This window comes from Curtobacterium sp. MCLR17_040, assembly GCF_003234735.1.
GTDB classification, from domain to species: Bacteria; Actinomycetota; Actinomycetes; order Actinomycetales; family Microbacteriaceae; genus Curtobacterium; species Curtobacterium flaccumfaciens.
This window is the reverse complement of the sequence record NZ_QKTE01000012.1, coordinates 1-57671: the sequence shown is the minus strand read 5'-3', so window position 1 is coordinate 57671 and position 57671 is coordinate 1. Positions and strand designations below refer to the sequence as shown.

Genomic DNA, 57671 nt, shown 5'->3' with positions numbered 1-57671 from the left:
TGACCAACAAGCAGCACGTCTGGCGAGCGGTGCGCGAGCGTGCGATCAAGACCCGGAACTCCCTGCAGAAGACCGCACTCCGGAACGCCCTGGCACCGACGCTGGCCCGCACGCGACGCGCACGCGAACGGTTCCAGGGCGCGTGGGTGTTCATCGATCGGGACACGGACGCGAACGACAACGCGGAACACGCCTACCGGTACGTTCGACGGCACCGTCCGGACATCAACGCCTACTTCGTGCTCAACCGGGATTCCAAGGACTGGGACCGCCTGCAGCGCGAGGGGTTCCGGATGATCGCATTCCGGTCGCTCGAGTGGGTGCAACTGATGCTCCACGCCGAGCACGTCGCGTCGTCGCACATCGCGGACTTCGTCACCAAGCCCCTGCCCGCGTCGAAGTTCGGGCAGCCGCGGTTCCACTTCACCTTCCTGCAGCACGGCGTGATCAACTACGACCTGTCGCGGTGGCTCAACTCGAAGCGACCCGACCTGTTCGTGGTCTCGACCCCGCAGGAGCGGGACGCGATCGCGGGCCACGGGCAGTGGATCTTCTCCCAGCACGAGGTCGTCCTGACCGGGCTGCCCCGCTTCGACGCGCTCCTCGAGAAGAGCCGGGCGAAGCAGGAAACTGAGCGCGACCTCATCCTCGTCATGCCCACCTGGCGTCACTACCTCGTCGGGGCGCAGGTCGCAGGATCCGGAGCGTGGGAGCGTGACGACCGGTTCATGGAGAGCCGTTTCGCCAAGGAGTACACGGCGCTCATGTCGTCGCCGGAGCTCCGCGCACTCGCGAAGCGGACCGGGAAGCGCCTCGCGCTCATGCCGCACCCGCTCCTCCGTCCGTACCTGACCGACTTCCACCTGCCCGACGACGTGGAAATCCTCGACTTCGCCGTCGACGGTGTGCAGGACGTCCTCGCGCGGAGTGCCGCGTTCGTGACCGACTTCTCGTCGCTGGCCTTCGACGCCGCCTTCATCGACGTCCCGGTGGTGTACTTCCACTTCGACCTCCGCGAGTTCTTCGGCGGCTCGCACAGTGGTCGTCGCGGGTACTTCGACTACGACGAAGCCGGGTTCGGCGAGGTCACCGGGTCCGTCCGGGAGGTGGAAGGCGCTGTCGAACGGATCGCAGAGGCCGGGTTCCGCCCGTCGGACACGTTCCGGGAACGGGCGCGACGGACCTTCGTCACGCGGGACGGGCGCAATTCGGAACGCGTCATCCAGATGATGGAGTGGTTGACGGGCGCGCCACGACCAGCCGAGCCCGAGGCCGCGCTGCCCGCCGAGGATCAGTCGTCGGCTTCGGTGAGCTCCCAGAACGGCGAACGCTCGACCGTCGACGCGTCCGGCTTGTAGAAGGGCTCCTTCAGCGAAAGGTGCGGCCGCTCCCAGGCGACGTCGCGCCGCACGACCCGTGCCGGCGTCCCGACGGCGATGCAGTTATTGGGGACCCGGCCCGTCACGATCGACCCGGTCCCGATCACGGAGCCGCGCCCGACGGTGGTACCGCCGAGGACCGTGACGCCGAGTGCGAGCCAGACGTGGTCACCGATGTCGATCGACCTCGACACGTTGACCCGCGCTCCGGTGCGGACGTCGAAGATCGGGTGCGCGTCGTCCGCCCGGATCTGGACGTGCGAAGCGATCATGACGTCGTCGCCGATCCGCACGGTCGTCCCCTCCGTCGCCGAGATCACGCAGTTGGCGGTGGTGGATGCGTTGGCGCCGACGAGCACGGACGAGTCCTGCCCGATCCTGATGTTCGCGACGAACGCTGGCGCACCGTGGTTCTCCGCGATGTCGAGCAGACCGTTGTCGCAGTCCATGCTCACCACGATCCGCCCGAGACGCGCACGTCGGTGGACCCGCACGACGTTGTTCGACCCGCGGAACGTGATCTTGACGTTCCCCCGTTTCGGGCCGACGTACTCGATACGGTTCCCGCGGTCGTCCGAGTAGGCCGACAGCTCCTCAACATCCGTTTGCACGGTTCCAGCCTAGGCGCAGCGCAGGAGCACGCTCAGACGGTCGCCTCGTACGCCGACACGACCTTCTTGGTCGGGCCGATCATCTTCAGCTCGCCCTCGTTGAGCCAGGCGACCTGGTCGCACATGTCCTTGACGGTCCCCATGGAGTGCGAGACGAGGATGACCGTGCGGCCCTCGTCCTTCATCTCCTTGAACTTCGTCTGGCAGCGCTTGCGGAACGTCGCGTCGCCGACGGCCAGCACTTCGTCCACGACCAGGATGTCCGGCGTGACCGCAACGGCGACGGAGAACCCGAGTCGCACGTACATGCCGGACGAGTAGTTCTTCACCGGCTGATCGATGAAGTTGCCCACACCGGAGAACGACACGATGTCGTCGAACTTCCGCGCCACTTCCTTGCGGCTCATCCCGAGGATCGAGCCGTTCAGGAACACGTTCTCGCGACCGGAGAGCTCCGGGTGGAACCCAGAGCCGACCTCGAGCAGCGACGCCTGCTTGCCACGCGCGGTGATCGAGCCCTCTTCCGGCCAGAGGATCTTGGCGAGGCACTTCAGCAGCGTCGACTTGCCGGACCCGTTCTTGCCGATGAGGCCGAAGGTCGATCCATGCGGGACCTCGAACGACACGTCCTTCAGCGCCCAGAAGTCCTCGTGCACGGACTTCTTCCCGCGCATGACCATGCTCTTCAGCGAGTCGTTGCGCTCGTGGTACATGCGGAAGCGCTTGGAGACGTGTTCGACGGAGACGGCGGAGTCGTTCACAGGAGTTCAGCCAGCTTCTTCTCGTTGCGGGAGAACACGACGTAGCCGATCGCGAGCGAGGCGCACCCGGCGATGGCACACGCGACCAGGTCGGTCCAGTTCGGGAGGCGGTTGTCGTACATGAGGTTCCGGAAGACCTCGGAGAACCGCTCGATCGGGTTGAGCTTGTAGACGTGGATGATCCACGGATGTCCGGCCTTGTTGGCGGCGTCCTCGACGAGCGAGAGCGGGTAGATGATCGGCGACAGGTACATCCACATCTGCAGTGCGATGCCGACCAGGTGCTGCATGTCGCGGAAGTGCACGTTGATGATCGACAGGATCAGCCCGAGGCCGGCGGAGAACATGGCGAGGAACACCATCGTCAGGGCGATCAGCGGCAGGTAGAGCCAGAAGTTCGACCCGGCGATCGCGAGCGCGATGAGCAGCACCCCCATCTCCACCAGCCACGTGAACCCGAAGGACCCGACGGCCGCGAGCGGCAGCGTCATCCGCGGGAAGTACACCTTCTTGATCAGCGAGCCGTTGGCGACGATCGACGTCATGCCGGAGTTGATGACGTTGCGCGCGAAGATCCACGGCAGCAGCCCGCACATGAGCCAGAGCGGGTAGATGTTGAGCCCGCTGGGGTCGCCGACCTCGAGTCGCGCCCGGAAGATGAACGAGTACACGATCGTGTAGATCAGCATCGTCGCGAGCGGGTTGATCAGGGACCACAGTTGCCCGAAGACCGTGCGGCGGTACTTGCCCTTGACCTCGCGGGCGGTGAGGTTCGCCAGGAGTTCCCGCGACGACATGAGCTCGTTCAGGTACGTCATGCTTCGGGTGCAGGCTCCTCCGGGGCGCAACGCAGCGCTCCTCACAGGGATTCGGGGACGAGACATTCTCGCACAAAGGTTGCACTTGCCACGTTCGACTCGGTGACGCATGTCCGCTGCGGGTGCCGCGGAGACGAACACCTGGTGAAACCTGAGTAGGGTTGGTGGGTGATCGTCAGCTTCGCCAACCACTCCACCGCGCCGGTGAACCTCGGCGGGGCGGAACGGTCACTCATCCGCTTCGTGGAGGACTGGCAGGCGCAGGACCCGGCCATGACGCCGACCTTCATCACCAAGGCCCCGCGCGGCAAGTTCATCGATGCCCTCGACGAGCGTGGCTGGTCGTACGACGCGCTGCGGTTCCGCGGCTGGGCCCTGCCGAGTCCACAGCCCGCACCGGCTGCCGAACGCGCCGCCTTCGCGACCGTCGACTACGCCGCCGTGAACGCGATCATCCGGAAGTACGAGCGCGAGCGCCCGGACCTCGTCGTCACCAACACACTCGTCGCCCCGTGGGCGTCGTTCGCCGCCGCGGTCCTCGGGATCCCGCAGGCGTGGTTCGTCCGTGAGTACGGCGACCTCGACCACGGCCTGCAGTTCCAGACGGGCCGTGCGGGCGTCCTCGGCGACATCGGCCTGCTGTCCGGCGCCGTCGTGACCAACTCCGAGGCGATGCGCGAGCACTTGGCGCAGTACATCCCCGCCGACAAGCTCTCCGTCGCGTACCCGACGGTCGACACGAGCCGACTCCTGGCGACGAAGGACGACATGCCTGCCGTCACCCCCTTCCCGCAGGCAGAACCCGGCCTCCGGATCACGGTCCTCGGCCGCGTCGAGGAGTCCAAGGGTCAGCACCGCGTCGTCGACGCGCTCGGCGCGCTGCGCCGACGAGGCGTGACCGCGAGCGTCTGTTTCGTCGGGAGCTGGAAGCAACCGGGTGAGGACCAGCGGCTCACCGACCGCGCCCGCGCGCTCGGTGTCGCCGAGCACGTCGTCTTCGCTGGCGAGCAGCACACGCCCGCGCCCTTCATCCAGGCGGCCGACGTCTGCGTCACGCCCTCCACCATCGAGGCCTTCGGTCGCACCACCGCCGAGTACATGGCGCTCGGCAGGGCCGTCGTCGCCACGCACCAAGGCGGCAGCGCGGAACTCGTGGAGCCCGGCGTGACCGGCGCGTTGGTCGAGGCCGACGACACGAACGCCCTCGCCGACGCCCTCGCGGCGTACGCGGCCGACCCGGACACGGCCAGGAGGCACGGTGCGGCTGCACCGGAACGCCTCGTCACCGTCACGGGTTCGGGCCACGACAACGCGGCGGCCATCGCACGCTTGGTCGCGCTGGTCGGCACCGAGGGCTACCGGCTCCCCCAGGCGGCGCGCTACTGGTTCGAGCTGCCCGGCGCGTACGCCTCGCTCGGTGCGACGAGCGCCAGAGCCGCCGTCGGACTCCTCGCGAGCCGCGTGCGATCCCGCTCCGGGGCCGTCGGTCGACTCCTCGCCCGGCCGGGCGTCGTCGTCCGGAAGCTGGCTCGGCGATGACGCGCGACCGTCGTCCGGTCACGATCGTGGTCCCGATCTACGACGATCTCCCCGGTCTCGAGCGCTGCATCGAGGCACTGCTCGAGACGGTGGACTTCGCCGTCGACCGCGTGCTCCTGGCGAACGACATGGGCCCCCGCGTCGACGCGATCGAGGCCCGGGTGCTCGAGCTCGTCGGTGACCACAAGGGGTTCGAGTACACCCGCAACAGCCGCAACCTCGGCTTCGTCGGCAACTGCAACCGGGCGGTCCTCGAGCTCGACCGCACGGGCAACGACGTCCTGCTCCTCAACAGCGACACCGTCCCGATGCCGGGGTTCCTGGACGAGATGACCGCGGTCCTGGCCTCGGACGACTCGATCGGCGTCGTGTGCGCGAGGAGCGACAACGCCACCATCGCGTCCTTCCCCTACGCGCGGCGGAACCCGCGCGCGAGCCTCGCACCGCGCCGCACCCGCGAGCTGCACGGCCGGACGAAGTACCTGCTCCCGCGGCACACGGTCTCCCCGGTGGCGATGGGCTTCTGCTTCCTCATCCGGCGCGAGATGGTCGACCGCTTCGGGTTGTTCGACGACGTCTTCTCCCCCGGCTACGGCGAGGAGAACGACTTCTGCCTGCGGATCAACGAGCACGGCTTCACCTCGGTGTTGGCGAACCGCGCGTTGGTCCTGCACACGGGCTCGACGAGCTTCAGCGGGGATCGCGGTCCCTCGCTCCGGCTCGAGCACGAGCGGATCCTGCTCGAGCGCTACCCCTTCTACGGCGGCGCGATCGCGCTCTTCCTCGCCCGGTACCGTGACGCCGTCGACGTGTTCGCCGATGCGTTCCTGCCCGACGACGACGTCGTCCGCGTGGCGCTGCACCTCCCGGCCGACCTGACCCACGAGGTCATCGCCCGGACCCGCAGCACCCTCGCTGCAGCGCCGGATGACGTCGTCGTCACGGTCATCGTCGCGAAGTCGCAGATCCGAGACGCCCGTGAGGCGTTCCCGGGCGCTGCGATCGCCGTCGGGGGCAGGCCACGGCAGATCTTCGACGTCGCGGTCGCCCTCGGCGCCCTGACCACGTTCGCGCAGCTCTCCGCGCTCAACGCCAACGCTCCCCGCTGGATCCTCGTCGACCCCGTGTCGCAGGACGTCCGGTGGTCACACGCGGTCGCGAACCACCGTGCGTCGGCGATCGACCGCATCCTGCGCCGCTTCGAGAACCAGAGTACGAGCTGGCGCGACGGGGACGCCCTCGTCCGGCTCGTCCGCACAGCCGCCGCGAACGAGATCGACCCGGCGTCCCTGCGTGCTCGCTGGCACGCGGTTTCGGACATCGCCGAAGCGACCGGGCTCCTGGTGCACCGCGCGACGGTGTCGGCCCGACGCCTCGCCGCGCTCACGTTCGGTGCGCGCAACCCGCGCATCGTCGCCCGCCTCCGCGCGATCGCCGGCCGCGGCGCCTGAGCGACGACCGACGAGCGGACGGGAGGCCCGTGGCGGCGCCGCCATGGGCCTCCCGTCCGTCACGCGAGTGCGTCGACGACCGCGCGGTGTCGCGCGACGCTGGCCCCGTCGAACGCACCGAGCAGGTGCAGCGTGGCGATCCGGAACACGAGGGCACGCAGGAGCAACTGCCGCCACTGGTGTTCGCCCTCGCCGAGATCGTCGAGGCGGTCGACGGACACGCCGTGCCAACAGACCGCGTCGACTGCGGCGATCGCGGCTCCCGTGCCGGCCGGACGCCAGTACGGTGGCCAGTCGATGATCGCGGGGGCGAGTCCCTCCGCGAACAGGACGTTGCCGAGCAGGTCCCCGTGGACCAACTGCGCCGGCGCGTGGACGGGACGGAACGCCGCGGCCAGGCGATCGAGGGTCGGGTCGGTCGGCAGTGGTGCCTCGCCCCAGGCCATGCGGTCGGCGCGACGCCACGGGTCGTCGGTCTCGGGGTCGGCCGTCCGGAGGAACGCGGGGCACCCGACGCCGGCGACTGCGCGGTGGAAGGCCCGACCCGCTCGGATGACGTCGTCGACACGGGTCTCGTCAGCTGCCCCGGCGACGAACTCCCACGCCTCCCACTCCCCGCACCGCCAGGCACCGGCGCGAGTGGGCACCGGTCTCGGAGTCCGGAACGCCGACGTGTGGCCCAGGTCCGCGAGCACCGCAGCGCGCCAGTCCGTCACGAGCGCACCGTCGTGGGGCCGGAGGACGATGTCGCCCGCCCGCCAGGAGCGGCCGCGGCCGCCCACGAGTGGCACCGGTGTGGCTGTTCCCGCACCGAACGCGGCGAGCACTCCGGGATCCGGTGGTGCCGGCTGGCCGTCGGTCACGCGGTCCGGAGGATCTTCGCCATCGGCCGGCCCTTGGCGACCTCGTCGACGAGCTTGTCGAGGTACCGGATCTGCCGCATGAGCGGGTCGTCGAGCTCCTCGATCCGCACCCCGCAGATCACCCCGGTGATGAGCGGGGCGTTCGGGTTGAGGTGCGCGCCGGCGAAGAAGTCCTCGAACGTGGTCCGGTCGGCCAGGTGCTGCGCGAGCGCCCGGTCGTCGAAACCGGTCAACCACTCGATGACGGTGTCGAGCTCCGCCTTCGTGTGGCCCTTCCGCTCCACCTTCGCCAGGTAGTGCCCGTAGACGTCCGCGACGGGCGTCCCGAAGATCCGGTGACCGGCCATGGTCGACGCTCCTACACCAGGCAGCGAGGTCCGAGCAGGCTCTTCAGCTCGCCGAACAGGTCGGGGGTCAGGTTCACCGGGAACGGCAGCTCGAACGTGCGCGCGACGTCGTCCTTGAGCAGCTTCAGCCGGACCTCGGTGTCACCCTGGTGGCGCCCGAGCACGGCGGCGAGTTCCGTCACCGTGGTCGTCGTGGCCTGGCGTTCCGGCAGCGACAGGGTGAGCGGGCCGGAGCCCATCGCGTCGCCGACGTTCGGCTGGAACATGCTCACCGCGTGCAGGGCCTTGCCGTCGTCGCGGACGTTGACGCGGCCGCGCAGGACGACGATCGAGTCGGGCACCAGGGACGGGCCGAACTCCTGGTACGTCTTGCCCAGGAACATCACGCCGATCTGGCCGCCGAAGTCCTCGATGTCGACGATGCCGTACGGGTTGCCGCTCGTCTTCGCCACCCGGTGCTGCACGCTCGTCAGCAGGCCGGCGACGGTCACCGTCTCGCCCTCGATCGAGTCGTCGGCGGTGAGCAGGTCGGCGATGGTGATCGACTGGTGCTTCGCGAGCTCGATCTCGAGCCCGGCGAGCGGGTGGTCGGACACGTAGAGCCCGAGCATGTCCCGCTCGAACGCCAGCTTGTCGCGCTTGGACCACTCCGGACGGTCCGGCACCTGGGACACCGCGGCGCTCGGGGCGTCCTCGGCTGCCTCGGCGAAGAGCGAGTCGAAGTCGAACCCGACGTTGCCGTGGGCCTCGTCGCGCTTGACCTTCACCGCGCCCTCGACCGCGCCCTCGTGGATCTCCACCAGGGCTCGGCGGGTGTCGCCGAACTCGTCGAAGGCACCGGCCTTGATGAGCGACTCGACCGTGCGCTTGTTCGCCGACGAGATCGGGATCTTGCGCAGGAAGTCGTGGAACGACTCGAAGGCGCCCTTCTCGGTCCGCGCCTTGACGATGTCGTCGACGACGTTGAACCCGACGTTGCGGATGGCACCCATGCCGAAGCGGATGTCGTCGCCGACTGCGGCGAAGAAGCCGATCGACTCGTTGACGTCCGGCGGCATCACCTTGATGCCCATGCGGCGGCACTCGTTCAGGTAGAGCGCGAGCTTGTCCCGGGCGTCGCCGACGCTCGTCAGCAGCGCCGCCATGTACTCGGCCGGGTAGTGCGCCTTGAGGTACGCGGTCCAGAAGGACACCACACCGTAGGCCGCCGAGTGCGCCTTGTTGAACGCGTAGTCGGAGAAGGGCAGCAGGATGTCCCACAGCGTCTTGATCGCCGCGTCGGAGTACCCGTTGTCCTTCATGCCCTGCTGGAAGCCCGCGTACTGCTTGTCGAGCTCGGACTTCTTCTTCTTGCCCATCGCGCGGCGGAGGATGTCCGCCTGGCCGAGGGAGAACCCGGCGACCTTCTGCGCGATGGCCATGACCTGCTCCTGGTAGATGATCAGGCCGTAGGTCGTGCCGATGATGTCCTTGAGGGGCTCCTCGAGCTCCGGGTGGATCGGCGTGATCGGCTGCTCGCCGTTCTTGCGGAGCGCGTAGTTCGTGTGCGAGTTCGCACCCATGGGCCCCGGGCGGTACAGGGCGATGAGCGCGGAGATGTCCTCGAAGTTGTCGGGCTTCATCAGCCGCAGCAGGCCACGCATCGGCCCGCCGTCGAGCTGGAACACGCCGAGGGTGTCACCGCGCTGCAGGAGCGCGTACGCCTCGGGGTCCTCGAGCCCCATGTTCTCGAGGTCGAGCTCGGTCCCACGGTTCGTCTTGATGTTGTCGAGGGCGTCACTGATGATCGTGAGGTTGCGGAGCCCCAGGAAGTCCATCTTGATCAGGCCGAGCGACTCTGCTGCCGGGTAGTCGAACTGCGTGACGATCTGGCCGTCCTGCTCCCGCTTCATGATCGGGATGATGTCGATGAGCGGATCGCTCGACATGATGACGCCGGCCGCGTGCACGCCCCACTGGCGCTTCAGCCCCTCGAGCCCGAGTGCGGTGTCGAAGACGGTCTTCGCCTCGGGGTCGGTCTCGACCACGGTGCGGACGTCGACGGCTTCCTTGTAGCGCGGGTGGTCCTTGTCGAAGATCCCGGTGAGCGGGATGTCCTTGCCCATCACGGGCGGCGGCATGGCCTTGGTGAGCTTCTCGCCCATGCCGAACGGGAACCCGAGGACGCGCGAGGAGTCCTTCAGCGCCTGCTTCGCCTTGATCGTGCCGTACGTGACGATCTGCGCGACGCGCTCCGACCCGTACTTCTCGGTGACGTACTTGATCGCCTCACCGCGGCGCCGGTCGTCGAAGTCGACGTCGAAGTCGGGCATCGAGACGCGGTCCGGGTTGAGGAACCGCTCGAAGATCAGGCCGTGCCGGATGGGGTCGAGGTCGGTGATGCGCATCGCGTACGCGACCATCGAGCCGGCACCGGAGCCACGACCCGGACCGACGCGGATGCCGTTGTTCTTGGACCAGTTGATGAAGTCCGCGACCACCAGGAAGTAGCCCGGGAACCCCATCTGGTTGATGATGCCGACCTCGTAGTCGGCGCGGTCCTGCACCTCTTTCGAGATGCCGTCCGGGTACCGGTAGTCCAGCCCCTTCGCGACCTCTTTCTCGAACCAGGAGTGCTCGGTCTCGCCCTCGGGCACCGGGAACTTCGGCATGTAGTTGGCCGAGGTGTCGAACTCGACGTTGCAGCGTTCCGCGATGAGCAGCGTGTTGTCGCAGGCCTCGAGGTTGTCCCGGAAGACGTGCCGCATCTGCGCCGGGGTCTTCAGGTAGAACTCGTCGGCGTCGAACTTGAAGCGGTTGGGGTCGTTCAGGGTCGAGCCGGACTGCACGCAGAGCAGTGCCGCGTGCGACTTGGCGTCGTGGGCGTGCGTGTAGTGCAGGTCGTTGGTGCCGACCAGCGGGATGTCGAGGTCCTTCGCCAGGCGGATCAGGTCGCTCATGATCCGGCGTTCGATCTCGAGGCCGTGGTCCATGACCTCGGCGAAGTAGTTCTCCTTGCCGAAGATGTCGCGGTAGTCGGCGGCGGCCTGCACCGCTTCGTCGTACTGGCCGAGCCGCAGGCGCGTCTGGATCTCCCCCGAGGGGCAGCCCGTGGTGGCGATGATGCCCTCGTGGTACTCCTGCAGGAGCTCGATGTCCATGCGGGGCTTGAAGTAGTAGCCCTCGAGCGACGCCTTGGACGACAGCCGGAACAGGTTGTGCATGCCCGTGGTGTTCTCGGCGAACATCGTCATGTGCGTGTACGAGCCGGCGCCGGACACATCGTCGCCCCCGCCGTCACCCCAGCGCACACGGGTCTTGTCCGAGCGGTGCGTGCGGGGCGTGATGTACGCCTCGGTCCCGATGATCGGTTTGACGCCACCGGCCTTGGCGGCCTTCCAGAACTCGAAGGCGCCGAACATGTTGCCGTGGTCGGTCACCGCCACGGCGGGCATCCCCTGCGCGGCGGTCTCCGCCACGAGGTCGGAGAGCCTGGCGGCACCGTCGAGCATCGAGTACTCGCTGTGCACGTGCAGGTGGACGAAGGAGTCGGAATCCGACACGGAACCTCCGGTTCGTACGGTGTGCTGCGGGGTGGGAACAGCCTAACCGCGGCCGCCCACATTCCCGCGCGCGTCGGGGTGGACAGGAGGCGCGGGGCGGGGCCGCACCGTGCCTCCAGGCCGGCATCGGGTCGCGACGCGCGCGGGGCGCCCGCTGAAGGGGCAGGACACGCCGCACCCACTCCCTCGCGGGGGCAGAAAGCGTCGCCCGGCGGCGCCCCAGCCGACAGTTCATGACCCCTCGGCGCAGGCGCCCGGGCGCGTCGGACGGGAGGCTCGGGGCGGGCGCGCAGCGCGCCTCCAGACCGGCACCGGGTCGCGACCCCCGCGGGGCGCCCCGCCGAGGGCGCAGAAAGCGTCGCCTGGCGGCGCCGCAGCCGACAGTTCATGTCCCCTCGGCGCAGGCACCCGGGCGCGTCGGTCTGGACACGCGCGGGGCGCCCCGCCGAGAGAGCAGGACACGCCGCACGCGCTCCCCCGCGGGCACACAAAGCGTCGCCTGGCGGCGCCGCAGCCGACAGTTCGTGACCCCTCGGCGCAACGGCCCGGGCACGGCGGACGGGAGGCTCGTGGCGGACCCGCACCGCGCCTCCAGGCCGGCTCCGGGTCGCCACACGCGCGGGGCGCGCCGCCGAGAGAGCAGGACACGCCGCACGCGCTCCGCCGAGGGCACACAAAGCGTCGCCTGGCGGCGCCGCAGCCGACAGTTCGTGACCTCTCGGCGCAACGGCCCGGGCGTGCCGGACGGGAGGCTCGGCGCGGGGCCGCAGCGCGCCTCCAGACTGGAACCGCGTCACGACACGCGCGAGGCGCCCCGCCGAGACGGCAGGACACGCCGCACGCGCTCCGCCGCGGGCGCAGAAAGCGTCGTCTGACGGCCTCCCAGCCGACAGTTCGCGACCACTCGGCGCAAGCTCCCGGGCGCGTCAGAGCGACGCACTCCGGATCTGCTCCAGCGCTGCCTGCAGGTCGTCCGGGTACTGCGCCTCGAAGGACACCCACTCGCCCGTGCGGGGGTGGTCGAAGCCGAGCCGGACGGCGTCGAGCCACTGGCGCGTCAGCCCGAGCTCGGTCGCCAGCACCGGGTCGGCGCCGTACATCGTGTCCCCGACGAGCGGGTGGCGTGTGGCAGCCATGTGCACCCGGATCTGGTGGGTGCGCCCGGTCTCCAGGTGCACCTCGAGCAGGGTGGCGGCGCGGAAGGCCTCGAGCGTCTCGTAGTGGGTGACGCTCGGCTTGCCCTCCGACGTGACCGCGAACTTCCAGTCGCTCGACGGGTGCCGCCCGATGGGGGCGTCGATCGTGCCCGAGGTCGGGTCGGGGTGGCCCTGCGCGAGTGCGTGGTAGACCTTCTCGACCGTGCGCTCCTTGAACGCCCGCTTCAGGTGCGTGTACGCCAGCTCGGTCTTCGCGACGACCATCAGGCCCGAGGTCCCGACGTCGAGGCGGTGCACGATCCCGGCACGTTCGGCGGCACCCGACGTCGCGATCGTGAACCCGGCGGCGGCGAGGCCCCCGGGCACGGTCGGACCGTCCCACCCCGGCGAGGGGTGCGCAGCGACACCGACGGGCTTGTCAACGACGACGATGTCCTCGTCGTCGTGCACGATCGTCATGCCCGGCACGGCCGCCGGCACGATGCGCGGCGGCTCCTTCGGGGTCCACTCGACCTCGAGCCAGGAGTCGGCGTGCAGCCGGTCCGACTTGTCGACGGGGACGCCGTCGACGCGGACGCCACCGGCCGCGACGACGTCGGCCGCGAACGACCGGCTGAAGCCGAGGAGCTTCGCGATGGCGGCGTCGACGCGCTCACCGGCGAGCCCGTCGGGCACGGGAAGAGAACGCGATTCGCTCACGTGGCGTCGTGGCCCAGCGTGTCGCGACGGTCGCGGTCCTCCGGCCTGGAGGCGCGGGTCGGCTCGTCGAGAGCCGCATCAGCCGACGAGAACGCGGCCCCACCGTCGAGGGGCTGCGCCGCGTCGACCGGCTGCGCCGCGTCGAGCTGCGCCTGGCGCTTGGCCGAGAGCGTGCGGGTGCCGTCGAGGTTCACCCCGAGGATCACCAGCAGCACGAAGACCACCATGCTGATGCAGATGAAGGAGTCGGCGACGTTGTAGATCGCCGGCATCATCCACGGCGTCGAGATGAAGTCGACGACGTGGCCACGACCGAAGCCCGGCTCACGGAAGAGCCGGTCGAGCAGGTTGCCCAGCGCGCCGCCGAGCAGCATGCCGAGCACGATGGCCCACCACATCGACCGGATGCGACGCGAGTACACGATGATCGCGACGACGACCGCGGCCGAGATGACCGAGAACACCCAGGTCATGTTCACCGCGAACGAGAACGCGGCCCCCGGGTTCCGGACGTACAGGAACTGCAACGCCCCGCCGAGGACCGGGACGGGAGTGCCGTAGGGCAGGTTCGCGACGACCAGCGTCTTGGCGACCTGGTCGAACGCCACCACCACGACAGCGGCGAAGGCCAGTGCCGCGATCGCGCGGACACTGACCTTCGCTCGTGATGCTGGTCGCGACAACGTCAGTTGCCGAAGCCCTGCGCCGAAGCCGGCGCCGGGGTGAGACCGGACTGCTCGCCCGAGGTGTCGAGCTCGGAGAGCTGCCCCTGGATGTAGCTCTTGAGCTGCGCACGGTAGTCGCGCTCGAAGGTCCGGAGCTCGTCGATCTTGCCCTCGAGCTGGCGCTGCTCCTGCTCGAGCACCGCGACACGCTGACGGTTCGTGTTCTCGGTGTCGGCGATGATCTGGCGCTGCTTCGCCTCGGCCTCGGAGACCAGGCGAGCCGCCTGGGCCGTGCCCTCGGCGATGAGCGCGTCGCGCTTCTCGATGCCCTCGCGGACGTGCTCCTCGTGGAGACGACGCGCCAGGGTCAGGAGGTTCGTGGTGCCCTCGGTGTCCTCGTCGGCGGGGACCGTCGTGGCCGGTGCCGCCGCGGCGACCGGAGCGGGCTCCGGTGCTGCCTCGACCGGGGCCGGGGTGGGCTCCGGCTCGGCCGCGGGAGCGGGCTGCTCGGCCTGCGCCGGCTGCGGGGCCGACTCAGCCGCCTGCAGGCGCTGGCGGAGCTCGTCGTTCTCCGCGGTCAGGCGACGGAGCTCGACCACGACCTCGTCGAGGAAGTCGTCGACCTCGTCCTGGTCGTAGCCCTCGCGGAACTTCGTCGGCTGGAACCGCTTGTTGACTACGTCTTCCGGCGTCAAAGCCATTGCCGTCACCTCAATAGAACTGCTGAACGTGTGGAACCGCGTGCGGTGCGACCGAATCTACCAGTCGTACCGTGCGGTGCGGATGCGCCACCGGAGCGGGCATCGATCCCGACCACCGTACACCGACGATGGGGCGGAACCGTGACCTGCGCCGGGCGTGGCGCGTGTCGCGGACGGGAGTCCGCTCAGATACCGCGTGCCAGAGCGGCGACGACGAACCGGGCGATGATGACGACGAGCATCACGATCGTCCAGCCGAAGTCGAGCGCCACCGGCCCGAGTCGGAGCGGCGGGAGGACCCGTCGCACCGCTCGGATGGGCGGATCCGTGACCGTGTAGACGAACTCGGACACCACGAGCATGCCCCCGCGCGGCCGCCAGGAACGGTTGAAGCTCTGCACGAGGTCGAGCGCGAAGCGCCCCCACATCACGAAGAAGTACAGGAGCAACGCGAGGGAGATGATCCCTAGGATCACGGACACGATGGGGCTCGCTCGTCTCGGGCGAGCGTCGTCAGACGACGCTCAGGGGCGGGTGTGCCGGGTACGGCTCAGGACTGGGCGAAGAAGTTCGCCTCGATGTCGGACTCTACCTCAGCGGGCTCACCGCTCACTGCGACGTGGGCCGGCGACAGGAGGAAGACCTTGTTCGTGACGCGCTCGATCTTGCCGAACAGGCCGAGCGACAGCCCGGAGGCGAAGTCGATCATGCGTCGGGCGTCACCCTCGGTCATCTGCGAGAGGTTGATGATGACGGGGATGCCGTCGCGGAAGCTCTCGGCGATGGACTGGGCGTCCTTGTACTCGCGCGGGTGGACGGTGAGGATCTCGTTCATTTCCTGGACCGGGGTCGCCTTCTGTGCGGTCGTGTGCGAGCGGCGGAGCGGAGTGACCTGGGCGCCGCGCTGGTGGGTGTGCGTCTTGGTGGGAGCCGGCGCCGCTGCGGGAGCGGCCGCCGGGGCTGCTGCCGCGGCAGGGGCTTCCTGCGGTTCGGCGGGCGCTGGAGCAGCCGCTGCGGCCTGGCGAGCAGGGGCTGCCTGCTGGCGCGCGGGCTCGGCCTGCTGCTCGTCCTCGTAGTCGAGTTCCTCATCGGCGAGGCCGAGGTAGACCATCGTCTTCTTCAGCGGGTTGGCCATGGTTCCTCCGGGGTTCGTGCTCGTGGTGCCCTGCAACGAGGCTAGGGTGCGGGCGGCCGGTTTCCCGTGATTGCGGTGCCGATCCGCAGGTGTGTCGCGCCCTCGAGGATCGCCTCGGCGTAGTCCCCGCTCATGCCGGCCGAGATGTCGGTGGCGCCGGGCTCGAGCGACACGACCCGTTCGGAGATCGAGCGGAGTCGGGCGAAGGCGGCTCGGGGCTCCTCGTTCAGGGGCGCGACCGCCATCACACCCCGCAGTCGGATGGTCCCGGTGGCCAGCACACGGGTCACCATCGCCTCGACGTCGTCCGGCTGCACCCCGCCACGGCCGGGGTCGTCGGTGAGGTTGACCTGCACGAAGCCGTCGATGACCGACGGCTCCGGCTCGGCCTCGGTCGGGGCGAACGCGTCGACGACGGAGCCACGGTCGAGCGACTGCACGACGTGGGCGTACCGCCGGGCCTGCCGGGCCTTCTTCGACTGCAGCTGCCCGACGAAGTGCCAGGTCAGGCCGAGGTCCGCCAGTTCGGCGGCCTTCGCCTGCGCTTCCTGGTGGCGGTTCTCCCCCACGTCCGTCACGCCGAGTGCGGCGAGCTCGCGCACGAGCGACGCCGGGTGGTACTTCGTGACGACGACGAGCGTGAGCTCGTCGGGCGAACGCCCTGCGGGGCGCGCCGCGTCGGCGATGCCGCTCCGGACGGACGCAACGCGCGCCTCCAGTCCGTCGTCGTGAGACGAGGCCTGGAGGCGCGTGTCGGCTACCAAGGGTGGGTTACTTCAGGAAGTCGGGGACGTCGAGCTCGTCGTCGTCGTCGAACGCCGGGTCGGCGGCGCGCTGCACCGGCGGCTGGTGTTCCTGCGAGGCCCAGGACGGGCTCGACGTGGTGGAGTCCTCGATCGCGCCGGTCGAGGCGGCGACGGGCGCCGCTGCGCTCGACTCCGGGTCGACGTAGCTCGAGCGACGTTCCTTCTGCTGCTGCGCCGGCTCGCCGCCGTCGAAGCCCGCGGCGATGACGGTCACGCGGACCTCGTCGCCCAGGGTGTCGTCGATGACCGCACCGAAGATGATGTTCGCCTCGGGGTGCACGGCTTCCTGCACCAGTCGCGCGGCGTCGTTGATCTCGAAGATGCCGAGGTTCGAGCCACCCTGGATCGACAGCAGCACGCCGTGCGCACCGTCGATCGAGGCCTCGAGCAGCGGCGACGCGACGGCGAGCTCGGCCGCCTTGATCGCACGGTCGGCGCCGCGCGACGAGCCGATGCCCATGAGCGCCGAACCCGCACCCTGCATGACGCTCTTGACGTCGGCGAAGTCGAGGTTGATCAGGCCCGGGGTCGTGATGAGGTCGGTGATGCCCTGCACACCGGCCAGGAGGACCTGGTCGGCCGTGGCGAACGCCTCGACCATGGAGATGCCGCGGTCGCTGATCTCGAGCAGGCGGTCGTTCGGGACGACGATGAGCGTGTCCACCTCGTCCTTGAGGCCCGCGACGCCGTTCTCGGCCTGCGACTGACGGCGCTTGCCCTCGAAGCTGAAGGGCTTCGTGACGACACCGATGGTCAGTGCGCCGATGGACTTCGCGATGCGCGCGACGACCGGTGCGCCACCGGTGCCGGTGCCGCCACCCTCGCCCGCGGTGACGAACACCATGTCGGCGCCGGCCAGGGCCTCTTCGATCTCCTCGGCGTGGTCCTCGGCGGCACGACGGCCGACCTCGGGGTCCGCGCCGGCACCGAGGCCGCGGGTGATCTCGCGGCCGACGTCGAGCTTGACGTCGGCGTCGCTGAGCAGCAGCGCCTGGGCGTCGGTGTTGATCGCGATGAACTCGACCCCACGGAGACCGAGCTCGATCATGCGGTTGACGGCGTTGACGCCGCCGCCGCCGACACCGACGACCTTGATGACGGCGAGGTAGTTGTGGTTCGTGGTCACGTCAGTCAGGCCTCCGGTAGAACCCTCAACCTCTACTTGAAGTTCAGGGGCAATGCTGGTAGATGTGGTGCTGGCTCCGACGCTACGGGTGCGTTCGGCGCAGTGTCGCCCCGCCACGCCGCGTGTCGCCGATCAGGTCCGGCAATTCAGTCCTTGGCGCGGATCACGCCGTTGTCCGGTGCCGAGACGTCGTACTCGACGACGACGCCGGGGTTCCGTGCCGCGTGGTCCTTGACCAGCGCGGCGAGCAGTTCGGCCTTCGCGACCGAGTCGTCCGGGCTCCCCCACACGACGGTCGAGCCGTCCTTGAGCGTCAGGGTGACGTCGTCGGCCGTCGACCCGGCGACGCGCGTCACCTGGGACCGGACCGTCGAGGGCAGCGCCAGCACGACCTCGGTCATCGTGCGGAAGCTCGAGGACCCCAGGCGCGCACGGGCGATGTCGGCGAGCGGCATCGTCGCCGGACGCTTCGGCGACGACTGCACGACGATGCCCGCGGGGTCGACGAGGTCGAAGGTGCTGCCGGAGCGCACCGCGACCACCGGCGTGCGCTCGGTCACCGTGACGACGAGCGTGTGCGGCGGGGCCTCTTCGGTCACGTAGCTCTCGATGAGCGGGAACCCGGCGACGTCCCGCTTGATCGCGTCGAAGTCGAGCCGGGCCAGGGGCGTGCCGATCTGGTCGGACAGCGCCTGGCGCAGCGCGGACTCGTCGACGCGGTTCGTGCCCTTGACCTCGATCGTGCGGAGCGCCATCAGCGGGGAGAACACCGCGACGAGGATCGAGACCCCGAGCACCAGGACGACGCTCGCCGCCGTGATCCACGCGGCGCGGCGGTGCCGGCTGCGCCGGGTGAACCGGCGGACCTCGGCACGCTCGAGCAGCCGGCGGCGTCGCTTCGCGATGCGCGCCTCGCGGGCGGTCTCGGCAGCGCGCACCCGCGCCCCGATGGGCGCCTCGGTGTGCTGGTCGGTCCGGGAGGCACTGCCCGCGTCGAGCACGTCGGTCACGGTCGCGTCGCGGTCGGCTCCACCGCTCGAGGCCGCTCGGCGTTCCGCGTCGCGACGGTCGGCCTCCGGGTCCCGGTGGTCCTCGTTCGGGGTGTACTCGCGCAGGCGGTCGGCGACGGTGGAGAGCCCGGCGCCGAACCGGCGTCCGGCCGCGCCGGCGAACGCGCCGACGCGGTCCCGGTGCGGACCCGACGTGTCGGCGGCGGGCCGGTCCGCGGGGGTGGGCTCGGCGGTGTCGGCGACCGTCTGGTCGACCGGGGCGTCCGGGGCGGACGCGGGACGGGCCTCCTGGTCGTCGGCGACGCGTCCGCGGAACGGCAGCCGCGGCTTCGAGGGACCACGACGCTGCCGGGGCGCTTCCGCGGCCTCGGCCGGGGCGTCCCTGCGGGCGTCCCCCTCGTCGAACCCCTCGGGGCGCTTCACCGGGACGACGCTCCGTCGGTGCCCAGGGCGCCGAGCACCTGCGGGATGATCCGGTACACGTCGCCGCAGCTGAGCGTCATGATGATGTCGCCGTCACGGGCGACCGCGGCCGCGCGGGCCGCCGCTTCGTCCCAGTCGGGCAGGAACTCGACGCGCGACTGGTCGGCGAAGCGCTCCTGCACCAGGGCACCGGTCACGCCGGGCTCCGGGTCCTCGCGGGCGCCGTAGACGTCGAGCACGACCGTGTGGTCGGCGAGCTCCTCGTACACCTTGGCGAAGTCGCCGGCCATCAGGCGGGTGCGCGAGTACAGGTGCGGCTGGTGGATCGCGATGATGCGACCGTCACCGACGACGTTGCGAGCGGCCTTGAGCGCCGCGGCGACCTCGGTCGGGTGGTGCGCGTAGTCGTCGTAGACCGAGACGCCGCGCTCGACGCCGTGCAGCTCGAAGCGGCGCTGGGTGCCGCCGAACGCCTCGAGCCCGCGGACCGCGTCGGCCGGGGCGACGCCGAGGCCGGTCAGGACCGCGAAGGCGCCGACGGCGTTGATCGCGTTGTGGCGGCCGGGCACGCGGAGGGTCAGGTGGTACGCCTCGCCACCGGCGCGGAAGTCGACCTCGACGCCCGCCGACTCGGTGATGCCCTCGATGCGGACGACCGCGTCGACGGCCTCGCCGAACGTGACGATCTCGGGGGCGTCGGCGCACTGGCGGATGCCGGCGGTGACCGTCTTCGCACCGGCGTCGTCGCTCGAGATGACGACGCGCTCGCTCGCCTTCGCGGCGAACTCGACGAAGGCCTCGGTGAAGGCCTCCTCGCTGCCGTAGTGGTCCAGGTGGTCGGCGTCGACGTTGGTGATCAGTGCCACGGCGACGTCGTAGAGCAGGAACGAGCCGTCGGACTCGTCGGCCTCGACCACGAACAGGTCGCTGGACCCCGGGGCCGAACTCGTGCCGAGGGACTGGATGACGCCGCCGTTGACGAAGCTCGGGTCGAGACCGAGCTCGACCATCGCGGTGACGATCATGCCGGTCGAGGTGGTCTTGCCGTGCGCACCAGCGACCGCGACCAGGCGGTGCTCGGCGATCAGGGCGGCGAGGGCCTGCGAGCGGTGCAGCACCGGCAGACCGCGGCGCTGCGCCTCGAGGAGTTCGGGGTTGTCGGGCCAGAGGGCGCTCGTGACGACGATGGTGTCGGCCTCGCCGACGTTCGCGGCGTCGTGACCGATGTGCACGGTCGCGCCGAGGTCGCGCATCGTGCCGGTCGTCTCCGTCTCGCGGGAGTCGCTGCCCGTGACGCGGTGCCCGGCGGCGAGGAACATCCGTGCGATCCCGCTCATCCCCGCGCCGCCGATACCGACGAAGTGCACCGTGCCCAGGTCGTCCGGGATCGGCTGGGTCAGGTCCGGCTTGATGGTCATCGTTCCTCCGTGGTGCTGGGGGCCTGCTTCGCGGCGTCGAGGACCAGGTCGGTCATCCGGTCGGCGCCGTCGCGGTGGCCGACACTGCCCGCCCGCACGGTCATGTCCGCGATGCGGGAGCGGTCCTGCAGGATGCTCAGCAGCTGGAACGTCACCCAGTCCTGGTCGAATTCCCCGTCGGCCACCAGGACGGCTCCCCCGGCGTCGACGACGTCCTTCGCGTTGTGGCGCTGCTCACCGTTGCCCACCGGGTACGGCACGAGCACGCTCGGCAGCCCGACGGCGGTCAGCTCGCACACCATCCCGGCACCGGAGCGCGACACGACGAAGTCGCTCGCCGCGTACGCCAGGTCCATCCGGTCGCAGTAGGGCAGCACGTGGTAGCCGTCGAGGTCGCTCGGGCCGATGTCCGACGCGGCGCCCACGACGTGCAGGACCTGCCAGCCGGCTCCGACGATCGCGGCGGCGGACTTGTTGATCGTCCGGTTGATGCTCCGTGCGCCCGAGGAGCCACCGGTCACGAGCAGCACGGGCCGGTCCGGGTCGAGCCCGAACTCGGCGAGCCCCTCGGCCCGGACGGCACGGCGGTCGAGCGACTCGATCTCGCGACGGAGCGGCATGCCGACGACGCGGCCGTGACGCAGGCGGGTGTTCGAGAAGGTGAGGCCGACGTGCTCGGTGAGGAACGCGGCGAGGCGGTTCGCCAGCCCGGGCTTCGCGTTCTGCTCGTGCACGACGATCGGGGTGCCGGTGCGGCGGGCGGCGATGTACGCCGGAGCGGCGGCGTAGCCACCGACGCCGAGGACCACCTCGATCTCGTGGTCGCGGATGATCTGCTCGGTCCGCTTGACCGCCGCCGCGAAGCGCTGCGGGAAGCGCAGGGCCGCGCCGTTCAGCTTCCGCGGGAACGGCAGGCGCGGGATCGTCAGCAGCTCGTAGCCGCGCATCGGGACGAGACGGGACTCCAGGCCCTCGGCGGTGCCCAGCACGAGCACCTCGGCGCCCGGCTCCCGCTCGGTCAGTCGGTCGGCGACCGCGAGCAGGGGGTTGACGTGGCCGGCAGTGCCGCCGCCGGCGAAGAGGTACTTGCTCACCGCAGTGATCCGTTCGTGGAGGTCCGGCCGAGTGGGGCGTTCGTCAGGCCGGGGTCGTTCTTGCCGGGCAGGTCACGGGCGAAGGAGAGCACGACGCCGATCGCCACCAGGGTCATGATGAGGGCCGAACCACCGGCCGAGATGAGTGGCAGGGGCACACCGAGGACGGGCAGCAGGCCGAGCACGACGGCGATGTTGATGAGCGCCTGGCCGATGATCCACGCGAGGATGCCACCGGTGACCGTCTTCACGAAGGGGTCGCGGGACTGCCGGATGATCTTGATCATGCCGACGGCGAGCACCACGAACAGGCTGAGCACCACGACGGCGCCGATCAGGCCGAGCTCCTCGCCGATGATCGCGAAGATGTAGTCGTTGTCCGCCTCGGGCAGCCACGACCACTTCGCCTTGGAGTTGCCGAGGCCGACGCCGAACACGCCGCCGGACGCGAGCGCCCACATGCCGTGCACGGGCTGCCAGCAGATGTCCTGGTACTGGCTGGTGTCAGTGCATCCGGACAGCCAGGCGCTGATGCGGGTCGAGCGCGAGGCCGAGGCCATCGTCACGAACGGCAGCATCACGGCGAACGCACCGAGGCCGACGAGCAGGTGCCGGGCGCGGACGCCGCCGATGTACAGCGCGCCGAACACCAGGATGAGCATGACCATCGCGGTGCCCTGGTCACCGCCGAGGACGACGAGCCCGAGCGAGAGCATCGAGGCGATCCCGATCGGGATGAACACCTCTTTCCAGTCGTCGAGCTTGTCCCGCTTGACGTAGATGATGGCGCCGATGCCGAGCACCAGCCCGAGCTTCACCACCTCGGACGGCTGCGCGGTGAACGACCCGAGTTCGATCCAGTTCCGGTTGCCCTGGATGTCGATGCCGAGCGGGGTGAACACGAGCAGCTGCAGGACGAGCGCCGCACCGAGCAGCCGCATCGCCCACTTCCGCCAGATCCGGGTCGGGACCCGGCTGGCGATGAGCATGAGCGGCACGCCGAGCACGGCGTACAGGCCCTGGCGTGACGCCGCCCCGAAGAAGTCGTGGGTCGCCGCGTACTCCTCGACGCTCGACGAGGACAGCACCATCACGACGCCGAAGACGACGAGGAACAGCGTGACGCCGAGGATCGTGTAGAAGGTGCTGGACTCCGCGACGAAGACGTTCTTGACGGCGACGATCGCGCCGTTCGTCCGTCGTGGGGTCGTCGCGGTCCGGCCGTTACGGCTGTTCGGAAGATCCGTCGGTGTCGTCGCCATCGACTTCTCCTCCCAGGTGCTCGTTGACCGCGGCCGCGAAACGCTGCCCCCGGTCGGCGTAGGAGCCGAACTGGTCGAACGACGCAGCCGCCGGGGCGAGGAGGACGGTGTCGCCCGGCCTCGCGACCGATGCGGCATGCCGGACCGCCTCGCGCATGACCTGATCAGTGTCCGTCGTCTCCACCTGGAGCACCGGGACCGTGGACGCGTGTCGCGCGAATGCCTCGAGGACCGGGGTCCGGTCGGTGCCGATGACCACGACGGCGCGGACGCCGGGGCCGAAGCGCTCGACCAGCCCGTCGACGTCGACGCCCTTGAACAGACCGCCGACGATCCACACGACGGTGTCGAACGACGCGAGCGACGCGGTGGCGGCGTGCGGGTTCGTGGCCTTGGAGTCGTCGACCCAGGTGATGCCGTCCGCCTGGGCGACGAGCTCGGTGCGGTGGTGGTCGGCGCGGAACGCCCGGACGGCCGACTGGATGGCGCTCGGCTGGACGGTGCCGGCACGGGCCAGGGCAGCGGCGGCCAGGACGTTCATGGTCATGTGCGGGCTGGCGAGCCCGGCGGCCTCGAGGTCGGCGATGGTCGACAGCTCGAGCGCGCTGTTGCGGCGGTCCTCGTTGAAGGCCCTGTCGCACAGGACGTCCTCGACGATGCCGACGTCACCGGGAGCGGGGACGCCGGGGGTGAAGCCGACCGCACGGCAGCCCTCCACCACGTCGGCCTCCTGCACCATCTGCCGGGTGGCCTCGTCCGAGGTGTTGTAGACGCACGCCATCACGGTGCGCTCGTAGACCTTGGCCTTCGCCGCGCGGTACGCCTCGGCGGAGCCGTGCCACTCCAGGTGGTCGTCGGCGATGTTCAGGCAGGCGCTCGCGAGCGGCACCACGGCGCCGTCACCGGAGGTCGCCGCGTAGTGCAGCTGGTGGCTCGAGAGCTCGACGACGAGCACGTCGTAGCCGACCGGGTCGCGGACGACGTCGAGCACCGGCACGCCGATGTTCCCGCACGCGACGGCGCGCAGGCCGCCGGCCTCGTACATCGCGGTCGTGAGCTGTGTCGTCGTCGTCTTGCCGTTCGTGCCCGTGATCGTGATCCAGGGGGCCGCGACCGGGCCGCGGACGACCTTGTCGCGCACGCGCCAGGCGAGCTCGATGTCGCCCCAGACGGTGCTGTTCGTCACCGACCACTGCACGGTGGCGTTGTGCGGGGGCAGCCCCGGCGACACGATGACCACGTCGGGTGCCTGCTGCACGAGGGCGTCCGGCACGGTGTCGAGCGGCGTCTGCAGGAACCGGGCACCGATCACGTCGAGCAGCTCGACGCTGTCGGCGGGGGCGTCGGACGAGTAGACCGTCACCTCGCTGCCGAGCTCCACGAGCGTGTCGGCGACCGAGAACCCGGTGGCACCGAGGCCGAGGACGGCGACGTTGAGCCCCTTCCACCCCTCGGAGTACCAGCTGTCGAGGGACTGGAGGCGGGACGGCGAGGACACCGGGTCAACCAACGCGTGCGATCCATTCGAGGTAGAAGAGTCCGACCCCCGCCGCGACGAAGAGCCCGGCGATGATCCAGAAGCGGACGACGACGGTCACCTCGGCCCACCCCTTCAGTTCGAAGTGGTGGTGCAGCGGACTCATCAGGAAGATGCGCTTGCCGTGGGTGATCTTGAAGTAGGCCCGCTGCAGGATGACGGAGCCGGTGACGATGAAGAACAGGCCACCGATGAGGATGAGCAGCAGCTCGGTGCGGCTGAGGATCGCGAGGCCGGCCAGGGCGCCACCGAGGCCGAGCGACCCGGTGTCACCGAGGAAGATCTGCGCCGGCGAGGTGTTGTACCAGAGGAACCCGATGAGCCCGCCGCAGACCGCGGCCGCGACCACGGCGAGGTCGAGCGGGTTCGAGACGGTGTAGCAGGCGTGGGCGGTGTTCGAGTCGAGCCGTGCCCCGCCGCAGATCTGGTTCGACTGCCAGAAGCCGATGATGACGTACGAGCCGATCGCCAGGATGCTCGACCCGGTGGCCAGGCCGTCGAGCCCGTCGGCCACGTTCACGCCGTTCGACGTGGACACCGTCAGCAGGACGATCCAGGCGAGGAACAGCACGGTGCCGATGACGGTGCCGAGCGCCATGAAGTCGAGCCACGGCACGTCGCGGATCGCCGAGATCATCGTGGACGCCGGCGGCTTGCCGTTCGACGTCGGCACGACCAGGGCGATCGTCGCGAAGATGACGCCGACGATGACCTGGCCGAGGATCTTGGCCCAGCCGCCGAGCCCGAGGCTCCGCTGACGGCGCACCTTGAGGAAGTCGTCGATGAAGCCGACGAACCCGAGCCCGACCATCAGGAACAGCACGAGCAGGCCGGACAGCGTGATCGAGTCGCCTCCGATCAGGTGGCCGACGAAGTACCCGATCACCGCACCGATGATCAGGACGATGCCGCCCATGGTGGCGGTCCCGCGCTTGGTGTGGTGGGACTGCGGACCGTCGTCACGGATGAACTGCCCCCACCCGAGACGGTGGAAGAGCTTGATGAAGGACGGGGTGAGCAGCAACGTGAACACCAGCGACGTGGCGCCGGCGATGAGGAGCGCGATCATTCGGTGACACCTCCGAGGCGGTCGCCGAGGAATCGCAGTTCGGCAGACTTCGAGGACTTGACGAGGACGACGTCGCCGGGGCGGAGCATCTCCTGCATGGCACGGACGGCGTCGTCGACGTCCTCGATGTACACGGACTCGCCGTCCCACGATCCCTCGAGGGTGGCGGCCTGGTGGATGGGCATCGCGCCGCGGCCGACGACCACGAGCTGTCCGATGCCGAGGCGGACGACGAGCCGACCGATGCGGTCGTGCTCCTCGACGGAGTACTCACCGAGCTCGGCCATCTCACCGAGCACGGCGACGGTCCGCTCCCCCGGGCGCACGATCTGCGCCAGGGTCCGCAGCGCCGCCGCGGTGGAGTCGGGCGACGCGTTGTACGCGTCGTTGATGACGGTGACGCCCTCGGGGCCGCCCTGGAGCAGCTCCATGCGCCAGCGCTCGGCGCGCGTCATCGACGCGAGCGCCGCGGCGCCGTCGGCGAGCGGGACGCCCCACAGGTGGGCGACGGTGAGCGCGGCGGACGCGTTCATGGCGTGGTGCTCACCCAGGATCGCGAGGCGCACGTCGACGTGATCCGGGCCTCCAGACAGGGCCGCGTCCGTCGGACGGTCGCCTTCGGGGCGGACGGGAGGCGCGGTGAGGGTGAAGCGGGTGCCGCTGCGGTCCGTCTCGATGCCGGTGATGCGGTAGTCGGCCTCGGCCGACGTGCCGAAGCCGACCACGCGCGCGGCCGTCAGGTCGCGCATCGACGCGACGCGGTCGTCGTCGACGTTGAGCAGGGCCGTGGCGGTCTCGGGCAGGTCGGTGACCATCTCGGACTTCGCGCGCTGCGTCGCCTCGATGCCGCCGAACTCGCCGGCGTGCGCGAGGCCCACCTTGAGGACGACGCCGAGGTCGGGCTCAGCGATCGAGACGAGCTTGGCGATGTGGCCGACGCCGCTCGCGCCCATCTCGACCACGAGGTACCGGGTGTCGTACGTGACGCGGAGCATCGAGATCGGTGCGCCGACGTGGTTGTTGAACGAGCCCTCGGGCGCGACGGTCGCGCCGTGCTGCTCGAGGATCGTGCGGAGCATGTTCTTCGTGCTCGTCTTGCCGTTCGAGCCGGTGATGCCGACGACCCGCAGGGGTGCCGGGCGACCGTCGGCGTCGACGCGGTCCGCGGTGCTCATCCGGACGCGCGTGACGACCTCGTGCGCGAGCGCGGCGAGGGCTTCGTACCCGTCGGCGACGACGACCTGCGGCGCGGTGGTGTCCACGCGCTCGGGTGTGATCACCAGGGCGGCACCGGCGTCGACCGCTGCGGGCACGAAGCGTCGACCGTCGGTGACCTCACCGGGCAGGGCGAAGAAGACGCTGCCGGGGCGGACCAGGCGCGAGTCGGTCTCGACCGAGCCCTCGACGACCAGGTCGCCGGGCTCGGCGACGTCGGTCGCCTGCACGCCACCGATCAGCTCGCCGCCGACCGCGGTGGCGATCTCGGCGAGGGTCATGGCGATCATCGGACGTCCTCCGCCGGACCGGAGTTCGGCTCCCAGCCGGCCTCGCGCAGGGCCACGCGGGCCTCGTCGCGGGCGGAGTACGGCGTGCGGACGCCCTGGATGTCGCGGTAGTCCTGGTGACCCGGGCCGGCCCAGAGGATCGAGTCCCCCTCGCCGACCAGGCTCACGGCCGTGCGGATGGCGGCCTCGGGCGGGCTGACCTCGTGGATCTCGTGGTCGGGGTACGCCGCACGTGCGGCGTCCACCAGGGTCTTCCGGATCGACGCGGCGTCCTCGAAGCGGGGGTGGTGGTCGGTGACGACGAGGATGTCGCTGCCGGCCGCGGCCACGCGGGCCATGTCGCCGCGCTTCGTGGTGTCGCGGTCGCCGTCGGCGCCGAACAGCATGAGGACCTTGCCGGAGGTGAACTGCCGGACCGCGGCGAGGGTGTTCTCGAACGCGTCGGCGCTGTGGCCGAAGTCGACGTAGACGCTCGGGCCGTGCTCGCCGGAGACGCGCTCGGTGCGGCCGGGCAGGTAGCACTCGATGGCGGAGACCCGGTGTGTGTCGCCGTCACGCTCGCTCGCGTCGTCCTCGTCGGGGTAGCGGCGGTGGTTGCTCTCCAGCGCGTGCGCGATGGCACCCAGCTCGAACCCGCCCTCGACGAGCATGACGATCGCGAGTGCCGCGTTCGCCGCCATGTGCCATCCGATCAGCGGCACACGGGTGGTCAGTTCGCGGCCCTCGGGGCCGGTCAGACGGAACTCGGTGTAGGCGGCGTGCGCCTCGACGATGTCGACGTGCCACTCGGCCTCGACGTCGGGGTGCACGGTGATCGTGGTGACCGGGATGCGGGAGTCCTGCACCACGCGGTGGCCCCAGTCGGTGTCCAGCGAGACGACGCCGCGACGGGCGTGCTCGGGCTGGAACAGCGGGAGCTTCGCCTGGTAGTACTCCTCCATGTCGGCGTAGTCGTCGAGGTGGTCGTGCGACAGGTTCGTGAAGGCCGCGACGTCGAAGACGATGCCGTCGACGCGGTGCCGGCTGAGGGCCTGGGCGCTGACCTCGACGGCGACCGCGCGGACCTCGCTCTCGCGCATGCGGGCGAGGAGCGCGTGCATCTCGCTGGCCTCGGGCGTGGTCAGGCGGCTCGTCACGCTGAGCGAACCGATGTGGCGCTCGGCGGTCGAGCTCAGGCCGGTGACCAGGCCGAGCTGCTTGAGGATGCCCTCGAGGATGTAGGACGTGCTCGTCTTGCCGTTCGTGCCGGTGACGGCGAACAGCTGCGGCAGGTCGGTGGCCTCGTCGGGGTGCGTGCGGTAGACCCACGCCGCGACGTCGCCGAGGGCGGCGCGGGGGTCGTCGACGACGAGCACCGGCAGCCCGGACGGCTCGACCAGTGCGACGCCGTCCTGGTCGGTCAGGACGGCGACGGCGCCGCGCTCGGCGGCCTCCGTCGCGAACTGTGCGCCGTGCCGGTTCGCACCGTGCACGCCGACGAACAGGTCACCCGGCTGCACCTCGGTGGCGCTCAGGGTGACACCGGTGGTCTCGATGCTGTCGACCGAGCCGACGACTCGCAGACCGAACGCGTTGGCGAGTTCGGAGACGGCCCTCGGGGTCGGGTGTTCGGGTCGGAGGACCGGGGGGATCCGTGCGGACAAGTGTTCCTTCTTCCTCACCACGTGGACGGGTAGAGCTTCGCCTCGGACGCGGAGGGGGCTACTCGGTACTTCTCGAGCACCTGGGACATGAGTGTGCGGAACGCCGGAGCCGCTCCGCTGGACCACTTGTTGGTCTGCGGCTTCGTGAACGTCACCGTGACAACATACTGGGGGTCTTCGGCGGGTGCCATTCCGGCCACCGACGTGATGCGCTGACCGCCGTAGCCCTGCGACCCCTCGGCCACCTCGGCGGTCCCCGTCTTCGCGGCGATGTTGTAGCCGGAGATCGGCTTCATGCCCACCAGCGTGCCACCCGTGACGACGCTCTGCAGCATGTCGGTGACCTGCGTGGCGGCGGCTGCGGAGACGACCCGCTGCTTCTGCACGTCGGGCGCGTCGATCGTCTTGCCGTCGGCCGTGGTGCAGCCCTTGACGAAGTGCAGCGGGATCCGGACACCGTCGTTCGCGATCGTCTGGAACACGCTCGCGACCTGCACGGCCGTCGTCGAGATGCCCTGACCGAACATCGAGTTGATGTTCGTCTGCTGGTCCCAGTTCGGGCTCGTGCCGTAGTCCATCGAGGGCTGGCCCGGGTAGTCGATGGCCGTCTCCGGCTCGAACAGCCCGAACTTCTTCATGTAGTCGAAGCGCTGCTGGGCGGTCAGCCGTGCGCCGAGCTCGGTGATGCCGACGTTCGACGAGTTCTGCAGGATGCCGGTGAGCGTGAGGTTCTCGGTGGGGTGGAACTCCGAGTCGTGGATCGTGCCACCCCAGGGGAACGTGCGCGAGTACGGCACGACGGCCTGGTCGGTGGGGTTCGACTTGCCCTGGTCGAGCAGCGCGGCGGCGATCGCGGCCTTGATCGTGGAGCCCGGCTCGTACGACGCCGTCAGGGCACGGGAACCGAAGGCGCCCTTGTCGGTCGTGGCGTCGACGTCGTTCGGGTCCACCGTCGGGTAGTCGGCGACCGCGAGCAGCTCACCCGTCTTGACGCTCGTGACCGTCGCCGTCGCGGACTCCGCCTGCAGGGTCTTGGCGGCGGACGCGATGGTCTGCTGCGCCATGTACTGCAGGTCGCTGTCGATCGTGGTCTCGAGCGTGCCGCCGTCCTTGGCCTTCTTCGTGGTGACGGTGCTGCCCGGGAGCTGCACGCCGTCCTCGCCGCGCTCGTAGGTCTCGGACCCGTTGGTGCCCGCCAGGCACTGGTTGTAGGAGTACTCCAGGCCGGCCTGGGCGCCGTCGGTGCCCATGAAGCCGGTGAGGTTGCCCGTGGTCGCACCCGTCGGGTACACCCGCGCCGCCTGCGGCTCCGGGTACAGCCAGGGGATGCCGAGTGCCCGCACGGCCTCGTAGTGCTGCACGTCGAGGCCCTTGACCAGGTACGCGAAGTCGGACTTCGGGTTCGCGGCGATGTTCTTCCGCATGGTCGCGACGTCGCCGCCGGAGGCCTTCGCCAGCGCGCTGAGGGCGGTGCCGACGCTGACGTCCTTGATGCGGGTGCCACCGAGCTTGCCCTTGAACTGCTTGACCAGGCGCGGCGAGGTCGTGATGTTGTACCGGGTGACGCTGTCGGCGAGTTCGGTGCCGTTGCGGTCCACGATCGACCCGCGGGTGCCGTAGATCGTCACGGGGATGCTGCGCTTCTGGGCCGACGCCTTGTTCAGCTCGGACGCCTGGACGACCTGGATGTCGACGAGCCGCACCACGAACACCCCGACGAGGGCGATCACGGCGAGCATCACGATGCTGTAGCGCAGGCGTCGGTTGCGGATCGTCTTCGTCACGCGGTGCGGTCCTTCCCGGGCGGTGCTGAGGGTGCGGCGGACCCGCCGGTCACCGGGTGGAGGGCGCCTGGAGCGGGTTCGCGTCGGACTCTACGGACGACTTCGCCGTCCCCTGGTCCGACGCGCTGGCGCCGCTCGTCTTCTCAGACGTGGCGGTGCTGTCGGTGGATCCGGCGGTACCCGTGGTGCCCGTGGCGCCTGCCGTGTCCTTCGTGCTCGACGTGTCCGTCGTGCTCGTCGTGCCCGTCTCCTTGCTGGTGGAGGTGTCCCCCGGCTTCGTGGCCAGCGGGACGTCGTTCAGCAGCGAGTTCGGCACTTGGTTCTCGGTGGACGCCGTGGCCTCGTCGGGCTTCGCCGGCGTCGGCGTGCCGTACACCCGACCGGTCTTCGGGTCGAGGTACACGGGCGTCGAGTTGGCGATCATGCCGAGCGACTGGGCGTTGCGGGCCAGGTTCTGCGGCGAGTCGAGGACCCGGAGCTGCTCGGACAGCGACTGCTGCGTGCGGGACAGGTTCGTCTGCTCGGCCGACAGCGAGTTGAGCGTGTAGGCGCCCTGGCTGAGCACCATGCTGATGCCGAGCTGGGCCAGCAGCAGGATCCCGAGCGCGGCGACGGCCACCACGGCGTACCCGATGCGGGGGCGAGCCCGGCGCTGGGCCGCGGTCGGGGTGACCTCGACCAGCTCGGGGCGGTGCTGACGGTCGGGGCGCGGGGCCCGCGACGGGACGACCGCAGGGTCGACGAGTGCGAGGTTCGTGCTCATGTCAGTTCCGGATCCGCTCGGCCGCGCGCAGGCGCACGGGGGTTGCTCGGGGGTTGGCGGCGCGTTCGGCCTCGTCGGCCAGCTCGGCGCCCTTGACGATCAGGGAGAAGGTCGGGGCGTGCTCGGGCAGCTCCACCGGCAGGCCGGCGGGGGCGCTCGACTTCGTGCGCTCCACCAGGGCCCGCTTGACGATGCGGTCCTCGAGGGACTGGTACGACTCGACGACGATCCGGCCGCCGACCGCGATGGCGTCGAGCGCCGCCGGGATCGCCCGCTCGAGCACGCTCAGTTCGGCGTTGACCTCGATGCGGAGCGCCTGGAAGACACGCTTGGCCGGGTGCCCCTGGCGCTGGATGGCGACGGGGGTCGCGTCGTGCAGCACCTGGACCAGGTCGCCGGACATCTCGAACGGCTTCGTCGCCCGCCGCTCGACGATCGCTCGGGCGTAACGGCCGGCGAGCTTCTCCTCGCCGTAGCGCTGGAAGATGCGGCGGAGTTCGCCCTCGTCGTAGGTGGCCAGGACGTCGGCGGCGGTCTGCCCCTCGGTCCGGTCCATGCGCATGTCGAGCGGTGCGTCCTGGCTGTACGCGAACCCGCGCTCGGCCCGGTCGAGCTGCAGCGAGCTCACGCCGAGGTCGAACAGCACACCGTCGACCTTCGTGAAGCCCTCGCCCTCGATCGCGTCGACGATGCCGTCGTACACCGTGTGCACGAGGCGGACGCGGTCGCCGAAGCGGGCCAGGCGCTCCCCCGCGATGCCGAGTGCGTCGGTGTCGCGGTCGAGTCCGATGAGCGTCAGCTCCGGGAACCGCTCGAGCAGGCCCTCGGAGTGGCCGCCCATGCCGAGCGTGGCGTCGACGACGACCTTGCCCGGTCCTTCGAGCGTCGGCGTGAAGAGGTCGACGATGCGCTGGAGCATCACCGGCGTGTGCGGGAAGCGTGGCGTCTCGTTGTCGTTGTCGGCCATGTGCAGCCCCTCGTCTCCTGGGCCGTGGGTCCGGATCCCCATCCATGCGACCTGACACCGGGGAAGTGGCGTCAGGGCTTCACGGCTGGGAGTCCCGATCCGCGGATCAGAAGATCCCCGGGATCACCTCCTCGTCGTTGTCGGCGAATGCCTCTTCGGCTTCGGCGTAGTAGGCCTCCCACGCGGGGGTGGACCAGATCTCGGCACGGTCACCGCTGCCGATGACCGTGAGGTCCCGCTCGAGCCCCGCGTACTCGCGGAGGTTCTGCGGGATCGTCACGCGGTTCTGCTTGTCGGGCTGTTCGGCGCTGGCCCCCGAGAGGAACAGACGCATGTAGTCCCTGGTGCGCTTCGACGTCATCGGGGCGGTCCGGATGCGCTCGTGGAGTTCCTCGAACGTCCGGGCACTGAAGACCACGACGCAGCGTTCCTGGCCGCGGGTCATCACGAGCCCGCCGGACAGTTCGTCCCGGAACTTGGCGGGGAGGATCACGCGACCCTTCTCGTCGAGCTTCGGGGCATGAGTACCGAGCAGCACGTCGGGCCTCCCCTCCGCTCCACCGGACCGTTGCGAGCCCCACTTTACTCCACTCCCCTCCCCACGACCAGGAATCCGCTCCCTTTTCCGCCCGCGACACCCCTACTGGGGGCATCGAAGCTGGAATGCACCACGCGGGGATGACCGTGGATGCCCGGATCCATGCGGTTCGCGAGTGCCGGAGCAGGCGTGGAGGAAAGTGGAGGACTTTTGCAGCCGGTGGAGCGCCTCGGGGCGCGCCGCGGGCTCACAACGGCGAATGGTCACGAACCGTCGCTCGCGCGGGCCCCAGCCGACAGTTCCTGCACCCTTGGCGTCCACCGCACGGCATGTCGTGACCACTCGCGCACGCACCCGCGGCGGTCCACCTCGGCCTCTCCGGCCTGGAGGCCCGTCCCATCCCCGCCGCGGAGCGCACGCGGGCGGCATGGTCGGCTCCACTACGCCCGGCCGCCGGTCAGCGCATGGTCACGACGTGCCGCCGCCGCGACGCCGTGCGGTCACGAACTGTCGCTCGCGCAGCCCCCAGCCGACAGTTCGTGCGACCTCGGCATCCGCCACGCGGCATGTCGTGACCACTCGCGCCGGCACGGACCCCGGCCGGACCCCGCAAAAACCAGCCCCCGGGAACACGAAACGGGGCCGACCCGAAGGCCGACCCCGTGGAGGAGTGTGGAGGGAGTCCTGGTGACCCCCCGTCAGCTACTGACTCTGGTCGTTGCGCTTGTCCCAGCGCTCGTTCATCCGGTCCATGAAGGACCCGCCACCGCCGGCGGACGGACGCGCCGACCCACCGGACGCGGGCTTGCCCGGCCGAGCGGGCTTCGCCTTCGGGGCACGCATGCCCGGGCGCAGTGCGAACAGGACACCGGCGAGCATCACGACGAAGCCGAGGATGCCCAGCAGCGGCGCCTTGATCACGAGGCCGACGATGACGATGGCGACCCCGGCGAGTGCGCCGAGGACACCGAGCGTGATGGCTGTGTACGTCGGACGACCCTGTCGACGTGTGACACGAGCCACGAAATCGGAATCGTTCTGGTAGAGGCTGCGCTCCATCTCTTCGAGAAGGCGCTGCTCCTGTTCCGAGAGCGGCATCTTGGTTCCCTCTGTTCCTGGGATCGACGCGGGGTTGAAAAACGCGGGTTGAGTGGACCGATTCTATGCCTCGACCACTCCACTAGGGTAGGGATCGTGGCTGAGAGTACGCGATTAGTGGACCTCGTATCGGCGCGTATCGACCGGGCACTCGACGAGCAGCGTGAACGGCTCCTCGCGATCAGCCCCGACCTCGCGCCGTTCGACCGGTACGCCCGAGACCTGTTGTCCGGCGGCAAGCGCTTCCGGGCGCTGTTCTGCTACTGGGGATGGCAGTCGGTGGCGGGCCGTTCGGGCTCGTTCGACCCGCTGGCCGAAGGGTCCCGGCAGACCACCGCCGAGGCCGTCGTCACGGTCGCCGCAGCGCTCGAGGTCTTCCACGCCGCAGCCCTGGTGCACGACGACATCATGGACCGCTCGGACACCCGTCGTGGGCGTCCGGCCGCGCACCGCCGCTTCGAGTCCCTGCACGAGGAGTCCGGCTTCGTCGGCGACCGCGGGCAGTACGGCACGAACTCCGCGCTGCTGCTCGGTGACCTGCTGCTCTCGCTGAGCGACTCGGTCTTCGACGAGGGCCTCGCGCTCCTCGACCCGGTGCGGGCCCGCATCGTCCGCCAGGAGTTCCACGCGATGCGCCTCGACGTCACGGCGGGGCAGTACCTCGACGTGCACGAGGAGACCGCCTGGCCCGTCATCGACGAGTCCGAGCACCTGCTCCGCGCTCAGCGCGTCATCGTCTTCAAGTCGGCGAAGTACTCGATCGAGGCCCCGCTGGTCATCGGCGCCCTGGTCGCCGGCGCGAGCGACTCCCAGCTCGAGGGCCTCCGCGCCTTCGGACTCCCCCTCGGCGTGGCGTACCAGCTCCGCGACGACATGCTCGGCGTCTTCGGCGACCCCGAGGTCACCGGCAAGCCGGCCGGCGACGACCTGCGCGAGGGCAAGCGCACCGTCCTCATCGCCTCGGCGCGCAAGACGCTGGCGAGCGGTCCGCGGCAGCTCCTGGACGAACTCCTCGGCGACCCCGACCTCGACGAGGAACAGGTGCAGATGCTCCGCGCGACCCTCACCGAGTCGGGTGCCGTCGCCGCCGTGGAGCGGTCGATCGAGCGGCACGTCCAGCGCGCCAAGGCGGCGCTGGACGCCTCGCCGCTGACGCCGTCGGCACGCGAGCAGCTCGCGTCGCTGGCCGACACGGTCAGCCGCCGGTCGTCCTAGACGCGACCCCAGTACAGACGGGAGGCCCGTGGCGACACCGCCACGGGCCTCCCGTCTGTCCGGTACGCGTCTAGAGCAGTGACTGGGCGATGCGACGCACCTCGGCCTTGCGACCGGCGCGCAGCGCCGCGATCGGCGTGGTGCCCATCGCGTCGTCGACGGTGAGCATCCAGCGCACGGCCTCGTCGTCGGTGAAGCCGTTGTCACCGAGCACGATCAGCGTGCCGCGGAGTTCGGGCATGGGCTCGCCGTCCTCGAGGAACTCGACGGGCACGCGCAGCACACCGCCGACGCGGGCTGCGAGCAGGGTCTTCTGCTCGAAGAGTCGGTGGATCCGTCCGGGGCTGGTGCTGAACATGTCCACCAGCTCGGGGACGGTCAGCCAGCGTTCGGAGAGGGACAGGTCGTCGACGGGTGCGGCACTCACACGCCCATGGTGCCAGAGTGACCGCCGGAGTGAATCCGCCTCGTTCGTCACATTCGTCACATCCACCCCATCTGACTCTCTGGTTGACTTGGGAATCAGGCCATGCCAGCGTTGTGGCACCTGTGAGTGCGCGCATGCGTGCGCACGGCTCAGTCGAGATCAGGAGAAACCCGTGGACCACGCTGCAGACGAAGTCGCCCGGCGCGCACGATCCGCCCGGTTCGCCACCATGCCCATCGTCCTCGCGGGCACCATCGCCGTGACCGCAGGCCTCACCGGCCCGGTCGCGCACGCCGAGCCGCGGCACGACGACGCCGACGCGAACCACAAGCGCCACGTCGACCAGGACCGCGCCGTGACCGACCGCCCGGTGTTCGGCACCGCCGTTGCCCGGCCGTCGCAGACCGTCGTGCGGACCGTCGCCGCGACCACGAAGGCCCCCACCACCGCTGTGCCCACGAACTACACCGTCCACCACGGCGACACGGTCTCGGGCATCGCCGCCCGCTTCGGCCTGTCGGCGCAGGAGATCCTCGTGCGCAACGGCCTCGGCTGGAACACGATCATCCACCCCGGACAGACGCTCCACCTGGCGTCGACCCCCGCCGTCACCACCGCCGCGGTCCGGACCTCCGGGTCGACCGGCGGCTCCGGCTCGGACACCTCGAGCTACCACGTGAAGCACGGCGACACCGCCTCCGGCATCGCATCCCGCGTCGGCGTGTCGACCACGGCGCTCCTCAGCGCGAACAAGCTGTCGCAGCGCAGCGTCATCTACCCCGGCCAGACGCTGCGGGTGCCGCACGGCACGTCGTCGACGCCGTCGGTCTCCACCGCCTCGGCCCCGTCGACCAAGTCGAGCGTGAAGATCAGCGCCGGCGACACCGTGGCCTCGATCGCCGCCGCGCACCACGTCTCGGTCAAGTCGCTCCTGTCGGCGAACGGCCTGTCGTACACGAGCACGATCTACGCCGGCAAGACACTCGTCATCCCGTCGTCGAACGCCACCGCCGCCCCCGCGGTCGCCGCGAGTGCCGCGGTGAGCGGTGCCGTCGGCCTGAGCGCCGAGCAGCGCCAGAACGCCGCGACCATCGTCGCCGTCGGTCGATCGCTCGGCGTCCCGGACCGCGGCATCGTCGTGGCCCTCGCCGCCGCGATGCAGGAGTCGAGCCTCCGGAACCTGCCGCACGGCGACCGCGACTCGGTCGGCCTGTTCCAGCAGCGGCCGAGCCAGGGTTGGGGCAGCGCGGCGAAGCTGCAGGACCCGGCGCACGCCACCGCGCTGTTCTTCGGCGGGCGGAACAACCCGAACGCCGGCAAGACCCGCGGGCTGCTCGACGTGCCCGGCTGGTCCTCGATGAGCATCACCGACGCGGCCCAGGCCGTGCAGCTCTCCGCCTACCCGAAGGCCTACGCCACCTGGGCGAGCGCCGCCGAGGGCTGGCTGGCGACCCTCTGAGCCTCATCCGGAAGATCGAGATTGGGTCACGGCCGGTGCGCCGGTGCGTCCGAGTGCGGTCTCGATTCGTAGAATGCCGCCGATGACCACCAACGCCGCCACGGACCCGATGATCGGTCGCATGATCGATCAGCGGTACCGCGTCCGCTCCCGCATCGCGCGCGGGGGCATGGCGACCGTCTACCTCGCGACCGACGTGCGCCTCGAGCGACGCGTCGCGATCAAGATCATGCACGGGCACCTGGCCGACGACCAGGCCTTCCGTGAGCGCTTCATCCAGGAGGCCCGTTCGGCCGCACGGCTGTCGCACCCGAACCTGGTGGGCGTCTACGACCAGGGCGCCGAGGGCGAGATCGCCTACATCGTCATGGAGTACATCCCCGGCATCACGCTGCGGGACCTGCTGCAGGAGCACCACGCCCTGACGCCCGAGCAGGCGACGGACATCCTGCGCGCCGTGCTGGCCGGGCTCGCCTCGGCCCACCGCGCCGGGATCGTGCACCGCGACCTGAAGCCCGAGAACGTCCTGCTCGCCGACGACGGCCGCATCAAGCTCGGCGACTTCGGCCTGGCCCGCGCCACGACCGCGAACACGGCGACCGGCGCGGCCCTGCTCGGCACGATCGCCTACCTGTCCCCCGAGCTCGTGACCCGCGGCGCCGCCGACTCGCGCAGCGACATCTACGCGCTCGGCATCATGCTCTACGAGATGCTCACCGGCGAGCAGCCCTACAAGGGCGAACAGCCGATGCAGATCGCCTACCAGCACGCCAACGACTCCGTGCCGGCACCGAGTGCCGCCGTGTCCGGGGTGCCGCCGGAGCTCGACGAACTGGTCGCCTGGTCGACCGCACGCGACCCCGAGGACCGCCCCCGCGACGCCCGCGAGATGCTCGACCACATGTCGGGCAACCAGCAGCGTGCGACCGGCCAGTACCGCACGGCCGTGCTCCGCCCCGAGAACGGGACCGCGATCCTGCCCTCCGGTGGTGCCGGCACGCTCGGCGCCGCAGCGGCCGCCGCCTCGGTCGGGGCTGCAGGAGCCACAGGTGCGGACGAGACCGCCATCATCGACCGGTCCGGCGACCGGGACACCGGCGACCGCGGTCGAGCGCCCGCCCGTGCGCGTGGCAACGCCCCGGGCCCCCGTCGCACCGGGGCCCAGCCGGGCGTGCTCTCCCCCGCCGGACAGCGGCTCGCCGACCAGTCGGCGAAGCGCCGGAAGCGCGGCTGGATCCTGCTGTCCGTGGTCGTCGTGCTCGCGCTGATCGGAGCCGGCTTCGGCTGGTACTTCGGCCCGGGGCCGGGTGGCAACGTGCGGATCCCGGAAGTCACGGGCAAGTCGGTCTCGCAGGCCCGGCAGCTGCTCGAAGCACAGGGCCTGCAGGCGGCGTCGAAGACCGGGACACGGTTCGACGCCGTCGTCGCGAAGGGGCAGGTCTCCACGACGAAACCGGCCGCGGAGCGCGAGGTGCAGAAGGGCACGGCGGTGCAGATCGTCGTGTCGAACGGCCCCCGGATGATCCCGCTGCCGGCGATCGTCGGCCAGCCGCTCTCCACCGTGACGGCCGCGCTCGACGACGACTTCGAGCTGCAGGACGACCGGTACGAGTTCTCCGCCGACGCCCCGAAGGACACCGTCGTCGCGGCGACCGGTCGGGCGTCCGGCGGCAAGGCCCTCGACCTCACGACCGTGCAGGCCTACGGCGAGACCGGGCCGGTCACCCTGACCGTCTCGCTCGGGCCGGTCCCCGACGTCGTCGGCAAGACGGTCGACGAGGCCTCCGCCGCCCTCGACGACGTCGGACTGATCCTCGGCGCCCGCACCGAGGAGTACAGCGACACCGTGCCCGCCGGCCAGATCGTCTCCGCCGCCGTGCAGGACTCCCCCGCCGTGCGCGGGTCGGCGGTGGACGTCGTCGTGTCGAAGGGGCCGACGCCGATCACCGTGCCGGACCTCGGAGCGGAGCGGCCCACGATCAACGAGGCGACGAAGACCCTCGAGGACCTCGGCCTCAAGGTGTCCGTGCCCGACTGCACGAACATCCTCTGCGGCTTCTACGACTGGAAGTCCAAGCTGCCCGTCACCGGCACCGACCCGGGGGCCGGCGCCACCGTCTACCGCGGCGACACGATCACCCTGTCCTACGACCAGTAGGTGCGGACACCGCACCCTCGGCCCTGGACGCGACCCCAGGACGGACGGGAGGCCCGTGGCGGCGCCGTCACGGGCCTCCCGTCCGACACGCGAAAGCGACAGAACCCCGCGAACATGCCGCGGGGTTCTGTCGCTTCGGCGAAACGGTTCCTGCGTTACGAGCGGTCGGGCTGGTGCGCGCCGAGTTCCTCGGCCACCAGGAAGGCGAGCTCGAGGGACTGCATGTGGTTGAGGCGCGGGTCGCACAGCGACTCGTAGCGGGTGGCGAGGGTGGCCTCGTCGATGTGCTCCGAGCCGCCGAGGCACTCGGTGACGTCGTCACCGGTGAGCTCGACGTGCATGCCCCCCGGGTACGTCCCGACCTGGCGGTGCGCCTCGAAGAAGCCGAGGACCTCGTCCACGACGTCGTCGAACCGGCGGGTCTTGTAGCCCGTCGGCGTGGTCAGGCCGTTGCCGTGCATCGGGTCGGTGACCCACAGCGGGTTGGCGTCCATGCCCTTGATCGCCTCGAGCAGCTTGGGCAGCTCGTCGCGGATCTTGCCGGCGCCCATCCGCGTGATGAAGGTCAGGCGACCCGGCTCACGGTTGGGGTCGAGCTTGTCGACGAGCGCCTTCATGTCGTCGACGCTCGTCGTCGGGCCGAGCTTCACACCGATCGGGTTGCGTACCCGCGACAGGAAGTCCACGTGGGCACCGTCGATGTCGCGCGTGCGCTCACCGATCCAGATGAAGTGCCCGGACGTGTCGTACGCCAGACCCGAGCGCGAGTCGATGCGGGTCATCGGGCGCTCGTAGTCCATCAGCAGCCCCTCGTGCGAGGCGTAGAACTCGACGTGCTTGAGCGCCTCGAAGTCGGCACCGCAGGCGTCCATGAAGCGGATGGCGCGGTCGATCTCCTTGGCGAGGTGCTCGTAGCGGGCGTTCGCGGGGTTCGAGGCGAAGCCCTTGTTCCACGAGTGCACCTGGCGCAGGTCGGCGAAGCCCCCCTGCGTGAAGGCACGGACGAGGTTCAGCGTCGAAGCGGCGGTGTGGTACCCCTGCACCAGGCGGCGCGGGTCGGCCGTCCGGCTCTCCGGCGTGAAGTCGTAGCCGTTCACGATGTCGCCGCGGTATGCCGGCAGCGTGACGTCGCCACGGGTCTCGAAGTCGCTCGAGCGGGGCTTGGCGAACTGCCCGGCCATGCGCCCCATCTTGATGACGGGCATCGAGGCGCCGTAGGTCAGCACGACGGCCATCTGCAGGATCGTCTTGACCCGGTCGCGGATGGAGTCGGCGGTGGCACCGGCGAAGGTCTCGGCGCAGTCACCGCCCTGCAGCAGGAAGGCCTTGCCCTGGGCGGCGGCGGCGAGCCGCTCACGCAGCTTGTCGACCTCGCCCGCGAACACGAGCGGCGGGAGCGTGGCGATCTCGGCCGAGGCGGCCTCGGCCGCGGCGGCGTCCGGCCAGGTCGGCTGCTGCTTGATCGGGAGCGTCCGCCAATAGTCGAGCCCCTCGATGACGTCCGGATCCTGCAGGGCGACGAAGTCGGTCGACTCGGGCAAGGGCGTTACCTCGGTGTTCTGTGCGGGCGGCCCGACGACGCTGACCGGCACCGGGCCGCGCGTCGTCGATGGGCGTCCTGGCGGGGTGCCGGGACCATCAGAGCCTAACGTGCAGGCGTCGACTTCCGTTCCCGCATGACGGCCTCGCGCGCGGAGCTCGCCCGCTCCTTCACGCTGGTCGCGTAGACGTCCACGTACTCCTGACGGCTCAGGCCGGCGAGCTCGTGCATGACCTCGTCCGTGACGCTGCGCAGGATGAAGCGGTCGGTCTCGAACCCCTGGAACCGCGAGAAGTCGAGCGGCTTGCCGAACACGACCCCGACGCGCTTGATCTTCGGGAAGCGCTGCCCGATCTGCTGCACCTCGCGCGTGCCGACCATGGCCACGGGGACGACGAGCACGCGCCCTTCGAGGATCATCCGGGCGATGCCGGTGCGGCCGCGGTAGAGCTTGCCGTCGGGGCTGCGGGTGCCCTCGGGGTAGATGCCGAGCTGCTCACCGCGCGCCAGGACCTGCAGGCCGGTGCGGAGCGATGCCTCGGACGCCTTGCCGCCGGAGCGGTCGATCGGCAGCTGGCCGATGGCGTTGAAGAACGTCTTCGTCGCCCAGCCCTTCAGTCCACGGCCGGTGAAGTAGTCGCTCTTCGCCAGGAACGAGAGCCGACGGTCGAGCACCGCGGGCAGGATCACCGAGTCGATGAACGAGATGTGGTTCGACGCGAAGATGACCGGGCCCGAGGTCGGGACGTGTTCACGCCCGACGACCCACGGCCGGAACAGGGTGAGGATGAGCGGGCCGAGCACGAAGTTCTTCAGCAGCCAGTAGGTCATCGACGACTCCAGGTGGTGAGAAGGTCCGGGTGGTGCACCGCCCGGGGTGGGCGGTCGTTCGTGTGTGCGTGTTTGCGTGTGTGCGTGTGTGCGCGCCGACCCTACGCCGTGCGGGCGTGGATGCGGGCGAGGTCGGCGGCACCGACGACGCCGGCGTCGTTGACGAGTTCGGCGATCACGAAGTCCGGCTCAGGGTGGTACCCGCGGGCCGGCAGGTTGTTGAGGTACGCCTGCTTGATCGGGTCGAGCAGCCGGTCCCCCGCGCTGGCCACGCCGCCGCCGAACACGAAGAGCTGCGGGTCGAGCACCGCGGACAGCGACGCGCACGCCTCGCCGAGGTGCCGACCGAGCCGACGGAGGGCCGCGAGGGCACCCGGGTCGTCGGCCAGGATCAGGTCGCCGACGATCTTGCCGTCGAGCTGGCCGCCGTTGTCGGCGCGGGCGTCGGCCAGGGCCGAACCGATGCCACCGGCGTCGGCGACGTCGTTCGCCATGCGCTGCAGGGCCCGGCCGGAGCCGTACTGCTCGATGCAGCCGCGGGCGCCGCAGCCGCAGGGCAGCCCGTTCGGGACGATGCGCAGGTGGCCGATCTCGCCGCCGGTGCCGAAGCCCCCGCGGAACAGGCGGTCCTCGGTCACGATCGCCCCACCGACACCCGTGCCGATGGTCAGCATGGTCATGTCGGACACGAGTCGACCGGCGCCGAACCGGAACTCGGCCCAGCCGGCGGCGTTCGCGTCGTTGTCCACCGTGATGTGGAGGTCGCCGAGGCGCTGCTGCAGCTTCTGCCGGAGCGGTTCGTTCCGCCACCGGATGTTCGGCGTGTAGTAGACGATCGACTGCGAGGCGTCGATGAACCCGGGGGCAGCGACCCCCACGGCGCCGACCTGGTGGAGCGAGCTGAGTCGCTCGACCATCGAGACGACGTCGTCGAGCATGGCGTTCGGGTCCGCAGCGTTGGTGGCCACGCGGTCCTCGGCGACGATCTCGCCCAGTTCCGTCACGACCGCACCCGCGATCTTGGTGCCCCCGATGTCGATTCCGATGGCGTGCACGAGCAACGAGCCTACCGGTTCGCCGCGAAGTCACGGAACGCCCGGTGACGCGTCCTATGCTGGCGGTGTCGCCTCGGTGTTGAGGCGCACTCGAGTCGAACCGGCAGACAAGGGAGTCACCGTGAACGATCAGCGTCCTGCACGCAGCAGCGCCTCCACCGACACGTCCACCGCTGGCAGCGCCGCCACCGGGACCACGCCGTCGGCCGGGAGGCACGCCACACCGCCCAGCGCCGGTCCCGTCGCCCCGGACCACGGCTCGGCAGCGCGGCTCCTCGGCGACCGCGTCCGCCTGACGCCCGACCGTCCGATCCTCGCCCAGCGCCACGGCGACACCTGGACCACCTTCACCGCTGCGGAGACGCTCGCCCGGGTGCGCGGCATCGCGAAGGGCTTCGTCGCCGCCGGGCTCGAACCGGGCGCGCACGTCGCGATCCTGTCCCGCACCCGTCTGGAGTGGACCCTGGTCGACTTCGCCGTGTGGACAGCCGGCCTGGTGTCCGTGCCCGTGTACGAGACGAGCTCCCCCGACCAGGTGCGCTGGATCCTGTCCGACTCCGAGTCGGTCGCGATCATCGTGGAGCAAGAGGAACACGCGCGCCGCGTCGCCTCCATCGCACCCGACCTGCCGTCCCTGGGCCAGCACTGGACGATCGACGGCGGCGGCCTCGATGACCTGACCCGGCTCGGCGAGGACGTCACCGACGACGAACTCGACGCCCGGACCGCGAACGTGCACGGGCACGACGACGCCACGATCATCTACACCTCGGGCAGCACCGGCCGGCCGAAGGGCTGCGTCCTGCGGCACGACAACTTCACCGCCACGGTGGAGGGCGCGAGCGAAGCCATGCCCGAGGTCGTCGCCGACGGCGCCTCGACCCTGCTGTTCATCCCGCTCGCCCACGTCTTCGCCCGGTTCATCGCCGCGATGTCGGTGTCCGCCGGCGTCCTCGTCGGCCACGAGCCGGACACCAAGGACCTGATGCGGGCGGTGTCGACCTTCAAGCCGACGTTCCTGCTCGCGGTCCCCCGGGTGTTCGAGAAGATCTACAACTCAGCCGAGCAGAAGGCCGACCTCGGCGGCAAGGGCAGGATCTTCCGCGCGGCGGCCGACACCGCGGTCGCCCACTCCGAGGCCCTCGCAACCGGCAGGGTGCCGTTCCTGCTCGGGCTGAAGTTCAAGCTGTTCGACCGGCTCGTGTACGCCAAGCTCCGCGACGCCCTCGGCGGCCGGGTCGAGTACGCCGTCAGCGGTTCGGCACCCCTCTCCCCGCGGCTCTCGCACTTCTTCCGCTCGATCGGGGTGCTCATCCTCGAGGGCTACGGCCTGACCGAGACCACCGCCCCCGCCACCGTCAACCGTGCCCGGGAACTCCGCATCGGGACGGTCGGGCGGGCGCTGCCCGGCATCGAGGTCCGGATCGCCGACGACGGCGAGATCCTGATCCGCGGCGTCGACGTCTTCGACCGCTACTGGCGGAACGACGAGGCGACCGAGCACGCCTTCGCCGACGGCTGGTTCCGCACCGGCGACCTCGGCCGGATCGACGCCGACGGGGTGCTCACGGTCACCGGCCGCGCCAAGGAGCTCATCGTCACCGCGAGCGGCAAGAACGTCGCGCCGGCACCGCTCGAGGACGGCATCCGCGAGCACCCGCTCATCGGCCAGGTCGTGGTCGTCGGCGAGGGCAAGCCGTTCGTCGCAGCCCTCGTGACGCTCGACCGCGAGATGCTCCCCGGCTGGTGCGAGTCCCGCGGCATCACCCCGGCGCTGAGCGGGCACGAGGCCGCCTACGACGAGCGCGTGCTCTCCGCCGTCCAGGAGGCCATCGACGCCGCCAACGGCCGGGTCTCCCGCGCCGAGTCGGTCCGGTCGTTCACGATCCTCGACACGGACCTGACCGAGGCCTCCGGGCACCTCACGCCGAAGCTGACGATCAAGCGGTCGGTGATCCTCAAGGACTTCGCCGCGGACATCGACCACATCTACTCCGGGTCGAAGGTGCAGACGACGGCGACCCCGGTGATCGAGGGTCGGCGCCGCAACCGCGCGTAGCGCCGGCCGGGTCGTTCCGGGCGTACCGGGTCGTTCCGGGCGTACCGGGTCGGTTCTTCCGACCAGGTACGCCCGATTCCGGTAGGTACGCGCAGGTCGGAGACGCAACCGCCTGGAGGCCCGGTGCCGGTCCGCCGGACTGGCACCGGGCCTCCAGGCGGTCGCCGCGCGTGCGGGGCTGGCAGCTTTCGGGCGTACCTGGTCGTTTCGGGCGTACCGGGTCGATTCTTCTGACCAGGTACACCCGATTCCGCCAGGCACGCGCGCGGCCGCCCCGCTGAGCGACCAGCCCCGTGCGTACCGGGTCGATTCGGGCGTACCGGGTCGATTCGGGCGTACCAGGTCGTTTCGGGCGTACCTGGTCGTTCCGGGCGTACCGGGTCGGTTCTTCCGACCAGGTACGCCCGATTCCGCCAGGTACGCGCGCGGCCGCCCCTTTGAGCGATCAGCTCCGGGCGTACCTGGTCGTTTCGGGCGTACCGGGTCGATTCGGGCGTACCGGGTCGATCCGGGCGTACCGGGTCGATTCTTCCGACCAGGGACGCCCGATTCCGCCAGGTACGCGCGGGTGTAGACGCAACGGCCTGGAGGCCCGGATCACGTCCGTCGGACGTGATCCGGGCCTCCAGGCCGTACAGCGGGCGCCGGGGGCGCCTGCGGGGCTCAGGCCTCCTGCGACTGCTCCGTCGCGGGGGCGTCGAGGACGGCGGTCGAACCGGTCGTGACGGTGGTCTCGGCCGGTCGACGGTTGGTGCGGGTGCGGTGCGAGCTGAGCTCGTCGTTCTGACTGGTCATGCGGGAGTCCTGGGGGGGATGGGATGGTCGTCGGTGGGAGGCCGACAGCAGCACGGTACCCCCTCGTCAGGACAAAGCGACAATCCCCCGTGGGGGTGTCACACCACAGTTCACAGCCGGCGAACGCGGGACTGTGCAAGCGCTCAGTGGAACCAGTCCTGCGCACGGATGTCGCGCAGTGCCTGGCGGCGGACCTCGGGGTCGAGCGTCATCACGTAGACGGTGCCGTCGAGGTGGTCGCACTCGTGCTGGAGCGCCTCGGCCATCAAGCCGGTGCCCTCGAGGACGACCTCGTCGCCGTCGACGTCGACACCCCGCACCTTCGCGTACGGGGAGCGACGCGTCGGGTAGCCGAGCCCCGGGACGGAGAGGCAGCCTTCTTCCATGAGCTCGGGCTCCCCGGAGACCTCGACGATCTCGGGGTTGAGGACGTAGCCGACCTCACCGTCCACGTTGTACGAGAACGCACGGAGTCCGACGCCGATCTGGGGCGCGGCCACTCCGGCACGTCCGGGTTCCTTGACGGTGTCGATGAGGTCCTGCACGAGGTCACGGACCCCGGCGCTGCCGAGCAGTTCGGGGCGGATCGGGTCGGCCGGCGAGCGGAGGACGGGGTCGCCGAACAGGCGGATGGGACGAACGGTCAATTTACTGCAGCACCACCAGGAGGTCGCCGGCGTCCACCTGCTGGGTCGCCGGGATCGCGAGACGGCCGACGGTGCCCGACACGGGCGCCGTGATGGCCGCTTCCATCTTCATCGCCTCGATGCTCGCCACCGGCGTACCGGCCTCGACGACGTCACCGACGGCGACCTTGAGCGTCACCACGCCGGAGAACGGCGCGGCCACGTGCTTGGGGTCGGACGCGTCGGCCTTCTCGGCAGCCTTCGTCTCGACCTCGACCGAACGGTCGCGGACGGCGACCGGGCGGAGCTGCCCGTTCATCGTCGCCATGACCGTGCGGATGCCCTTGGCGTCCACCTCGCCGATCGCCTCGAGCCCGACGAACAGGTCGACGCCCTTGCCGAGCGGGACGCTGTGCTCCTGCCCGGGGCGCAGCCCGTACAGGTAGTCGACGGTCGGGACGACGGACAGGTCACCGTACTGCTCCCGCACGCGCTGGAACTGCTGCGTCGGCTGCGGGAAGAGCAGGCGGTTGAGGGCCTGCTGGCGCTCCGGCCCGGGGGTCTCGAGGTGCGCGCGTTCTTCCGCGGGCACCGGGGTGATCTCGAGTCGGACGTCGCGCCCGGCCAGGACCTTCGAGCGGAACGGCTCGGGCCAGCCGCCGGGCAGGTCGCCCAGTTCGCCGGCCATGAACCCGACCACGGAGTCCGGGATGTCGTACTTGTCGGGGTTCTGCTCGAAGTCGACCGGGTCGGCACCGACCGCGGCGAGCTGCAGCGCGAGGTCACCGACGACCTTCGACGACGGCGTGACCTTGGTGGGGCGTCCGAGGATCCGGTTCGCCTCGGCGTACCAGTCCTCGACCTGCTCGAACCGGTCACCGAGGCCGAGGGCGATCGCCTGCTGCCGGAGGTTCGACAGCTGACCGCCGGGGATCTCGTGCTTGTAGACACGCCCGGTCGGACCGGCGAGCCCGGACTCGAACGGGGCGTACACGCGACGAACCGACTCCCAGTACGGCTCGAGGTCACCGACGGCGTCGAGGGACAGACCGGTGTCGCGCTCGGTGTGGGCCAGCGCGGCGACCAGGGCGGACATGCTCGGCTGGCTGGTCGTGCCGGCCATGGGTGCTGCGGCCACGTCGACAGCGTCGGCCCCGGCGCGCGAGGCGGCGAGCAGGGTCGCGAGCTGGCCGCCGGCGGTGTCGTGAGTGTGCACGTGCACGGGCTGGTCGAAGCGCTCGCGCAGCGCGGTGACGAGCTTCTCGGCCGCACCGGCGCGGAGGAGCCCGGCCATGTCCTTGATGCCGATGACGTGCGCGCCGGCGTCGACCATCTGCTCCGCCAGGCGGAGGTAGTAGTCGAGCGTGTAGAGGTCCTCCGCGGGGTCGAGGAGGTCGGCGGTGTAGCAGAGCGCCGCCTCGGCGACGGCCGTGCCGGTCGCGAGCACGGCCTCCAGGGCGGGACGCAGCTGGCTCACGTCGTTGAGCGCGTCGAACACGCGGAAGACGTCGACGCCGGACCGAGCGGCCTCGTCGACGAAGGCGTCGGTGACCTCGGTCGGGTAGGGGGTGTACCCGACCGTGTTGCGGCCGCGCAGCAGCATCTGGATGGGGATGTTCGGCATCGCTTCGCGCAGCGAGGACAGGCGCTCCCAGGGGTCCTCACCGAGGAACCGGAGGGCGACGTCGTACGTCGCGCCACCCCAGGCCTCGACGCTGAGCAGCTGCGGGGTGAGCCGCGCGACGTGCGGTGCGACGGCGACGAGGTCCTTCGTGCGGACCCGAGTGGCGAGGAGCGACTGGTGGGCGTCCCGCATCGTCGTCTCGGTCACCGCGAGGGCCGTCTGGGCGCGCAGGGCCTTCGACCACTCGGCCGGACCCATCGCCAGCAGGCGGTCGCGCTGTCCCTCGGGCACCGGCGCCGTCAGGTCGGTGGCCGGGAGCTTGTCGGCCGGGTCGGTGACCAGCGGCGACCGCTCCCCGTTCGGCTTGTTCACCGTGACGTCGGCGAGCCAGGTGAGCACCTTCGTGCCGCGGTCCTTCGAGACGTGGCCACCGAAGAGCTGCGGGCGTTCCTCGATGAACTTCGTCGAGACGTCGCCGCGGGCGAAGTCCGGGTCCTCGAGTACGGCCTGCAGGAACGGGATGTTCGTGCTGACGCCGCGGATGCGGAACTCGGCGAGGGCGCGCTTGGCCCGGGACACCGCCGCCGTGAAGTCACGGCCGCGGCACGTCATCTTCGCGAGCATCGAGTCGAAGTGCGGGCTGATCTGCGCGCCGGTGGCGACCGTGCCGCCGTCGAGCCGGACGCCCGCGCCGCCGGGGCTGCGGTAGGTGCTGATCCGGCCGGTGTCCGGACGGAAGCCCTGCGTCGGGTCCTCGGTTGTGATGCGGGTCTGCAGCGCGGCGCCGTGCACGGCGACGGTGTCCTGCGACAGGCCGAGGTCGGCGAGGGTCTCCCCCGCCGCGATGCGCATCTGCGACTGCACCAGGTCGACGTCGGTGACCTCTTCGGTGACCGTGTGCTCGACCTGGATGCGCGGGTTCATCTCGATGAAGACGTGCTGCCCCTCGCGCTCGCCCTCGGTGTCGAGCAGGAACTCCACGGTGCCGGCGTTCACGTACCCGATCGACCGGGCGAAGGCCACGGCGTCACGGTGCAGTGCCTGCGCGATCGCGGGGTCGAGGTTCGGCGCTGGCGCGATCTCGACGACCTTCTGGTTGCGCCGCTGGACCGAGCAGTCCCGCTCGAACAGGTGGATCGTGCCCGCGTCGGTGCCGGTCGCGTCGGCGAGGATCTGCACCTCGATGTGGCGCGGACGGATGACGGCCTGCTCGAGGAACATCGTCGGGTCGCCGAACGCACTGTCGGCCTCGCGCATGGCGGCTTCGAGGGCGTCGCGCAGCTCGGGCTTCGTCTCCACCCGGCGCATGCCACGTCCACCACCACCGGCGACGGCCTTGGCGAAGACCGGGAACCCGATCGCGTCCGCGCCGGCGATCAGTTCGTCGATGTCGCGGCTCGCCGGGGTGCTCGCGAGGACCGGGACGCCGGCCGCGATCGCGTGCTCCTTCGCGGTGACCTTGTTGCCGGCCATCTCGAGCACGTGCTCGCCCGGACCGATGAAGGTGATGCCGTTCGCAGCTGCTGCCGCGGCGAGCTCGGGGTTCTCGGACAGGAACCCGTACCCCGGGTAGATCGCGTCGGCCCCCGACTCGCGGGCGACGCGGATGATCTCGGAGACGTCCAGGTACGCCCGGACCGGGTGGCCCCGCTCCCCGATCAGGTAGGCCTCGTCGGCCTTGAGACGGTGCAGGGAGTTCCGGTCTTCGTACGGGTAGACGGCCACCGTACGGGCCCCCAACTCGTAGGCGGCACGGAACGCGCGGATGGCGATCTCGCCACGGTTCGCAACGAGGATCTTCGTGAACACGACGTCCCTTTCAGCCCGGGTTGAGGTGAGACAACCCTAGTGGCGGTAACGTTGCTCAACGTGCATGTACTCAGCGTGAGCTCCCTCAAGGGTGGTGTCGGCAAGACGACGGTGACGCTCGGCCTGACCTCGGCCGCGTTCGCCAAGGGACTGCGCACGCTGGTGGTGGATCTGGACCCGCAGTCCGACGTCTCGACGGGCCTCGACATCAACCTCGCCGGCCACCTCAACGTCGCCGACGTCCTCGAGAACCCGAAGGAGAAGATCGTCCGTCAGGCGATCGCCCCCTCGGGCTGGACGAAGGGGTCGCAGGGCAAGATCGACGTCATGGTCGGGTCGCCCTCCGCCATCAACTTCGACGGGCCGCACCCGTCGATCCGCGACATCTGGAAGCTCGAAGAGGCCCTGGCCAACGTCGAACAGGACTACGAGCTCGTCCTCATCGACTGTGCGCCGTCGCTGAACGCCCTGACCCGCACCGCGTGGGCCGCGTCCGACCGCGTCACCGTCGTCACCGAGCCCGGCCTGTTCTCCGTCGCCGCCGCCGACCGTGCGCTGCGCGCCATCGAGGAGATCCGCCGCGGACTCTCCCCGCGCCTGCAGCCCCTCGGCATCATCGTGAACCGTGCCCGGGTGCAGTCGCTCGAGCACCAGTTCCGCATCAAGGAACTCCGCGACATGTTCGGCCCGCTCGTGCTCTCGCCGCAGCTGCCGGAGCGCACGTCGCTGCAGCAGGCGCAGGGTGCCGCGAAGCCGCTGCACGTCTGGCCCGGCGAGTCCGCGCAGGAGATGGCGAAGAACTTCGACCAGCTGCTCGAGCGCATCATGCGCACCGGCAAGATCGGTCCGTACGCCGAGGGTGGCGCCGCGTAGGTCGGTGCGCGCGCGGTCGCGGCGCGGTCGCGGTCGCGTGACATGCCGCTCACGTCCGACGAGCGGTCACCAACTGTCGGCCGGCAGCGTCGCAGCCGATAGTTCGTGACACCTCGGCGACTGCCGGGAGGCCTGCCCCGGCGTACACGCTCGACCCCGGCTCGGCCAGCGGTCACGACATGCCGCTCGCGTCCGACGAGCGGTCACCAACTGTCGGCCGGCAGCGTCGCAGCCGACAGTTCGTGACACCTCGGCGATTCACACACGACGGTTCGTGACACCTCGGCGACTGCCGGGAGGCCCACCCCGACCCCGGCAGACACACCCGACCCCGGCTCGCCAGCGGTCACAACATGCCGCTCACGTCCGGCGAGCGGTCACCAACCGTCGGCAGACGGCGTCGCAGGCGACAGTTCTTGGCCACTCGGCGACGCGCACACGACGGTTCGCGACCACTCGGCCGGAACCCGAACGGTCAGGAAGCGCGGGAAGCGCGACGAGCGGCGAGCTCGTCGGAGGGGTCGGCCGCCGCGGTGGCGTCGAGCTCGACCAGGGAGCTCTCGACCTCGCGCAGGACCTTGCCGACCGCGATGCCGAAGACACCCTGGCCGCGGGACACGAGGTCGATGACCTCGTCGTCGGAGGTGCACAGGTACACCGAGGCGCCGTCGGACATCAGCGTGGTCTGCGCCAGGTCGGAGACGCCGGACTCCCGGAGCTGGTTGACCGCGGTGCGGATCTGCTGCAGTGAGATACCGGTGTCGAGCAGGCGCTTCACGAGCTTGAGCACGAGGATGTCGCGGAACCCGTACAGGCGCTGCGATCCGGAGCCGGCGGCCCCACGGATCGTCGGCTGCACGAGTTCGGTGCGGGCCCAGTAGTCGAGCTGTCGGTACGAGATGCCGGCTGCCCGTGCGGCGACGGTACCGCGGTAGCCGTTCTGCTCGTCGTGCTCGGGCAGACCATCGGTGAAGAGCAGCCCGAGGTCGTACCGGGTCACATCAGACTCGGTGCCAGGGGTGTCGTTCCCACTCATGAGCTTGCCTTCCACGACGATCGAGCTCCCACCCGAAGCTTCAACGACGGGTTGAGAGTTGTTCCGAGGTCCACGGTAGCGACTCCGACCGCTCCCGCGCGGGACATCCGACCCGGCGCGTCCGGCGTGTCGAGGATACGCCTCGGCCACTGACACACAAGCCCTGTCGGAGCGGCGGACGGCGTCATGCGTCGAGACGACCGATGGCCTGGCGGATGAGGTTCGACCGGATGATCTCGAGGTGCCCGGCGATCTCACGCGCGAGCTCGGTGGCCTTCGCACGCGAGGTCGCGTCACCCCGGCGGAAGACCGGCATGAGGGCGGACTCGATGAGACCGACCTCGCGCTCGGCGGTGCTGCGCAACGTGCGGAGGTGTCGCGGCTCGATACCCGTTCGCTGCAGTTCGACCAGGGCCTTCAGTACGGAGACGCCGTCGTCGCCGTAGGTGTCGGTGGCCGGCAGCAGCGAAGCAGAGACCGCGTCGGCGAGGAGCATCGGTGAGGCGCCGGCTGCCCGGACCGTCTCGTCGCGGGTGTACCGGCGTTCGCGTCCGAGGATCGACGGCTTCGGCGCATCGCCTCCGCCGGGCAGGACGGGTTCGCGTCCGGCATCGAGGTCGGCGAGGTACTCCTTGATGACCTTGAGCGGCAGGTAGTGGTCACGCTGCAGTCCGAGGATCACCCGGAGCCGCTCGAGGTCGGCAGCGGAGAACTTGCGGTACCCGCTGGCCGTGCGGATCGGGGTGACGAGCTCGCGCTCTTCGAGGAACCGCAGCTTGGAGCTCGACAGGTCCGGGAACTCGGGCTTGAGGCGAGCGAGGACCTGCCCGATGGTGAGCAGGTCCGGTGCCGCGGACCCCGCCCGGGCCGCAGCGGACCGTGCGGCCACTACGCGTTCGCCAGGCGCGCCAGGTCGACCCGAGATGCGTAGAACGTCAGGCGGAACTTGCCGACCTGGACCTCGGCCCCGTCGGTGAGCAGCGCTTCGTCGATGCGGACACCGTCGAAGTACGTGCCGTTCAGGGAGCCGTTGTCCTTGACGCTGAAGCTCGTGCCGTGGCGCAGGAACTGCGCGTGCTTGCGCGACACGGTGACGTCGTCGAGGAAGATGTCGGCGTCGGGGTGTCGACCGGCCGTCGTGACGTCGGAGTCGAGGAGGAACCGCGCACCCACGTTGGGGCCGCGACGGACCACGAGCAACGCCGACCCGGAGGGCAGTGCGTTGACGGCTTCACGTTCTTCGGTCGAGACACCGGACTCGGCGGTGAGCGCCGCGCCCATGTCCATGCTGAAGGTCAGCGTGGTGTCGACCAGCCGCTGCTCCGGGGTCTTCTGACCGCCCGGCTGCGGGACCACTGGATCTGGCATCGGTGGACCTCCTCCTCTTGGCCCACCAGCGTATCGGAAACGAAGCCCCGAGCGGCAGCCCCGATCTGGGACTGTGGAGGGACTTCCGCGATCCGCGAACGCACGAGCCGCGTCAGCGACCCGTGGGACCCGGCGTCACCTTCCCCGCGCGAGCAACCAGAGCAGGTACGGCGCTCCCACGACGCCTGTCACGACGCCCACCGGCAGCGCGGTGCCGGGGAAGGCGAACTGTGCCAGCAGGTCGCTGCCGAGCGTGATCGCGGCTCCGACGGCAGCGGCCGGCGCGAGTGCCACCCGTCCACCGCCGACCAGGCGTCGGGCGATCGGCGCGGCCATCAGCGCCACGAAGGAGACGGGCCCCGCGGTGGCGACGGCTGCGGCGGTCAGGCACACGGCGGTGAGGAGCAGGAGCACCTTCGCCCGGTCCGGCCGGAGTCCGAGTGCGGCCGCGACCTCGTCCCCGAGGCTCAGGACCTGCAGACGGGCGGACTGCAGCAGCGCGAGCACGCCGAGCACGACGAACGCGACGCCGAGCACCCCGACCAGGTCGCGGTCGACGGCGTTCAGGCTGCCGGAGAGCCAGAGCAGCGCGGTGCCGGCCTGGGTGACGGTGCCGCTCGTGAGCATCCAGCCGGTGATGCTCAGGCAGATGGCCGCGACACCGATCCCGACGAGGATCACCCGGTTGCCGGTGATCCCCCGTCGCCAGGCGAGCCCGGCGATGACGATCGAGACCACCACGGCGCCGACGAGCACGACCGAGAAGAGCGTGCCACCGCTGGCACCGAACAGCACGATCGCGGTGAGTCCGGCGGCGCTGGCCCCCGAGGTGATCCCGATGACGTCGGGGCTCGCGATCGGGTTCCGCACGACGCTCTGCACGATCGCGCCAGCGACGCCGAGACTGGCGCCGACGAGGACGGCACCGAGCACCCGCGGCCCGCGGAGCTGCCCGATGACGAAGTCCGAGATCCGGTCCCCCTGGCCGAACAGGGAGGCGAGCACCTGGCCCGGGGTGAGCGGGATCGAACCGGCGCCGAGCCCCACCAGGACGAGCACCACGACGACCGCCACCACGGCGACGAGCACCGCGACCTCACGACGCAGGCCGGCCGAGCGGCGCAGACCGCCGGACCGCGGGCGGCCGGAGCCGAACAACTGCCTCACAGTCCCCGCACCGCCCTCGACCGCACGAGCGCGATGAACACCGGCGCCCCGATCAACGCCGTGACGATGCCGACCTGCAGCTCCCCCGGGTACGCCACGACGCGACCGATCACGTCGGCGACGAGCAGCAGCGCGGGGGCGACGATCGCCGACAGCAGGATGGTCCAGCGGTGGTCGGGGCCGCTCAGTCGGCGGACGGCGTGCGGCACGGCGAGCCCGACGAAGGCGATCGGCCCGGCGGCGGCCACCGCGGAGCCGGCCAGCAGCACCGCGACCAGACCGCCGACGGCGCGGACGAGCACGACCCGCTGCCCGAGCGACGCCGCGAGTTCGTCCCCGAGCGCGAGGGTGTTCAGCGACCGACCGAGGCCGAACGCGATCACCAGCCCGACGAGCACCGGCGCCGTGATGATCCCCGCCGTGCCGAGGTCCTTGCCGGCGAGGGCACCGACCTGCCAGAACCGCAGCTGGTCGAGCAGGCTCTGGTCGGTCACGAGCACCGCGGTGGTGACCGACGACAGCGCCGCGGCGACCACGGCTCCGGCGAGGGCGAGTCCGACAGGTGAGAGGCCACGACGGGCGACGGTCGCGATCCCGTACACGAGCACGGCGGCGAGTGCGGCCCCGATGAACGCGAACGGCAGGTAGGCAGCCGTGCCGCTCACGCCGAAGACCGCGATCCCGGCCACCACGGCCAGTGTCGCACCGGAGTTGATGCCGAGGACGCTCGGGTCGGCGAGCGGGTTCCGCGTCACGCCCTGCATGACTGCCCCGGCCACCCCGAGCGCGGTTCCGGCGAGCAGTCCGACGACGGTGCGGGGCACACGGTTGCCGAGCACGATGAGCCCGACCTCGTCGCTCCGCCCGGGGTGCATCACCGTGTCGAGGACGGTGCCGAGCGGGATCGGCCGCGAGCCGTACGCGATCGACAGCGCACACGCCACCGCGAGGACGACGACCGCCAGCACGGTCGCACCGACGAGTCGGGGGACGGAGCTGGGAGCCGGGGGCGTGGACGTCGACGGAGGCATGGAAGTAAGGCCACCCTAACGCCGGAGCCCCACTCGGCGTCCCCCGAGCAAGCCCGGAGCGTGCGCAGGGTTCGTTCATAGGCTCGTCATGGGGAAGCGCCCTGTACTGGTCTCCATCGACGCCCGACCGGGTCGTCGAGGGACGACCGGAGAGCACCGATGAACGAGACCCCGAACCCCGCAGCCGCCGACCACGACGAGGACGGCACCCCCGCCGCGCAGCAGCAGGCTCCCGGGATGCACCGGGAGGCGCCGCACGCTGACCCGGCCTCCCTGCGCCCGGCGTACGCGTTCGACGGCTCCGGTCCCTACCTCTACGGTCCGGACGGCTCCGGCCCCTACGCCTACACGCCGGACGGCCGCGGCCCGTACCTGATCGGCAGCCCCGCCCTCGCCGGCGCGAACCACGCGTGGGCGTACTCGGCGGCGACCGCGAACCATCCCGGTACGACGAAGCGCCCGCGTCGCCTGGGACTGATGATCGGCTCCGGCATCGCCGCGCTCGCAATCGTCGGCGCGGCCGGTGGCACCGCCCTCGGCCTGTCCTCGCAGGGGACGACCACGACGTCGAGCCAGTCGCAGGGCACCACCACGCTGCCCGACACCGGATCCGGCACCGACGGGACCGGCGGCACCGGCAGCAGCGACGGGACGAACGGCTTCACGGTGCCCGGCGACGGCAGCGGCAGCGGCACCAGCGGCGACGGCAGCACCGGCACGGGCACGACCCAGTCCCCCGCCACCGCAGCGACGGCCGCCGACAAGAAGGGCGTCGTGACGATCAACACCGTCCTGAACTACGACGAGTCGTCACAGGCGGCCGGCACCGGCATGGTCCTGACCTCCGACGGCACGATCCTGACGAACAACCACGTGATCCAGGGCGCGACGAGCATCACCGTCACCGACGAGACCACCGGCAAGGAGTACAAGGCCGACGTGGTCGGGGCCGACGCCACCAACGACGTCGCCGTGCTGAAGCTCGAGAACGCCTCCGGATTGTCCACGGTCACGCTCGACGACGACGGCGAGCCGAGCACCGGCGACACCGTCAAGGACGTCGGGAACGCCGAGGGCACCGGCAACCTCGTCGCCGCCGAGGGCACCGTCACCGCGACCGACCAGGACATCCAGGTGCAGAGCGAGTCCGGCACCGGCACCGAGTCCCTGACCGGCCTGATCGAGATCTCGGCGGACATCGTCTCCGGCGACTCCGGCGGACCGGTGCTCGACAGCGAGGGCGAGGTCATCGGCATGGCCACGGCAGCGTCCTCCGGCACCGCCGACGTCACCGGCTACGCCATCCCGATCACCACCGCGAAGACGATCGCCGAGAAGATCCTCGCCGGGGAGTCCTCGAGCACGATCACCATCGGGCTGCCCGCGTTCCTCGGGGTCGAGGTCAGCAACACCTCCGGCACCACGGGCGGCGTCGCCGTCGCCGACACGGTCGAGGGCTCCGGCGCCGCGAGCGCCGGCCTGACCGCCGGGGACACGATCACGAGCATCGACGGCACCGCGGTCACGAGCTCGGACCAGCTCACCAAGGTCGTGCAGTCCCACTCGGTGGGCGACAAGGTGAGCGTCCGCTACACCGACAGCACCGGCGCCGCGAAGACGGTCACGATCACCCTGACCGCCGGCCCCGCCGCGTAGCGGGAGAACCCGGGCGCGCTCAGCCCAGCAGCGCCCGCACCACCGACCGGTAGACGTTGGCCGGGGAGTCCGTCCGGAAGGCGGTCTCCCCGGCCTTCGTCGCGCCCACGCGCGCGAACCCGTGCCCCTCGGCCCGCACGATCGTGATCGGCTTCGGCTTGCCCGGTCGACGCAGGTACGAGACGGTCCACGGCGCGGCCCAGAACCGCGCGAGGCGCGGGTCCGCCTCGGCGAGGGCCTCCGGCAGGTCCGGTGCGTCCGGACCGCCGGCCAGCCTGCGGCCGAGCAGGTGCCCTGGGAGCGACCCCGTGCGGAACGGGAAGGTCCACGTCGGACCGATGCCGAGCCTCCCGGCCAGCAGCGCGACGGCCCGGTCCGGCGTGACGGACGCGACCACGGCACCCGCCGCGTCGGTCCCGTCGACGACGGTCTGCGACCAGGCCTGGAGGCGCGGCTCGCCCCCGTCGGGCAGGTGCTGTTCCAGCGTGACCGGCTGGGCATCGCCCTGCCAGGGTTCGAGGAGGGTCTGGGTCGACTCCGGCAGCGTGCCGAGTCGGCCGACGAGGCCCGCCTCGATGAGTTCGCGGCCCGCCGCGGTGCGGAGGAGCGTGGGGTTCCACCGGCGTCCGGCGAGGCTCTGCAGGGTGCCGATCGCGTCCGTGCTGAGGCGGGGGCCGTCGAGCGACGGTGCCGGGGCGGGGGCCGGCAGGGGTTCGAGGTCACGCTCGGGGCGGACCGGGACCGTCTCGGTGGCGCGGACGCTCTCGAGGACCGCGAGCACGAGGTCGTCGGTCTCGAGCAGCCGGGCGAGCGGGCGTTCGATCGTCAGGTCGACGCGGTGCCGACCGGTGACGAAGAGCAGGTGGGTGCCGGCGACGTCGCCGTGCTCGTCGGGCCGGACGTACTCGACCAGCCGGGCCGGGGCGCCGGCGGTGGTCCACGGGTCGCAGCCGACGAGCAGCAGGCCCTCGACGGAGCCGGGCAGCCGTTCGAGCAGCCCGGTGTTCTCGTCGCCGATCGCGCGGTCGCTGGGGCGGGATCGGACGGTGAGGACGACGTCGTCGCCGGTGACGCGCAGGTCCGCCTGGGCTGAGTCCTCGCGGCGCCAGGAGTCCGGGCGGCGGAGGGTGAGGCGGGCGGTGCGGTCCTCGGTGCCGAGCGAGACGGGGACTGCCATGGGATGAGCGTATGTCGGGAGCGGGGCGCGGGGGCCTGCGGCTCTGTCTCTTAT

At 70.6% G+C, this 57671-nt stretch carries 48 protein-coding genes (1 of these 48 running past the window's edge); 9 read left to right on the top strand and 39 right to left on the bottom strand.

The genetic code is table 11. The annotated features are described in order from the left end of the window. Positions 1-1358, top strand: partial view of a CDP-glycerol glycerophosphotransferase family protein gene (locus tag DEJ01_RS11620; protein ID WP_111093047.1) — the 3' portion only. The gene continues 1372 nt to the left of window position 1, outside the view; the window shows 1358 of its 2730 coding nt (coding positions 1373-2730); its start codon lies off the left edge, out of view; the stop codon is at positions 1356-1358. Here the strand turns inward: DEJ01_RS11620 and DEJ01_RS11615 are convergent. The 3 genes from DEJ01_RS11615 to DEJ01_RS11605 are packed head-to-tail and all read right to left on the bottom strand — an operon-like array spanning position 1292 to position 3569. Further along, a complete protein-coding gene (locus DEJ01_RS11615) occupies positions 1292-1990 on the bottom strand; it encodes an acyltransferase (RefSeq protein WP_258375700.1) in 699 nt (232 codons plus the stop codon). The two genes, DEJ01_RS11620 and DEJ01_RS11615, sit on opposite strands and share 67 nt — an antisense overlap. Positions 1991-2022: 32 nt before the next feature. After that, positions 2023-2751: an ABC transporter ATP-binding protein gene (locus DEJ01_RS11610; protein WP_258367169.1), complete on the bottom strand. Its 729-nt coding sequence runs from the start codon at positions 2749-2751 to the stop codon at positions 2023-2025. Beyond that, positions 2748-3569, bottom strand: coding sequence for an ABC transporter permease (locus tag DEJ01_RS11605; RefSeq protein ID WP_111030339.1), 822 nt, complete (start codon positions 3567-3569; stop codon positions 2748-2750). The genes DEJ01_RS11610 and DEJ01_RS11605 overlap by 4 nt, the downstream gene beginning before the upstream one ends. Positions 3570-3737: 168 nt before the next feature. On the opposite strand from DEJ01_RS11605, the gene DEJ01_RS11600 reads away from it, so the two are divergent. Then, the gene (locus DEJ01_RS11600) at positions 3738-5108 is read left to right on the top strand and encodes a glycosyltransferase family 4 protein (protein ID WP_111093046.1); all 1371 of its coding nucleotides are present in this window, start codon (positions 3738-3740) and stop codon (positions 5106-5108) included. Further along, positions 5105-6559, top strand: coding sequence for a glycosyltransferase family 2 protein (locus tag DEJ01_RS11595; RefSeq protein ID WP_111093045.1), 1455 nt, complete (start codon positions 5105-5107; stop codon positions 6557-6559). The genes DEJ01_RS11600 and DEJ01_RS11595 overlap by 4 nt, the downstream gene beginning before the upstream one ends. A 59-nt stretch (positions 6560-6618) precedes the next feature. On the opposite strand, the gene DEJ01_RS11590 is transcribed toward DEJ01_RS11595, so the two are convergent. From DEJ01_RS11590 to DEJ01_RS11480, 23 genes are all read right to left on the bottom strand, one after another. Continuing rightward, positions 6619-7275 (bottom strand): hypothetical protein, encoded by a 657-nt coding sequence (locus tag DEJ01_RS11590; protein WP_258375699.1) that lies wholly within the window; start codon positions 7273-7275, stop codon positions 6619-6621. Positions 7276-7418: 143 nt separating this feature from the next. After that, a complete protein-coding gene (locus DEJ01_RS11585; protein ID WP_111047157.1) occupies positions 7419-7769 on the bottom strand; it encodes a DUF2200 domain-containing protein in 351 nt (116 codons plus the stop codon). A gap of 11 nt (positions 7770-7780) precedes the next feature. Further along, complete coding sequence (gene dnaE, locus DEJ01_RS11580) at positions 7781-11260, bottom strand: DNA polymerase III subunit alpha (RefSeq protein ID WP_071245757.1); 3480 nt, start codon at positions 11258-11260, stop codon at positions 7781-7783. 977 nt (positions 11261-12237) lie between these two features. Continuing rightward, positions 12238-13167, bottom strand: a complete 930-nt coding sequence (locus DEJ01_RS11575) for an RluA family pseudouridine synthase (protein ID WP_111093043.1) — start codon at positions 13165-13167, stop codon at positions 12238-12240. Further along, the gene (lspA, locus tag DEJ01_RS11570; protein WP_254066176.1) at positions 13164-13850 is read right to left on the bottom strand and encodes a signal peptidase II; all 687 of its coding nucleotides are present in this window, start codon (positions 13848-13850) and stop codon (positions 13164-13166) included. Before lspA ends, DEJ01_RS11575 begins: the two co-directional genes overlap by 4 nt. A 2-nt stretch (positions 13851-13852) precedes the next feature. Further along, a complete protein-coding gene (locus DEJ01_RS11565; RefSeq protein WP_071405424.1) occupies positions 13853-14533 on the bottom strand; it encodes a DivIVA domain-containing protein in 681 nt (226 codons plus the stop codon). 185 nt (positions 14534-14718) lie between these two features. Next, positions 14719-15015: a YggT family protein gene (locus DEJ01_RS11560; RefSeq protein WP_084741074.1), complete on the bottom strand. Its 297-nt coding sequence runs from the start codon at positions 15013-15015 to the stop codon at positions 14719-14721. Positions 15016-15083: 68 nt separating this feature from the next. Further along, positions 15084-15668, bottom strand: coding sequence for a cell division protein SepF (locus tag DEJ01_RS11555; protein ID WP_071405422.1), 585 nt, complete (start codon positions 15666-15668; stop codon positions 15084-15086). A gap of 41 nt (positions 15669-15709) precedes the next feature. Beyond that, positions 15710-16432, bottom strand: coding sequence for a YggS family pyridoxal phosphate-dependent enzyme (locus tag DEJ01_RS11550; protein WP_111093042.1), 723 nt, complete (start codon positions 16430-16432; stop codon positions 15710-15712). Between the two features lie 7 nt (positions 16433-16439). Next, positions 16440-17600 carry a cell division protein FtsZ gene (gene ftsZ / locus DEJ01_RS11545; RefSeq protein WP_027465251.1) on the bottom strand — a complete coding sequence of 387 codons (1161 nt, stop codon included), beginning with the start codon at positions 17598-17600 and terminating at the stop codon, positions 16440-16442. A 146-nt stretch (positions 17601-17746) separates the two neighbouring features. Continuing rightward, entirely contained in the window at positions 17747-19033 is a 1287-nt protein-coding gene (locus tag DEJ01_RS11540) for an FtsQ-type POTRA domain-containing protein (protein WP_111093041.1), read from the bottom strand. Then, positions 19030-20451 carry a UDP-N-acetylmuramate--L-alanine ligase gene (gene murC, locus DEJ01_RS11535; protein ID WP_111093040.1) on the bottom strand — a complete coding sequence of 474 codons (1422 nt, stop codon included), beginning with the start codon at positions 20449-20451 and terminating at the stop codon, positions 19030-19032. The genes DEJ01_RS11540 and murC overlap by 4 nt, the downstream gene beginning before the upstream one ends. Next, positions 20448-21545: an undecaprenyldiphospho-muramoylpentapeptide beta-N-acetylglucosaminyltransferase gene (gene murG, locus DEJ01_RS11530; RefSeq protein ID WP_071405419.1), complete on the bottom strand. Its 1098-nt coding sequence runs from the start codon at positions 21543-21545 to the stop codon at positions 20448-20450. Before murG ends, murC begins: the two co-directional genes overlap by 4 nt. After that, entirely contained in the window at positions 21542-22807 is a 1266-nt protein-coding gene (ftsW, locus tag DEJ01_RS11525; protein ID WP_110864618.1) for a putative lipid II flippase FtsW, read from the bottom strand. The genes murG and ftsW overlap by 4 nt, the downstream gene beginning before the upstream one ends. Beyond that, a complete protein-coding gene (murD, locus tag DEJ01_RS11520; protein ID WP_111023104.1) occupies positions 22770-24305 on the bottom strand; it encodes a UDP-N-acetylmuramoyl-L-alanine--D-glutamate ligase in 1536 nt (511 codons plus the stop codon). The genes ftsW and murD overlap by 38 nt, the downstream gene beginning before the upstream one ends. Before the next feature lie 4 nt (positions 24306-24309). Beyond that, entirely contained in the window at positions 24310-25413 is a 1104-nt protein-coding gene (gene mraY, locus DEJ01_RS11515) for a phospho-N-acetylmuramoyl-pentapeptide-transferase (protein ID WP_071405416.1), read from the bottom strand. Continuing rightward, a complete protein-coding gene (murF, locus tag DEJ01_RS11510; RefSeq protein WP_111093039.1) occupies positions 25410-26918 on the bottom strand; it encodes a UDP-N-acetylmuramoyl-tripeptide--D-alanyl-D-alanine ligase in 1509 nt (502 codons plus the stop codon). The genes mraY and murF overlap by 4 nt, the downstream gene beginning before the upstream one ends. Further along, positions 26915-28561 carry a Mur ligase family protein gene (locus tag DEJ01_RS11505; protein ID WP_111047164.1) on the bottom strand — a complete coding sequence of 549 codons (1647 nt, stop codon included), beginning with the start codon at positions 28559-28561 and terminating at the stop codon, positions 26915-26917. Before DEJ01_RS11505 ends, murF begins: the two co-directional genes overlap by 4 nt. Positions 28562-28575: 14 nt before the next feature. Then, a complete protein-coding gene (locus DEJ01_RS11500) occupies positions 28576-30345 on the bottom strand; it encodes a penicillin-binding protein 2 (protein WP_111093038.1) in 1770 nt (589 codons plus the stop codon). Positions 30346-30394: 49 nt separating this feature from the next. Then, complete coding sequence (locus DEJ01_RS11495; protein ID WP_111093037.1) at positions 30395-31108, bottom strand: hypothetical protein; 714 nt, start codon at positions 31106-31108, stop codon at positions 30395-30397. Position 31109: 1 nt separating this feature from the next. Beyond that, complete coding sequence (gene rsmH, locus DEJ01_RS11490) at positions 31110-32075, bottom strand: 16S rRNA (cytosine(1402)-N(4))-methyltransferase RsmH (protein ID WP_071405412.1); 966 nt, start codon at positions 32073-32075, stop codon at positions 31110-31112. A gap of 106 nt (positions 32076-32181) precedes the next feature. Next, positions 32182-32613, bottom strand: a complete 432-nt coding sequence (mraZ, locus tag DEJ01_RS11485) for a division/cell wall cluster transcriptional repressor MraZ (protein WP_017886616.1) — start codon at positions 32611-32613, stop codon at positions 32182-32184. Positions 32614-33315: 702 nt separating this feature from the next. Further along, positions 33316-33711, bottom strand: coding sequence for a DUF3040 domain-containing protein (locus DEJ01_RS11480; RefSeq protein ID WP_110864614.1), 396 nt, complete (start codon positions 33709-33711; stop codon positions 33316-33318). A 96-nt stretch (positions 33712-33807) separates the two neighbouring features. Between DEJ01_RS11480 and DEJ01_RS11475 the strand changes: the two genes are divergently transcribed. Continuing rightward, the gene (locus tag DEJ01_RS11475; RefSeq protein ID WP_071405410.1) at positions 33808-34926 is read left to right on the top strand and encodes a polyprenyl synthetase family protein; all 1119 of its coding nucleotides are present in this window, start codon (positions 33808-33810) and stop codon (positions 34924-34926) included. A 70-nt stretch (positions 34927-34996) separates the two neighbouring features. Here the strand turns inward: DEJ01_RS11475 and DEJ01_RS11470 are convergent, their stop codons facing one another. Next, positions 34997-35353 (bottom strand): Rv2175c family DNA-binding protein, encoded by a 357-nt coding sequence (locus DEJ01_RS11470; RefSeq protein ID WP_171907813.1) that lies wholly within the window; start codon positions 35351-35353, stop codon positions 34997-34999. A gap of 172 nt (positions 35354-35525) precedes the next feature. Between DEJ01_RS11470 and DEJ01_RS11465 the strand changes: the two genes are divergently transcribed. Continuing rightward, positions 35526-36812, top strand: a complete 1287-nt coding sequence (locus tag DEJ01_RS11465; RefSeq protein ID WP_258375698.1) for a LysM peptidoglycan-binding domain-containing protein — start codon at positions 35526-35528, stop codon at positions 36810-36812. A gap of 82 nt (positions 36813-36894) precedes the next feature. Continuing rightward, the gene (gene pknB / locus DEJ01_RS11460) at positions 36895-38970 is read left to right on the top strand and encodes a Stk1 family PASTA domain-containing Ser/Thr kinase (RefSeq protein WP_111093068.1); all 2076 of its coding nucleotides are present in this window, start codon (positions 36895-36897) and stop codon (positions 38968-38970) included. A 155-nt stretch (positions 38971-39125) separates the two neighbouring features. Here the strand turns inward: pknB and DEJ01_RS11455 are convergent, their stop codons facing one another. The 3 genes from DEJ01_RS11455 to DEJ01_RS11445 all read right to left on the bottom strand — a co-directional run bounded on the left by DEJ01_RS11455 (position 39126) and on the right by DEJ01_RS11445 (position 42396). After that, positions 39126-40511, bottom strand: coding sequence for a class II 3-deoxy-7-phosphoheptulonate synthase (locus tag DEJ01_RS11455; RefSeq protein ID WP_110864693.1), 1386 nt, complete (start codon positions 40509-40511; stop codon positions 39126-39128). Positions 40512-40615: 104 nt separating this feature from the next. Further along, entirely contained in the window at positions 40616-41341 is a 726-nt protein-coding gene (locus DEJ01_RS11450) for a 1-acyl-sn-glycerol-3-phosphate acyltransferase (protein ID WP_071405408.1), read from the bottom strand. Positions 41342-41442: 101 nt separating this feature from the next. Continuing rightward, a complete protein-coding gene (locus DEJ01_RS11445; RefSeq protein WP_017886608.1) occupies positions 41443-42396 on the bottom strand; it encodes an ROK family glucokinase in 954 nt (317 codons plus the stop codon). Between the two features lie 121 nt (positions 42397-42517). Between DEJ01_RS11445 and DEJ01_RS11440 the strand changes: the two genes are divergently transcribed. Next, on the top strand, positions 42518-44455 hold the full coding sequence (locus tag DEJ01_RS11440; RefSeq protein ID WP_111030325.1) for a long-chain fatty acid--CoA ligase: 1938 nt from the start codon (positions 42518-42520) through the stop codon (positions 44453-44455). A 663-nt stretch (positions 44456-45118) separates the two neighbouring features. Here DEJ01_RS11440 and DEJ01_RS18435 read toward each other — a convergent pair. The 3 genes from DEJ01_RS18435 to DEJ01_RS11430 all read right to left on the bottom strand — a co-directional run bounded on the left by DEJ01_RS18435 (position 45119) and on the right by DEJ01_RS11430 (position 49309). After that, positions 45119-45250, bottom strand: a complete 132-nt coding sequence (locus DEJ01_RS18435; protein ID WP_258366694.1) for a hypothetical protein — start codon at positions 45248-45250, stop codon at positions 45119-45121. Positions 45251-45393: 143 nt separating this feature from the next. Next, a complete protein-coding gene (locus DEJ01_RS11435; RefSeq protein WP_071405406.1) occupies positions 45394-45897 on the bottom strand; it encodes a peptide deformylase in 504 nt (167 codons plus the stop codon). 1 nt (position 45898) lies between these two features. Next, a complete protein-coding gene (locus DEJ01_RS11430; RefSeq protein ID WP_111093036.1) occupies positions 45899-49309 on the bottom strand; it encodes a pyruvate carboxylase in 3411 nt (1136 codons plus the stop codon). 60 nt (positions 49310-49369) lie between these two features. On the opposite strand from DEJ01_RS11430, the gene DEJ01_RS11425 reads away from it, so the two are divergent. Further along, a complete protein-coding gene (locus DEJ01_RS11425) occupies positions 49370-50182 on the top strand; it encodes a ParA family protein (protein ID WP_027465232.1) in 813 nt (270 codons plus the stop codon). A 475-nt stretch (positions 50183-50657) separates the two neighbouring features. Here DEJ01_RS11425 and DEJ01_RS11420 read toward each other — a convergent pair whose 3' ends face one another. The 5 genes from DEJ01_RS11420 to DEJ01_RS11400 all read right to left on the bottom strand — a co-directional run bounded on the left by DEJ01_RS11420 (position 50658) and on the right by DEJ01_RS11400 (position 54784). Next, entirely contained in the window at positions 50658-51218 is a 561-nt protein-coding gene (locus DEJ01_RS11420; RefSeq protein ID WP_027465231.1) for a MerR family transcriptional regulator, read from the bottom strand. Between the two features lie 184 nt (positions 51219-51402). Beyond that, the gene (locus tag DEJ01_RS11415) at positions 51403-52107 is read right to left on the bottom strand and encodes a MerR family transcriptional regulator (protein ID WP_111093035.1); all 705 of its coding nucleotides are present in this window, start codon (positions 52105-52107) and stop codon (positions 51403-51405) included. After that, a complete protein-coding gene (locus DEJ01_RS11410) occupies positions 52107-52586 on the bottom strand; it encodes an FHA domain-containing protein (RefSeq protein WP_051596676.1) in 480 nt (159 codons plus the stop codon). The genes DEJ01_RS11415 and DEJ01_RS11410 overlap by 1 nt, the downstream gene beginning before the upstream one ends. 135 nt (positions 52587-52721) lie before the next feature. Next, positions 52722-53753: an iron ABC transporter permease gene (locus DEJ01_RS11405; protein WP_258375697.1), complete on the bottom strand. Its 1032-nt coding sequence runs from the start codon at positions 53751-53753 to the stop codon at positions 52722-52724. Continuing rightward, entirely contained in the window at positions 53750-54784 is a 1035-nt protein-coding gene (locus DEJ01_RS11400) for an iron ABC transporter permease (RefSeq protein ID WP_111093034.1), read from the bottom strand. Before DEJ01_RS11400 ends, DEJ01_RS11405 begins: the two co-directional genes overlap by 4 nt. 159 nt (positions 54785-54943) lie before the next feature. On the opposite strand from DEJ01_RS11400, the gene DEJ01_RS11395 reads away from it, so the two are divergent. Continuing rightward, positions 54944-56440 (top strand): trypsin-like peptidase domain-containing protein, encoded by a 1497-nt coding sequence (locus DEJ01_RS11395; protein WP_258375696.1) that lies wholly within the window; start codon positions 54944-54946, stop codon positions 56438-56440. Positions 56441-56459: 19 nt separating this feature from the next. Here the strand turns inward: DEJ01_RS11395 and DEJ01_RS11390 are convergent, their stop codons facing one another. After that, positions 56460-57617: a hypothetical protein gene (locus tag DEJ01_RS11390; RefSeq protein ID WP_111093033.1), complete on the bottom strand. Its 1158-nt coding sequence runs from the start codon at positions 57615-57617 to the stop codon at positions 56460-56462. Between the last annotated feature and the right edge of the window lie 54 nt (positions 57618-57671).

Coding starts and splice junctions, on each gene's coding strand:
- DEJ01_RS11605 (WP_111030339.1), bottom strand. CDS start 3,569: ATGACGTACCTGAACGAGCTCATGTCGTCGCGGGAACTCCTGGCGAAC.
- DEJ01_RS11595 (WP_111093045.1), top strand. CDS start 5,105: ATGACGCGCGACCGTCGTCCGGTCACGATCGTGGTCCCGATCTACGAC.
- DEJ01_RS11585 (WP_111047157.1), bottom strand. CDS start 7,769: ATGGCCGGTCACCGGATCTTCGGGACGCCCGTCGCGGACGTCTACGGG.
- dnaE (WP_071245757.1), bottom strand. CDS start 11,260: ATGCTCGACGGTGCCGCCAGGCTCTCCGACCTCGTGGCGGAGACCGCC.
- DEJ01_RS11565 (WP_071405424.1), bottom strand. CDS start 14,533: ATGGCTTTGACGCCGGAAGACGTAGTCAACAAGCGGTTCCAGCCGACG.
- DEJ01_RS11555 (WP_071405422.1), bottom strand. CDS start 15,668: ATGGCCAACCCGCTGAAGAAGACGATGGTCTACCTCGGCCTCGCCGAT.
- murC (WP_111093040.1), bottom strand. CDS start 20,451: ATGACCATCAAGCCGGACCTGACCCAGCCGATCCCGGACGACCTGGGC.
- ftsW (WP_110864618.1), bottom strand. CDS start 22,807: ATGGCGACGACACCGACGGATCTTCCGAACAGCCGTAACGGCCGGACC.
- mraY (WP_071405416.1), bottom strand. CDS start 25,413: ATGATCGCGCTCCTCATCGCCGGCGCCACGTCGCTGGTGTTCACGTTG.
- murF (WP_111093039.1), bottom strand. CDS start 26,918: ATGATCGCCATGACCCTCGCCGAGATCGCCACCGCGGTCGGCGGCGAG.
- DEJ01_RS11495 (WP_111093037.1), bottom strand. CDS start 31,108: ATGAGCACGAACCTCGCACTCGTCGACCCTGCGGTCGTCCCGTCGCGG.
- rsmH (WP_071405412.1), bottom strand. CDS start 32,075: ATGGCCGACAACGACAACGAGACGCCACGCTTCCCGCACACGCCGGTG.
- DEJ01_RS11480 (WP_110864614.1), bottom strand. CDS start 33,711: ATGCCGCTCTCGGAACAGGAGCAGCGCCTTCTCGAAGAGATGGAGCGC.
- pknB (WP_111093068.1), top strand. CDS start 36,895: ATGACCACCAACGCCGCCACGGACCCGATGATCGGTCGCATGATCGAT.
- DEJ01_RS11450 (WP_071405408.1), bottom strand. CDS start 41,341: ATGACCTACTGGCTGCTGAAGAACTTCGTGCTCGGCCCGCTCATCCTC.
- DEJ01_RS18435 (WP_258366694.1), bottom strand. CDS start 45,250: ATGACCAGTCAGAACGACGAGCTCAGCTCGCACCGCACCCGCACCAAC.
- DEJ01_RS11420 (WP_027465231.1), bottom strand. CDS start 51,218: ATGAGTGGGAACGACACCCCTGGCACCGAGTCTGATGTGACCCGGTAC.
- DEJ01_RS11410 (WP_051596676.1), bottom strand. CDS start 52,586: ATGCCAGATCCAGTGGTCCCGCAGCCGGGCGGTCAGAAGACCCCGGAG.
- DEJ01_RS11400 (WP_111093034.1), bottom strand. CDS start 54,784: ATGCCTCCGTCGACGTCCACGCCCCCGGCTCCCAGCTCCGTCCCCCGA.
- DEJ01_RS11395 (WP_258375696.1), top strand. CDS start 54,944: ATGAACGAGACCCCGAACCCCGCAGCCGCCGACCACGACGAGGACGGC.
- DEJ01_RS11390 (WP_111093033.1), bottom strand. CDS start 57,617: ATGGCAGTCCCCGTCTCGCTCGGCACCGAGGACCGCACCGCCCGCCTC.